Here is a 57,671-nt window from a genome sequence, read left to right on the forward strand (position 1 = left end):
AAATAAGGCGAATTTAACCTAACTTTAAACAGTCCAACTTCTTGGGTTCACTTCATTGAGGGGGTGATAAAACACATTACGAATGAGGAACTTTTCGAAATGTGTACGACAGAATTGGAAGAGTTACATCGTTCGATAAATAAGGAAATTCGAAAGGTTTGTAAAGATACAAATAATACGAATCTCGGTAATATCCAAACGCAGATTTCATTGTTTGAAGAAAAATTGAAGAATACTAAAGATAATCTTGAATCTAATAAGATCTATCTCGCTGACATATCTGCAAGATTAGATAATATCTACAAAGAACTCGAACAGCACCGAGATTCGCAAAAATATGAACAGCAGAGAAAACAATTGCGAACTGACAAAGTGGAACTGGAAGCTGAACTAGAAAAAAATATTGAAGAATTCTTTGGAGACCTTTGGTATGGATATTCTCTTATTACGCAAAAGTTGATTGATAGTGTAAAGGATATTATACGGCAAGAAGATTTGCCTTTGGGACTTACTGCAGAAGCTGTCGAACAGTTGCTAAAAAAAAGTGAGTGTATCTGCGGAAATTGTCTCGGTGATAAGGAACGAAAACTTTTGAATGCTTTGGTGACCAAACTTCCGCCAAGGAATATCGATAGTACGATTTTAGAAATGGCTCGCCATGCAGAGATTGATGCCGAAGATATGCGTGAGAAGCTATCCCGTTCGCATAACGGAATCAAAAGAGTTGAAAAAGATATTGGCAAGAAAAAAGATGAAATTGATAAAATATCGGGTTTGATCACGGATGGCGCAACAGATATGATTCGTGAATTAGAAAGAAATAGAAAGAATCTTGAAACAGAACGAGTAAACAAGAAGCTTGCAGAAGAAAGATACGAAAGAGATAAGACTCAGTATGAAAATACCTTGGCAACGCTAAAGGTTCAGAGCGAACGAGCTGGACGCATAAACAAGGATACATTGTATTTGACGCAAAAAGATAAGTTTACGGATAAATGTTTAAAGGCGATTCTTGCCATTGATGAATATAACAAGCGAATATCTCTTAAGCATATAAATAGCAAGATAAACGAGGCTTATTCAAGTCTCAGTGAGGACTATGATAGTCTTGGAAAGCGTCTTTATGTGATTCAATTTGATAAGGCTGACAAATATGGAATGGTTTCATATCTTCAAAGTCAATATGATGCTACTTATGCCAAATGGCAAGCAGATGGGACTCTTGCTTCATATCTTCACCAGCAAAATGACGAGGATGAAATCAAAGAGTTGATTATTATGAAGATTAGAGAGTCAAATTCTACAGGTCAGAGTAAAATCAATACACTTGCTTTTGCTAAGGCAATTCTAGATTATTCTAGTGAGGTTCGAGAAGGTGATACTACTCAACTTTCCAAATCTTATCCGTTTCTGATAGATTCCCCGTTTACGGAATTATCTGGCGGAAACCTGACGAAATCGGCCGAAAACATCCATACTTTTTCTAGCCAGCTTGTATTGATGATATCAGAAGATAGTCTTTCTGGAGTAAAACAGTATATCGAACCATTTGTAGCATGTTCTTATGAATTGCAAAAGAATGATGGCGAAAGTAATTCATCTTTGAAGGTATAATATGGCTATTAGAACAAATCTGAATTATCGTTTTAAGAGAAGCGCTGAGCATGAAGAAAGAATGAAGTATCTGGTTCACGACTTGAGACTGTTTCGTTCATATAGCCAAATTCTGATGGTGTCTGCAGTAATTGGCTATAATAAGGACGCTTTCAGTCCTATTAAGACTCCTGCTTCAGATACTGTTCAGATGACGACATTCCAAGAAAAAGATAGAGATGTAATTGACTTCATCGCTTTCGCATATAAAAAAGAACAGTCTGTTTTGAACAGTGATGAAAAGTATTCTATCTTTGAGGCTTTTGCCAATGGAGGCTTTCCAATATTATTCGATAAACTTGGGATCGATTTCCAAAATAGAGAAAAGAATAATCGTGTCGCTTTGATGAAAAAATATCTTTCATTACTTCTTGCGAATAAATTCTAATTGAAAATATGGCGGACGTATCTGAGTGCCAATACCTTCCTGACAGCTTTATAGGACAAGCTCAAAATGCCTGTAAGTTGTTGCTTTTTAAGTTTCTTTTGGACGAAACGTTGTTAGCAACATCTCAAAAATACGAATTGAGGTATGTTGCGGCCCGGATGATCTTTGATGCTTGGCCTATTTTAATAGAACGGAAATTATCATTTGGAATACAAGATAAGTTTCTTTCAGCATGTAAACATATTGAAAAAAAGTTAAATGCTACTGAAAGACCGTCAGTGTATTTAATTGATCAATGTTTAACAGAGGGTTTATTTTCACCGTTCCTAAATGATATGAAGTTAAATCTCTCGCGATTTACCTCTTGTTGGTTGGATGGCTGTTTTTGTCCATATAAATTGAGTAAAAATGAGAAAAGTTTGTATTTGGAAACAAAATCATCCTGGATAGATTATTGCTTTCCGTTGATAGAACATTGCAGAGCTATATTCTATGATGCGATGCTTTCTTTGCTCTGTAAGAGAAATAAGAATGTTGGTGATATCTCGGAATATTTGAGAAATTGCTTTGGGGAGCCTATTGTTTGTACAGTTTCTCAAGAAAAAAATGGATTACAGCAAAAAGGTTGTGTTGCCAATAAAAAAAATGTTGCTGGTGTATCCGAAGAAGATTATGATTGCTTGAAAACCATTCCCATAGATTTTCTTTTTCAAGCAAAAGACTGTATTGGAAGCTGCTCTCAGTTGCTGATTTTAGAAAAAATGCATCCTTGTGATATAAGTGTTGTTGCTGATGTATTTGATGCAGAGCGGTTTAAACGAAAATGGTTGGCGGATGTTGCTGATTTTGTGAAAGAGAATTGCTCAAAAATTATTTCTTTTTTTTATTATTTTTCTAACCCTGTAGAAATTCCGAATAATATGGTTGGTGATATTCCTTTAGGGTTGTCTATAAAAATGTTTCTTGAGGAATATATTGACCGAATAAACTTTAAGTTATCCCTTATGTCATTTAAAGGAACTGAAGGAAAACGAAAAAGGCTGGATTTTTTTTCGGTAATGTATGATGCAAGAAATATGGAACAAGAAACAATCTCTTCTTGGGCTAAAAAAAATAACTGCAGCAGAGAACGAGCAAGACAGCTTCTTTTGGGGGATGATGATATTGGACTAAATATTTGTGCCGAAATTTTGAAAGGATTGAAAACGACGAAAAATTTTTTAATAAATCCTTCTTTTCAAGCTGATTTTATGCAGCTTGAACTGTCGGAAGAATACGCTTTCCCGCAAGAACAATTTGATATAAAATATGGCATTGTTGATGATAAAACGAGACAATTTCTTTTTGATGTCACGGAATGGAAATGTAGTAATTCAATGCCCTCCTACATAGGATCAATTGTTTATCGAAACTGTGATCTAAAAAATGTGTATGAGGCCTTGTCTGATGTGCGAAAGCTCCTTGATGAAAAGATAAATCCGATCTCTTTAGAAGAAGAAATTGTTCCTCAAATAATGGACCATCTGGGCTTAGATAACCAAACGATGAATGTTGTTTGTGATGTTATTCGCAAGTCCGATTCTTTTGAAAAAGTTCTCTTTGATGATGGGAAAATTTTATATACTCTGAAATGGCAATACCTTTGTTCTGTTCCAAGCCGTTTGGCCAGGATCTTATATGATTTTAAGAAACCGACACATCTGAAAGAAGTTTACACGGAGTATAATAGACGTGCAAAAATATTCGGAGTCCCTGCTGAAGATGACCCAAATTGGTTTAAAATGCGTCCTCATCGCTACATAAAATGCGATGGTCGTTTAGGAACATGGGTGTTTTCAATGGACGATGAATCAGAGGAATCTTCCCAAATAGACATTCTCTCATTTCTAGAAGAATATATTAAGGAAAATAAAGGAATTGTCTATTTTGATAAAACCGTTGATTATTTGCGAAAATCAGGATATTCTCATACAAAAAACTCAATTCGTGTTTATTTAGGAAGCCTTTGTAGAACGGTAAAAAATACCTCTGGCAATGTTTTTGTTTACAAACCATGGGTAAATCATTTTGAAAATGTTGATGTTAGTACAGAACGGAATAAGGTGCAAAATAAAGCTATACCCATATTTGTAGAGACGATAAAAGAAAAAAATGGATTTGCTTTTTTATGGGAGTTGAAAGAGGCTTATTTTAAAAGAATTGGTGAAAATATCAGTGATAATACTGCAAAAGCAATATTGGAGAGAAAAAATGAATTATTTGTTAAGGAACGAATCAATGCGTCTAGAGTACGTTATGGATTGAAAGATCGTGAAGCTAAGATTTGCTTGTCGGAAAATCGTTCATCTCCTGAATTTCATGAAAAAATTCGGGAAAGAATAAAAAATATCCTTAAATTTACAGAAGGGCATTCTTTGAGAATGAATCTCATCACAAAAGATGTTTGTAAATTAGTGCCAAAAGGAAAACATTCCAACATAGTCTATACAATCATTCGGAATATGGACGATGTTGAAATGTATGAAGTTGAAGGAAAAAAATTTCTTAGGCTAAAAAATAATACGTGAATTACCGTTTTGAGGCTGCCAGACCATTTTTGTAGCCTAATGCGTATGCTTCTTGTGCGCTTTTGTGTCGCTGCGGACCTGCTTGGCTATCGTCTAAGTCTTGCATACATTTTTCGATATTTACGTTTTCCTTCCTTTTTAAACCGTCTTGATAACCGAGTTCATAAGCGCAACCGGCGCATTTATGTCGTCCAGATTTGTATTGTCCTTCACTAAGTCCGTTGAGAATTGAGGCTATGTTGGAATGATCTTTTTGACAAGGCATGTAAGAAGCTCCTGAAAATTTAAGTTTTTTTCATAATATATAAATATTCATGGGCGAGCAAAAGAAAATCATTTATTTTTGAACGCCATTTCTTTGTTCCAATACAATTGTGCTGTTCTTTTATAACAATTTCTTTTAGTGAAAAACCTGCGTTCATGAAAATATTCATCAGTTCAAATCCTAGTGGGTATAAAGTGCCCTTTTGACGTACATCACCAATCAAAAAAGCACATATTTTTCCCCTTTTTAAGACTCTGAATGCTTCCGCAGCTACGGGTTTCATTTCTTCGATGAATTTGTTGATTGGATATTGAGACAAATCATTTGCAAGTCCCTCGCTGTACTTTATGATGTCTGCATAGGGAGGGTGTGTTGCTATCAAATCAATGCTTTCTGTAGAAAGAAAAGATAATTTTTGAGCATTTCCTTTTCTGATGCCAATATGAGATTTTGATGAATAATCAAAGTTAACCGCTGATTTGCATAACTTAATTGCATCGGGATTTATGTCAACACCAAATGCATTGCGGTTTAGAAGTTTTGCTTCTACTAGAGTCGTTCCACTTCCGACAAATTGATCTAAAACAGAGTCTCCTTCATTAGAATAACGAATAATTAGATTTCTTGGTATATATGGGGACCAGTTGCCACGATACTTGTTAGTATGTGTTGCCCAAGAGCCTCTGTCAGGGAAACTCCAAATGGAAGTCTTTTCTAGAGAAAAGTTTTCAGGGGTTAAGTTGCAATTCATAATTGCCTTGAAATAACGAGAATATCCAATTGATCCAACCGCGAATAGTTGATGAACGTCTCTTGAAAGTGCTTTCACTACCTATGTTAAATAGGTTGCTGTTTTTCATAATTGAAACAATTTCATTTTGGTCAATGATGGAGTTTTGCTCAAGACAGCTTGTAAAGGTATTATAAAAGACTTTATGTTGCAGTATTTTTCCACAATAAGCTAATTGTCTTTTTTTGTAGGGTAATGAAAGAATTTTTCGGCCTTCATCAGTGACAGCATAAGGTCCTCCTGCTTGAATTTTTTTTATGAGTCCCAAATATTGAGCGGCATTTGTATAGTAATCTGTTTGACGGGCATCAAATGCGTATTTTTGTGTTATTTGTTCTCTTGTGTAAGATTGCATATTTAGTATTTCGCACAAGTTGATAACTCTTTCAAATTTGTCTGCTTGGGGAAACGCGATTTCAGGTTCTTTGGTAATAGATGTTGTTCCTAGAAGTTTGATGATGTCGTCTAGTGTGATGTCGGTATTTTCTATGGAGTATCTTTTTGATTTCACCAGTTTTAATGAATTGTAGACCATTTCGTCTTCAAATGTATATTCGTATAAAGAGAATACTCCGTTTGAATATGTTAAAAAAATAGGCTTGATTTTTTTTGTTAACCCCTTTTCCTGCCAAGTTCTATATGGATAATAAAGTTGTCTAATTAAGAAGTCGTCTGCAAGATCTCTTTTCGCTTCAATAATTGACAGATAATTTATTCCTTCATAAGCAGAATCTATTTCGATTTGTGATTTTTCTACTTCTATCGTGTAAATCTGTTCCTTGGTTCCTTTAATGTCGAAGGAAAATTTGCCAGACCCCATACGTCCGCATGCAGTGGCGTATAGTTCTTCATCCTCAAAAAAGTCACTTAATATCCCAGATGCAAAAGCCGCATTTATTGCCATGGTTTCGCTAAGAATATTTTCTTCGGTTATTGACTGAAGATAGTCTGGTAGAGAAAATTGCTGGATTGGGGCGTTGTTTTGTTCGAATTTATGATAAATGTTAAAATTTGAAATTATGTAATTTCCGCGAGAAATGGGCAAAATGGCTAATTTATTATCGCGAAAAATTTGAGGTAAATTAATGGAATGATCAAATTTAGACATTAAACGTGGTTCGCGCTCTTTTTTAATGTCTTTTGCTGATATGATAAAGTGTCCTTGCCGATTAATCTCTTCAAGGATGTTGAAACGTTCGAATAGAACATTCCATGCTTTGTCTATTTTGGTTAAATCACTCATAATTGGTTACGACGACTTCGTCAACTAGTCCTCGACGAGAGGCTATAGAATTAACAGATCTTTTTGCTTGAATTGTGTGAATGGTGTAATCTTTATACAGGTCTTTAATGAAGTTTGTTGCTGAATTTGACAACATAAATTTTACATTTTTTTTGTCAAGCTTATCGCAAATTTCCTTTAGCGATTCCTGTTGTTCTCGCCCAAAACCTCCTTTTGTATATCCAGTAAAACTTGAGGAATCTGAAATGGGATCGTATGGAGGATCAAAATAGACGAAAGATTTATTTGTCACATTTCTTAATGCGGAAGAAAAATCCCCATTAAGAAAAGTTATTTCATTATTGTTAAAATAATTGCTAACAGCTCTTAGAACTGGTGGGTTTACGATTCCGGGATTTATGTAATGTCCAAAAGGAGTGTTGAATTCACCAGCATTATTAACCCGGAACAAACCGTTATAGCAAGTCTTGTTTAAGAAAATAAGACGAGCGGCTTTTTGTATGTTTGTTCGTTCGTTGTAGGCTTCTTTATCTCTGTCCCAATCTCTAACATCATAAAAATGCTTTTCATCGTTAGGGTGCGTTTCTAGTTCTTGAATCAAATCTTCTACATTGTCTTTTATAACTTGATACATGTTGATCAAGTCTGAGTTTACATCATTAACTACCGCGTTTTGTGGTTGCAAATGAAAAAGCATGGCTGCACCACCAAGAAACGGCTCGTAATATTTTGTATAGCCGTCTTTGGGAAGGTACTGACTCAGCTCATTGATGATCTGTCTTTTCCCACCAACCCATTTTACAACAGGTGCGACGAGTAAGTTTCTTTTTAAATTAGACAGCATATAATCCCTAAGTTTTAAAGAAAATATAAAAAAATAGTGATTTGATTTATTTTCTTTCAAATATAATATCTTATTTTGTCATTTAGTGACATTTTGTGCACTTTTCGAGGGGCGATGTAGAACTTTCGTATTGAAAGTCCGTCCTTCGTTTAAATTTTTAAACACAGTTCCGTTTCGGTGGTCGTTTTATTAGTCCTTGTTGGGCGACTTATCCACATTAAAGTGCTACATTGCCTTTTGAGGTGGATAATACGTTTGTGTTGAAAAAGCCCCTCCTTCGATTAAAATTTAAACGTTAAACTCAAGTGCTGATTATTTTGCCGTTATTTGTCAGTAGATCTATTATCAATCGAGCCACAACATAAAATGCAACGAGCCTTTTGAATGTTTTATTACATAAAAAAGAGCCGTCTCCCCATGGTAGGAAAATTTTGGACTTCTTTGTGGTTCTCGGCAGAATCTTTGGGCGATTTATATAATTCGTAATATTTCTGTCTTTTGTTACTGAAATGTAGACACTCTTGCCTAGAAATCCGTTATTGTATAGATTGAAGACATGATGGGAAAAAGATTTGAAGATAATCCTGGCTGGAAGACCTTCTTAGAATTGCGTCAGCAGGCTCAATGTAGCGTTGCAGCTGGCATGAGCGATGCTGAAGTCGAAGCAGAAATTGCTGCATATCGTTCTGGTCAAGAACAGAATGCGAAGTAATTCCGCATTTCTTTTGCCATAAATCTATTTGCGTTAGGGATAGTGACCCCTTGGGGCGGCGACTTGCTTGCAAGGCGCCGTTTTAGCAGGTAAGCGGCGAGCGGAGCGAAGACGGTTGCCGCTAAAATATAGCCCGGCCCGCGCAGTGGCGCGGGAAACGCCCTATGTAATCGGAGTAAGGAGATCCCCGCCTTCGCGGGGATGACATGTGAGGCGCAGAATGCTTTGGATGACGCGCTGCAAGCCTTACGGCCCTTCGGCGGGCTCAGGGACCTTGCTAGGCTTGTGGCTCATTGGCCTTGCTGGAACGGGGCTATTTAATAAGTTATAGTCAAATCCTATAACAAACAATAGTTAAATAGTATGCGTTTATGCCTTGACGGGGCGAAAATCTTATTCTATCTTAAAACCTACAAGATTGATAGGGAAAACAAAATGGTTTGTGAACCCTAAGCATTCGAAGGAGCGCCTATGATAAGTGACTGTCGAATGCCGAGAGGCATTCTGAAAACGAACTAGCCGAAAGTCTTACGTCCTTAAGGCTTTGCAGGTTAGAAAAACAAGCCGAAAAGGACACCCCAGAAAAAAAATTAGTGAGCAAGGGTCAGCGAAAAACCCGTTGCTTGCTGCAACCTAAAAGGAATTTTAACCATGACGACACAGAACAAGCTCCATTTTGAAACTCTTCAGGTTCACGTTGGCCAGGAACACGCAGACCCCACTAGCGACGCCCGCGCAGTACCTATTTACCAGACCACCTCTTACGTTTTCCACAACTCTCAGGACGCTGCAGATCGTTTTGCCCTGAAGGCCGGTGGTAACGTCTATGGCCGTATCAACAACTCCACTCAGGGTGTTCTCGAAGAACGTATCGCAGCCCTCGAAGGTGGCGTTGCCGCTCTCGCTGTTGCTTCCGGTGCCGCTGCTATCACCTACGCTGTTACCGCTCTTGCTCGCAGCGGAGACCACGTGGTTGTTCAGCGCACTGTTTACGGCGGTACTTTCAACCTGTTGCAGCACACGCTCCGCGACTTCGGTATCGAATCTACTTTCGTTGACACTCACGACCTCAAGAGCGTCGAAGCCGCTGTCAAGAGCAACACGAAGCTCATCTTTATCGAAACTCTCGGCAACCCGCATTCCGACATTCCGGATATCGACGCCATCGCTGAAATTGCCCACAAGAACAAGATTCCTCTGGTGATCGACAACACCTTCGGTACTCCGTATCTGATTCGCCCGATTGAACACGGTGCCGATATCGTGGTGCATTCTGCCACCAAGTTCATCGGTGGTCACGGTACGACTCTCGGCGGCGTGATTGTGGATAGCGGCAAGTTCGACTGGACCAAGAGCGGCAAGTTCCCGCAGTTCACCGAAAAGAACCCGAGCTACGGATTCCCGTTTGTGGCCGCCGGCCCCGCAGCCTACGCTATTTACGTGCGTACGATTTTGCTCCGCGACGAAGGTGCTGCAATTTCTCCGTTCAACGCATTCCTCCTGTTGCAGGGTGTCGAAACGCTTTCTCTCCGCCTGGATCGCCATGTGGAAAACACCAAGAAGGTTATTGAGTTCCTCACCAAGCATCCGAAGGTTACCCGCGTGAGCCATCCGAGCCTCCCGAACCATCCGGACCACGAACTTTACAAGAAGTACTTCCCGAACGGAGGCGGTTCCATTTTCACCTTCGACATCAAGGGCGGCCAGGAAGAAGCCTTCAAGTTTATCGACAGCCTGAAGATCTTTAGCCTGCTTGCAAACGTTGCCGACGTGAAGAGCCTCGTGATTCACCCGTACACCACCACGCACGCCGAACTTTCTCCGGAAGAATTGGCCGCCGCCGAAATTACCCCGGCAACGATCCGCGTGTCTATCGGTACGGAACATTACGAAGACATTATCGCTGACCTCGAAAACGGCTTCGCTGCAATCTAATTGTTTGCATTGAGTTTCCAGTTCCGACGGCGTTTTCACCATTAGGAAACGTTAGTTGGGCTGGATTCTTTTTTGAACGCCGTATTGGCGAAAACGGAGAGTATTAAATGATTGACTTCGAATATTATAATCCCGCAAAGATTGTTTTTGGCGAACACAGCGAACAGAAACTTCGCGAACTCTTGGCTGCATACGGCGTGAAGTCGCTCCAGCTTGTTTACAGCGGAGACTTTATCAAGACGCTCGGCATTTATGACGTGATCAAGGATGCCGTTAAGGAACTCGGGATTCGTTTTTCCGAAAATGGGAATGTGGTACCGAACCCTTCGATTGATCTGGTGCGCGAACTCGTGAAACAGGGCAAGGAAAACCAGGTGGACTTTGTGCTCGCGGTCGGTGGCGGAAGCTCCATTGATACGGCAAAAGCGGTGGCGCTTGGCATTCCCTATGACGGCGATGTGTGGGACTTCTTTGAAAAAGGCATCTCGCCCAAGCAGGTTTTACCTATTGGCGTGATCGCAACGACGGCTTCGAGCGGTTCCGAGACTTCGAACGCAGCGATTCTTTCGAGCGGTGAATGGAAACTCGGCTTTGAAGATGACCGGATTATTCCGAAATTCGCCATCATGAACCCGAAATACACGGTGGGCTTGCCGGCATACCAGACTTTCGTAGGAATCGCGGACGTACTTTCGCACTTGCTGGAACGCTATTTCTCTGACGAGAAAAATTCCGACACGACGGATTACCTGATTGAAGGCGCTATTCGTGCGTTACTCGTGAATGCGGACAAACTCTTGAAAAATCAGAAGGACGTCAATGCCCGTGGCGAAATCCAGTGGCTCGCGAGCGTTGCCCACGGCGGATTCCTGGATGCAGGGCGTCGCGCGGACTGGGGCTCTCACCGAATTGAGCATGAACTTTCGGCGCAGTACAACATCACTCACGGCGAAGGCATGGCCGTTGTCACCGTCGCTTGGACCAAGTACATGGCCGAGAAAAAGCCCTGGAGGCTTGCGCTTTTGGCAAGCAGGGTTTTCGGAGTAGATTCGTTCAACTACAGCGAAACGGAACGCGCTTATATTTTGTCAGAAAAACTGGCAGCATTCTTCAAGAAACTGCACCTCGCAACGAGCCTGGCAGAACTCAAGATTGACAACAAGGACTTTGACGCGATGGCTGCACGCGCAACGCGTAACGGCAAGGTCGGACACTACGTGCCGCTGGATGCCGCAGCAATCAAGGATATCTTGAAAATCGCGTTATAACAGAAATCTTCAACAAAAATCAAAAACAAAAACGGTGCTTACGCACCACAAGGAGAGTATAAACAATGGCAAGAGTACATTTAAAGCAACCGAATGAATTGACTGGCGAAGCAAAGGCCGCTTACGAAAAGTTGGAAGCTGCCGGTAAGGTGACCAACATGAAGCTGGTGATGCTCCAGGACTACGGTATCTACAAGGCATTCATGGGCTGGTACGACGCTTGGGAAAGCCTCGAAAAGACGGTGGGTCTGCGTGCGGCAACGATTTTTGCACACTCGGTTTCTACGACTAACGGCTGCCTTCTCTGCTCGCTGTTCTTCATTAGCGACCTGAAGGCTCTGGGTCTCGATCCGAACAACTTCGAAACTTCGGAAAACGAAAAACTTTTGCAGCAGCTCGGCCAGCAGATCGTTAAGGATCCGACAAAGGTTCCCGACGAACTTTTCGAAGGTCTTCGCAAGTTCTATACCGACGAACAGATTATCATTATCGTTGGTTTCGGCGCTCAGATGCAGGCGACGAACAACTTCAATTCTGTCTTGGGTGTCGACGTCGACAAGCGTCTGTTGCCTTTGAAGGAATTGTTCAAGCCGGCAACTTGGAGAGAAAATATCAAGTAATTTGTACTCTCCGTACAACCCGGCGCTCCTGGAAATACTCGAAGTCCATTTTCAGGGGCGCCTTTTTTTGAAAGAGGTATTTGCGATGAAGAACAACTACAAAGTTTATTTGACCGCCCTGCTCGCTTTTGGCTTTGCCCTGTTGGCCGGAGCATGCGGTAACGAAAAAGCGGAAAAACAGGAAGCCCCGCAGGCAGAAAAATCCCAGTTCAAGTTCGGTACTTTGGAACTCCCGATTTTGGACGGTTCCTTGTGCGGTGCGCCTTTCTACGTGGCTAAGGAAAAGGGATTCTTTGCCGAAGAAGGAATTGATGCCAAGTTGATCGCTGCCGATGGCGAAACGCGTAAGCTGGGCCTTAGCAAGGGCACTTATGCGCTCACGAATTCTGATTTCCAGTTTTTCCAGGCGATTGAAAACGGCGTCGATATCAAGATTGTCGATGGTATTCACATCGGTTGCATCAAGGTGCTTGTAAAGAAGGGTTCGCCCTACAAGACTGCTGCTGATTTGAAGGGCAAGAAGATTGCTGTCGATGAAATCGGTGGCACGCCGCATCAGGCTGCAAGCCTTTGGCTCTCGCTGGGTGGCGTTTCGACGAAGCCCGAAGATAATCAGGTGCAGTTCTTGCCTTATGCCGACGGTAACCTTGCGCTTGAAGCTTTGGAACAGGGCCAGATTGATGCCGCTGCCATTTGGGATCCGCTCGCTTCTGCTTACGAAAAGTCGGGCAAGGCCGACGTGATTATGGATGTGGCGAAGGACCCGGTGTTTGACGGTCGCTACTGCTGCTTCATTTATGTGTCAGCCAAGATTCTGAAGGAAGAACCGGCAAAGATTGCAGCACTCCTGCGTGCGATTCACAAGGCGGAAGCTTGGATTGCCGAACACCCCGAAGAAACGGTTGACATTATTGCCGAAGGCAAGTATTCCGAAATCGAAGACAAGCCGCTGGCTGTTGAACTGATTAAGAGTTACGTGTACACTTCGCTGGAACAGCGCAAGACTCTTGGCCGCGACGTGAAGGGCGACTTGCGTTACTTTAGCGAACAGCTCAAGAAGATTGGCTACCTCACGCAGGATCCCGACCAGTTTGTCGCGAACCTGTACGAAGAAGTCGATTTGAACAAGTAATCGAAATTCCTTGTTGCTTAGCGCCCGCAAGGGCGCATTTTTAAAAAATTTACGGAGAGTTGAATGAACATTGTTTTGACGATTTCAGGTTTCCTGATTGCCTTCTTGGTAAACTTGCTTTTTCCGCAGGTGGCCGAAAATGTGCGAATCAAGGAATATGTTTTTGGCGGGTTTAGAGTTGACGACAATTTGGCATACCGCTTAGTTTTGCTTGCCATTATTGCCTATTACGCGGTCTATACGGTGGTGCTGTTTGTCCGCAAGGCGAGTGCAGATAAGGTGGCAAAATTTTTCGCGGGCGCGAAGTTCCGTTTCGCGGTTGGCTTGGCTCTTGCGGCATGGGATATTCTCGGAACCAAGTTGCTGTTTTTGCCGCAGCCGTTCTTTCCGGGGCCTGCGATTATTATGGACGCCTTTATTGGCGATACCAAATTCATTTGGCAGAATACGCTTTACTCGTTGCGTCTTTTTGTAGCCGGATTTTCGGTGGGCGTGGTGACGGGTGTGTTGACGGGTGTGCTGATTGGTTGGTATCCGAAGGCTCGTTACTGGATTTTGCCGGTGCTCAACATTTGCGGCGTGATTCCGGCGGTGGCATGGATGCCTTTTGCCTTGACGCTTTTCCCGACTTCGTTTGCGGCGGCGACTTTCTTGATTGCGATTTGCTCCTGGTTCCCGGTGGCGACCATGACGGCCGACGGGGTGCAGGGTACGCCGAAGTCGTTGTTTGAACTTTCGCGCACTTTTGGCGCGGGGCAGCTGTACCAGATTTTCCATATTGCGATTCCCCATGCAATGCCGCAGATTTTTACGGGCATTATGACGGCGGCTGCGTTTGGCTTTACTACGCTCGTGATGGCCGAAATGATGGGGCAGCCGGGCGGTCTTGGCTACTACATTAACACTTCAAAAGTCTGGAGCGCTTATTACAAGGTGTTTGCGGCGATTGTCGTGATGGCTGTGCTGTTCTCGGCGATTTTGAAGGTGGTTGGCGTGGTGCAGCGTTATGTGCTTCGCTGGCAGAAAGGCGTTGTGCGATAGGAGGCTTTGATGACGGATATTTTAGATAAAGAAAAAATCTTGAAGATTCGCGATGTAAACCGCTCCTTTATCGATGAACGCACGGGCGAACCGCGACAGATTTTGAAAGATATCAATCTTTCTGTTTTTGAGGGCGAATTTATTTCGATTCTGGGTGCATCGGGTTGCGGTAAGACGACGCTTTTGCGCTTGATTGCGGGGCTCGATCCTGTTCAAGAAGGCAAGATTATTCTTGATGGCGAACCGGTGCATGGGCCAGATTCCAAGCGCGGTTATGTGTTCCAGCAGGGTTGCCTTTTCCCGTGGCTCACGGTAGAAGACAACATCGCGATGGGCCTTAAGATTCGCGGAGTCTACAAGCAGAATAAAGGCAAGGTTCACGAATTTATAGAAAAAATCGGTCTCGGCGGATTCGAGAAGAATTTTCCGCACCAGATTAGTGGCGGTATGGCGCAGCGCGTGGCGATTGCGCGTGCGTTGATTAACGACCCGGAAATCTTGTTGCTCGATGAACCCATGGGGGCGCTGGATTCGTTTACCCGTGCAGACATCCAGAACTTGCTTTTGGAACTTCGCAAGGAACGCAATACCACCATGATTTTGGTGACCCACGATATTGACGAAGCACTTTATTTGTCTGATCGTATCGTGATTATGACGCCGCGTCCGGGGCGCATTAGCGAGGTGCTTGAAATTCGCGACAGCTTCCCGCGTGAAAGAGGCTCGGCGCAGTTCCTGGAAAAACGCCGCAATATTTTGGAACGCTTTAATCTTGCACGTTCCAATACGGCGCCGGAATACGTCATTTAATCCAGATGGATTTGTTATCGGAAAAATTGATAACGAGCGCTAAAAACAATGTATTGGACAGCGACTAAAATCGCACCTATATTTGTTCACAAAATTAAGGAGAGTACTATGTCAAATAACGTTAGTTATGTGGCGGGAGAAAATGCCGCCTCATATGAAAAGGCACGAAAGTATAACCTGTTTTCTTTCGCGAATGCCCCCCATAAAGATTACAAGCCGTTCTTTGTAGACCATGCCGACGGTATCTACGTTTACGATGGTGCAGGCAAGGAATACATCGATATCGCTTCGGAACTGGTGAACGTGAATATCGGCTTTAATAACCGCCACATTATTGAAGCGGTGCAAAAGCAGGTGGAACGTTTGGCTTACATCGCTCCGCGTCATGCCTTTGCCGAAGCGGGCGAACTCAGCGAACTCTTGATCGAAAAGATTGCCCCGAAGAATTTCAAGAAGGTGCTGTTTACGCTGGGTGGCTCCGAAGCGAATGAATTTGCCATCCGTTTTGTGAAGGCGTTTACGGGCCGCGACAAGATTTTCTCGAAGTATGAATCTTATCACGGAAGCACTTACGGTGCGTCGAGCTTGACGGGCGAAAGCGAACGCGCTTCGCTGTTCCCGACGATTCCAGGATTCATCAAGTATCCGGCTCCGCATCTGTACGGCTACGACATTAAATTTGCGAGCGAAGAAGAAGCGACCAAGCATTTCCTTTCTCGCCTGGAATATCAGATTCAGCAGGAATGCCCGGAATCGGTGGCGGCCGTGTTCATTGAATCGGTCACCGGTTCTAATGGCGTTTATCTTTACCCCAAGGGATACCTGAAGGGTGTCCGCGAAATCTGCGACAAGTACGGAATTTTGATGGTGTGCGACGAAGTCATGAGTGGCTTCTTGCGCACGGGTGAATGGTTCGCCTGCCAGGCCGATGGCGTGGAACCGGACTTGATTACTTTTGCCAAGGGTGTGAACAGCGCATACGCTCCGCTCGGCGGCGTGCTCATTAGCGAAAAGATTGCGAATTATTATGAGGAAAACGCCTTTACCGCAGGGCTTACCTATAATGCGCATCCGCTGGGCGTTGCGGCAGCAATTGCCTGTATCGAAGAATATTTTCGCCTGGATGTCAAGGGCAATGTGAAAAAACAGGAACCCATTTTGAAGAAAAAACTTGCGGAACTCAAGGCGAAGCACCCCTCTGTGGGTGATGTCCGTTCTGTGGGCCTTTTCGGAGCCATCGAATTCAGCTACAGCAAAGATCATAAGGACGTGATTCGCAAGAATGCAGCGGGTGAACCTTTCCTTGGAAACTTTATCACGAAACTCCGCAACGATTACGGCATTCTCACGATGGGCGGCGGCTCCACGATTATTGTGGCTCCTCCGCTGATTATCAACGAGGCTCAGCTGGATGAAATCTTTGATCGTCTGGACAAAGCGATTAGCGAATACGCCGACGGTTTAATAAAATAATCATCTCCAATTCTATCATGGCGGACTCAATTGAGTCCGCTTTTTTGCATTAAACTGAAAACTAGAAGGAAAAACGCCCTCGATGTTTGGTAATTACATCGAGGGCGTTGGAGTGTGTAACAAAAGGAAACTAACTGTAGAATCTTACTGGACAGTGGCGGTGAAGCGCGCGGCGATGGCGACTTCAGAAACTTCTTTTTCACTGTAAGCGCTCAGTTGGATTTTGCTGCGCTTGCCAATCTTCTTGATAAGGCTCACAGTCCATGCGACGGCATCGGCGTCGGCCTGCAATTCGTCGCGGTTGGAGAGGTATTCAAGTTCGGCGTAGAGGCTGTTCAAAATACCTGCGGTCGGAATTTCGATACCTACGAAGAACGGAACATATTCAGTGCCTTGAACGTATTCGGGCTTGATGGCGTTTTCGACGGAAAGATTTTCGTCGTCGCCGGTGTAAATGTAAGCAACTTCGCCATAGATTCCCAAATTCTTGAGAAAGTAATAGCTTGCACGACCTGCGACGCGGTGGGTGACTTCGGCGGTATGCTGAATGGGATCAAGAACGTTGCCGCGGTAAGCGACGCTTACCTTGGCGTCCCCGAACTTGAGCGTTTCTTCGAAGCGGAGGTAGCCGGTGTCAAACTTGTTGTCGTAAGCGCCCAACAAAGCGGTGAAACTGGAGATACCCTTGTCGAATCCGAAGGCGACGGCGTCATGCTGGTAATCGCGAGCAAGGAATCCGCGCTTTGAAAGGTGCGGGTCAACGTAGGTACCAAAGTTACCAGCTACGGACCAGTCGGTACGGAAACGTCCGAATTGTGCACTGAAGTTGCCGAACGCAAGGTTCCATGTATACTTAGCATAGTAAGTATCGGCGCTAATTTTGTCCTGTGCGGTCTTTGTCACCTTAACCTTGCCATTTTCGTCAGTAGTGACATCAGTAACATTCTTGTTTCCAAAAACAGGGCTAAAGATGCGCAAGTTGATTACAGCTTCAAAGTTGTCGGAGGTGTATTTGCCACCCACGTTTGCGCGCAAGAAGGAATTGTCAAGAGTGTTGTCGGCGTCGTTGTCGTAAACAGCCTTGATAGCCTGGGCCTGAACGTTTCCGGTGAGCTTGAAGGCGGGATCTTCGGCCTTTGCTTCTTCAGCAAAAGAGTTTGCGGCGAAAATAGAAGTTGCAAAAACCGCAGTAGCGGCAATCTTCTTAAAATTCTGATTCATTATTAAGCTCCTTGGTTGTGGTTATTTTTTGTATTGTTCTTTTTTGTGCGCACAAATATAGAAGGGACTATGCGAAATGTCCAATACTTTAATCATATGCGGAGTTATCGGTTTTTGCTATAAAAAATCCCCGGTCAATGCCGGGGATGACGATGGTGTGCACCGACTGTTACTTTATCACAACTTTTCGGTACGTGTCGAATGCGGCCCACTTGCGGAAGAATTCTTCTCGCCTTGATTCTTCAGCTTCGTCGTATTCACGGAGGAGTTGCGATACGTCTTCGTCGGAGTGCACTTTGATTTCAAAGCCGCGTCCGTTGATGACAGGAACATTTCCGTAGCGGTACTGATCCGCTGCTGTGATTTCGGCGATGCGCTTGCCACGCACCTTGACGGCGGTGCTGTCGCGCAAAATGATGATGTCGAAATCATCGGGATAGTGGTAGCTTTCGCCTACGGTAGGAATTTCGTCACCTACGGTGTAGTGCTGCCTTACGGGCTGCTGCTTCACCACAGAAAGCGTTGCCGTATCGTAGAAAAATTCTTCGAAGATTTCTCCACGACCATGACGTTCGCCCTGCACGAATTCAGCCTTTTCGCCAGTGGCAATCTGCCTTTCAAAAAGGCCTTCCACGACGCCACAAGCCGATGTTGCATGGGTCACGCGGTCAATCAGAATCAGTTCGCCTAGGGTCTTGTGCTTTTCGAAAAGGTCTACGACAATTCCTTCGGCAAACACGATTTCGACTACTGCGATGCCGTTCTTGCTGAGTGTTTCAGCAGCCTGGTGGGCACCCGTGTTTACGTCAATCGCATACTCAATTTTAGTGAGTATTCCGGGAATCGTTTTCGTCCCGAGTTTTACAAGGTAGTCCTTGCCGAGCGAAAGCGGTTCGTCATCCATCCACAAGAGCGAAGCCTTGATTTTCTTGTAGCTCCCGATGTCAGTATCCTTAGCGAGTACGCAACCCCTTGAAACATCCACTTCGCGGTCTAGCGAAATAGTCACAGGTTCACCGGCGTGAGCCTCTTCCACGTTCTTGTCGCCGCGAAGGATTCCTTTGACGGTTGCTTTCTCGTTGCTGGGGAGGCTCGTAACCGTATCGCCCACGCGAATTTTGCCCACTTCGATTTGACCTTGGAATCCACGGAACGTGCGATCCGGGCGACACACGCGTTGCACGGGCAGGTAAAATCCCGCTTCCGTCTGCGTATCGTCTATATCAATGGATTCGAGATAATCGAGTAGAGCCTTGCCCTTGTACCAGGCAATGTTCTTGGATTTCACGGTCACGTTGTCGCCTTCGGTTGCCGAAAGCGGAATCACGTAAACGCTATGGAGCGAAAGTTCGCTGGCTAGCTCGTTGATTTGCTTCAGGATTTCTTCGAAGCGTTCCTGGCTGTAACCTACAAGATCCATCTTGTTTACGGCAAAGACAAAGTAGCGGATACCCATGAGCTTACAGATGCGGGCGTGACGGCGCGTCTGCACCAGAACACCCTGCGAGGCATCCACAAGAATCACGGAGAGGTCCGCAAAAGAGGCTCCCACCGCCATGTTGCGGGTGTATTCCTCGTGCCCCGGCGTATCTGCCACGATAAAGCTGCGATTGTCCGTCGTAAAGTAACGGTACGCGACATCGATGGTAATGCCCTGCTCGCGTTCGGCCATCAGGCCGTCCAGCAAAAGGGAATAGTCGATTTTTCCGCTGCGGCTACCGACTTTACTGTCAAGCTCCAGAGCCTTTTCCTGGTCGGCGTAAAGCAACTTGGAATCGTAAAGGATATGCCCGATGAGCGTCGACTTTCCATCGTCCACCGAGCCGCACGTAATAAACTTCAATAAGCCTTTCATTAGAAATATCCCTCCCTCTTGCGGCGTTCCATGCTGCCTGCGGCTTCGTTGTCAATCACGCGGGAAGTGCGTTCCGAAGATACAGCGCTCAGGGTTTCATCAATGATTTCGTCGAGCGTCGTGGCGGTCGATTCGATACCGCCCGTGAGCGGGTAACAGCCCAGTGTGCGGAAACGCACCGACTTGATTTCGGGAGTTTCGCCTTCGCGCAGCGGGAAACGTTCGTCGTCCACCATAATGATGTTGCCATCGCGCACCACGACCGGGCGCGGGGCCGCAAAGTACAGCGGAACAATATCAATCTTTTCGCGCTTGATATACTGCCAGATGTCCTTTTCGGTCCAGTTGGAAATCGGGAAAACGCGGATGCTTTCGCCCTTGTTAATCTTGGTGTTGTAAAGTTTCCACATTTCGGGGCGCTGGTTTTTCGGATCCCAGGCGTGTGCGGAATTGCGGAACGAGAAAATACGTTCCTTTGCGCGGGACTTTTCTTCGTCGCGGCGACCGCCGCCAAATGCAGCGGTAAAGCCGTACTTGTTCAGGGCCTGCTTCAAGGCCTGCGTTTTCATGATGTCGGTGTAGGCAGCACCATGGTCAAACGGGTTGATGCCCTGCTTGACGCCGTCTTGGTTGATGTATTCCAGCATTTCGATGCCGAGTTTTTTTGCGATATTGTCGCGGAACTCAATCATCTCGCGGAACTTCCACGTGGTGTTCACGTGCAGGAACGGGAAAGGCGGCTTTTCGGGATAAAAGGCCTTCATGGCTAAATGTAGCATGACAGAACTGTCTTTACCGATGGAATAAAGCATCACTGGCTTTTCGCATTCGGCTGCGACTTCGCGGATGATGTAAATGGCTTCGGCTTCCAGTTCGTCGAGGTGAGAATATTCGCTCAAATTAAATCTCCGTTTTTAATACTTATTCGATTCCTTGGGATCGATATCAATAGTCTTGACGCTTCCGTCGTTCAGTTCGAAAATCCAGCGCACGATATCGTTCTTTTCGCCCTTGACCTTTTCGGTATGCACCTTGCAGCCCTTGCCGCCAATGTCTTCGCCGAGGAAGAATCGGATGGCGTGAACGGGGCATTCCTTGATGCACGAGGTGCAACCCCAGCAATCTTTGGGGTACTTGATAAATGCCTTCTTGTTTTCGTTTATCTTGATTAACGTGCCGGGGCAAACGTCGTGGCAGCGCCCGCAACCGATGCACTTGCCTTGATCAATGCTGATGCTCATAGTTCCTTTGCCCTTCTGCAGTGAGTTCGCGCAAGATGATTTTGATTTCGCCGTTTTCGAGGCGCGAGTTTACGTACTTGCGGAAGTTTACGTTGTCTTTTTCGGGATAGTCGAGGTTCTCGGCGAAACTGTGCCAGCGGGTTTCGCGGCGGGCGGCCAGGTGCGCAATCACGCTCTTGCAGACCGTCAGGCGTTCCTTGAGTTCGTAGATGTACATGACTTCTTGCAGGTTGGCAGCACTCAATTCGTCCGTCAGTTTCTCGATGATTTCGATTTCCTTTTTGGCCTGGTTCAACTGATTCTCGCTGTAGCGGTAACCCGTCTTGATTCCGCCTGCATAGGAATCCATGACGGTCTGCATCGCTTCTTCGAGATTCTCTGTGGTCTGCGGACCTTTTTCGTTGGAAAGGAATTTCTCGATTTTTGCGATGTGATCAGCAATCTCTTCTTCCTTAATGGTTGCTTCGGCAGGCTCAGCAACCTTAAATTGCACGTCAGGTCCCTGAGCTTGCCGAAGGGCCGACAAACTCTCTATATATTCCGCCGCGCTTTTCGCCGCAATTTCACCTTCGGCAAGAGCCCCTGTTACGTACTTTTGCGGGGCACCTCCGGCCACATCGCCTGCAGCATAAAGCCCTTGAATGGTGGTGGCACGCTTGGTATCGACCCAGTAACCGCTCGCGGTGTGGCCGCCTACGATGTAAGGTTCCGTCCCTTCGATTTCGACATCCGCCTTCGAGGGCAGTTCATTTTCAAGCCAGCGGATGGTCTGCGACGGAGCCATGTTCAGGTAAGCCTTCAGGAGTGATTCTTCCTGTTCAGGCGTAATCCCGACGGTGCGCAAGTAGCACGGGCCGCGGCCTTCCAGATTTTCGGCCACAGTTCCGTAAACGCGTTCAGAAGTAGAAATCCCGTACTTTGTCTCGTAAACTTCGCCAAGGGAATTCACCTGCTTTGCGCCAACGCCTTGCGCAAGTGTTCCCGTAGGCGCAATCGTATCTTTGCAACGTAGTGCAATAAAACGCATTTCGAAGGTTGTCATCTCGGCGCCGTGGCGGATTCCCATGGCGTAACCTGCGCCTGTATTGAAGGGCGGATACCACATTTTATGGCGTGAAAATCCCGGATTGTTCGGGCGGTAAAGCCCCGCGGCACCACCTGTGGCGATAATGACAGCGCCCGCTTCGATGGCGTAGAATGTATCGTTCTCGATTCCGAAACCGAATGCACCGTCAATCTTATTGCTATGTACCGAGAAATCAAAAATGTTCACATGGTTCAACACGGTCACATTGGGGAGCTTCTTGACGGCATCGGCCAAAATCGGCTTGATGTTTTCGCCGTTGATCTTGATGTTGCGATTTCCTCGCGTCACATATTTGCCATCTTTGTCTTTCAAGATGACAAGCCCCAACTTTTCCAGATGCGCGGTGACTTCGTTGAACCTTTCTGAAATAGTGTACAATAGGTCTTCGCGAACAATGCCGTCGGCGTCCTTCTTTGCATATTCCACGTAATCCCTGGGCGTGCGGCCTTCGGTAATGTAGGCGTTCAAGGCATTTACGCCAGCGGCCAGGCAGCCGCTGCGCTTGATATTTGCCTTTTCGACGACAAGGATCTTGAGGTTCGTCGCATCTTGAGATGCATTTTGTGCGGCGGTAATGGCCGCATAGCAACCTGCCGTGCCGCCACCAATAATCAACAGGTCTGTTTTAAGTCGCTCTATTTTCATTTGCCGTTATAAGCGTCTTTGATTTTTTGCGCGAATACATCGTGGCCAATGCGGTCGATGGTATATTTGAATCGTTCGCTGGGTTTTGCATTTTCGGCAAAGAACTGAATTGCTGCATCACAGACATCAAGCAGTTTTTGCTTGTCATCGATAAAGGGGATAATCGTTTCGCCCTTGTTGATGTTGTTGCCGAAAAGGCCGCCGAAAGAAACGATGTAGCCGTGGGTATGTTCCCAAGCGTCGGTGGGGCATGCCTTGTAGCAACGCCCGCAGAAATTGCACTGCGAGTCATCGAAAATCACTTTCTTGTTTTCGATTTTGATTGCACCCTTGCGGCAGCTCTTGGCGCAGAGTCCGCAGCCAATGCACTTATCTTCGATCCACTTGACCTTGATACCGCCCTTGATACCGACGTCGTTTTCTTCGGCCTTGAGGCAGTTGTTCTGACAACCGGTCACACCAAACTTAAACTTGTGCGGGAGTTCTCGGGCAAAGTAACGATCGTCCAGTTCCTTGGCGATGGCATAAGTGTCAATGCATCCGCTCGGGCAAACGGCTTCGCCCTGACATGCCGTGATAGTACGCACGCGAGGGCCGCAAACGCCAGGTTCCACGCCTCCTTCGGCAAGGGCAGCCTTCACGTCGTCTACATTCTCCAATTTGATAAATGGTATTTCGACGCTCTGCCTGGAAGTCAAATGAGCGTAACCTTCGCCGTATTTTTCGGCGACTTCGGCGATCTTTGCCAATTGCGTTGCCGTGAGGTTTCCGCCCACGACGCGCACGCGCAGCGAGAAGTTGTTCTTCTGCTTTTGGCGCATCCAACCGCCCTTTTTAAGAGTTGCATAATCTGTTGCCATATTTTGTGTCTCCGTTTTTTATTACACCCGCATAGTTCGGCGAAACACACCAACTAGGGCGGGCATCTCCATTTAAATGTTTTTGATTGCCTGTTCAAAATCTTCTTTGAGATCTTCAATGTCTTCTATTCCGACGCTTACGCGGACTGTGCCTTCAAAAACACCTGCATTTTCTTTTTGTTCTTTTGTACCGTGCGTATAGATGGTACTATCCGGATGAATTACTAACGTGCGTAAATCACCGATATTTGTAGCTATAGAAGCGTATTTCAAATTGTTAATAAGTTTGAAAGCTCTTTCTTTATTGCCTGCATCAATGGTGAAAATCGCACCACCCTTTCCGCCCAGCTGACTTTGCACCAAGCTGTAATAGGGGTTGCTTTTGAGAGCGGGGTAGTTGACCGAAATTCCTTCGAATCCCTGCAAAAATTCAGCCAGCTGCAAGGCGTTGGAACACAAACGTTCCATACGGAGCCCGAGCGTTTCGAGTCCAAGCGCATTCAAGAAAGAGGTATTGGGGGCCACGCAGCAGCCCACGTTACGCCAAATGCCGTTGCGAAGTTTTGCAAAGTAGGCGAACTTTCCAAAACGTTTGTATTCTTCAAGGCCTTTAAAACGCGAATAATCCCAGCTGAATTTGCCACTATCGATAATGATACCGCTGATAGCGCTACCATTGCCGTTGATGTACTTGGAAGAAGAATGTACAACGATATCTGCGCCAAAATCAAAGGGATGTATAAGGTATGGAGTTGCCGTGGTGCTGTCGACAATAAACGGAACCGCATGTTGGTGAGCTATGTCTGCGACACTTTGTAAGTCGACCACATTCAGTTTCGGGTTGCCAATAAGTTCGGTAAATACGGCTTTGGTCTTTTCATTCAGTTGGGCACTCACTGTTTCGGCGGTGACTTCGGTAACGAATCGCGTTTTGATACCGAAGGCTTCCAAATCATGGAACAAGTCGATTGTGCCGCCAAAAAGGCCGGTGCTAGCAATGATTTCGTCGCCTGCTTGCAAAATGTTCAGAAGCGAAATAGTTACTGCGGCCATGCCCGAAGAACATGCCACGGCACCGATTCCCTTTTCAAGGGATGCGATGCGGCGTTCAAAAGAATCGGTTGTAGGGTTCCCGATGCGAGTATATGCAAAGCCAGGAGCCTTGTTATTGAAAACGGCCTCAAGTTTTTCGGCAGATTCTTGCGAAAAAGCGCTTACCTGGTAAATGGGTGTAAGTGTAGAACCGCTACATCGATCACTTCCAAAATTCTGATGCAATAAGGTTGTGTTAAAATTCATTCTCCAACTCTCCAGGCAAAAAGGTATTAGTTACGAAGCCAAATATAAAACGCGACTTGCATCGCGTCCAATACTTATTAAATATGACTTTTTATAGGTAATTTTTATATCACTACGACAGGTTCGCGTAGAGACTTGTTTTCGAGTAAGAAAGCGCTCTCGCCGACGGTTACAAAGATGCGGTAAATGAAAATATCAACCTTTTCCCCTACGGATATGCCGGGCTCATCAAAGCTTCGCCTTGCCGTAAGAGTTTCGCCGTTCACGAGAACCGACAATTCTATACCGCTACCACGGAAGGCGACATCAGTCACGACCCCTTCTTCGGCGGAATTCTTATATTTCTGCACTTCCGTTTTCTTGGTGACTTTCACAAATTCGGGGCGCACAATGGCTTGCTCTGCACCTTCGATAGCATCAAAGCGACGGAACTTGCTGTAATCCCTGAAAATGCTGGGTTGTCCAAAGAAAGAAGCGACGAAAGCGGTTTTGGGTGAACTGTATACATCGAGAGGCTTGCCTATTTGATCAATACGGCCCTTGTTCATGATGATGATTTCGTCGGCGACTTCGATAGCCTCGTCTTGGTCATGGGTTACAAAAATGCTCGTGACGCCGAGTTTTGCAATCATTTCTTTTAGCCAATGGCGGAGTTCCTGACGAACCTTGGCGTCAATTGCTGCAAAAGGTTCATCGAGCAAAAGTAACTGCGGATTTGGAGCGAGCGCACGTGCAAATGCAACGCGTTGGCGTTGCCCACCCGAAAGTTGGCTCGGATAGCGATTTTCGAGCCCTTCGAGGCCAATCAACTTGACAAGTTCCGCGACACGGTCCTTGATTTCACTATCGGATTTTTTGAGCACTCGAAGTCCAAAGGCGATGTTTTCAAAAACCGTCATGTAACGGAACAAGGCATAACTCTGGAACACGAATCCGATGCCGCGCTTACTGGCAGGCACATTATTGATTACTTTGCCGTCAATAATGATATCGCCGTTGTCAGGTGTTTCCAGTCCTGCAATCATACGGAGAATTGTCGTTTTGCCTGAACCGCTCGGGCCCAGTAAACCAATCAGTTTACCCTTTTCGATACCGAAGGATACATTATCAGACGCCTTGAAATTTCCAAAATGCTTATTGATGTTTTTTAATTCTACGTACATACACTCTCCTACGGTTCAACCTTATTTTTCTTCTTTCCGTTATATTCGATCAAACTTCTTGCAATCAGAATAAATATTGCAAGTAGTACCAGAATTGACGCTACCGCAAATGCGGGCACATACTGGAATTCATTGAACAAAATTTCTACATGCAGCGGGAGTGTATTGGTCTTGCCGCGCAAATGCCCCGAAATCACCGATACCGCACCGAATTCGCCCATAGCACGCGCCGCGCAAAGCACCACGCCGTACAAAAAAGCCCACTTGATATGCGGGAAAGTAATTTTCCTGAAAATGGTAAATCCTTTCGCTCCCATTAGCGCCGCAGCCTCTTCTTCGTCGTTTCCACGGGCTTCCAGAACCGGAATCAACTCGCGAGAAATGAACGGAAACGTCACGAAAATCGTTGCAAGCACAATTCCCGGCACTGCAAATACAATCTTGACATCCCATTCCTGCAACAGTGGAAAAATCGGGCTTTGACGACCGAATGTGAGCAAGAAAATCAGGCCTGCGATAATCGGCGAAACTGTTACTGGCAAATCAATGAGCGTCGTAAGGATTTTCTTGCCCTTAAAATGGAACTTGGTCAGCGACCATGCTGCACTCAGCCCGAAAACCGTATTGATCACTACTGCAAGTACGGTTGCCTCTAGCGTGAGCCAAATCGCCTTGACAGTGTAGTTGTCCGTTACCGCCTTCTCGTACACGGCAAAGCCCTGCTTAAAGGCCTCGGTAATCACTGTGATCAGCGGGAGTAAAAGCATAAGCACCACGAAAATGATGCTGATTCCTATTAAGAACCACTTGACAAATTTCGAAGATTTTGTTTCTTTATACATCAAGAGCCTCCCTTCAAAATCCGTGCATTTCTACTTTGGATCAGGTTCACCAAGAATAGCGTTACGAATGAGGCTACAAGCATTACAAGCGCAATGGTTGTCGCACTGGCGTAATCGTATTCCTGTAATTCCGACATAATGATGAGCGGCACGATTTCTGTTTCGAACGGCTTGTTGCCCGCGATAAAAACCACACTGCCGTATTCACCTAGGCAGCGCCCGAAGGCAAGCCCGAATCCTGTTAAAGCGGCAGGAACAATTTCCGGGAAAACAATTTTCCAAAAGATTCGGCTGCGAGATGCCCCTAGCACGCCTGCGGCTTCTTCGTAAGCGGGGTCCAGTTTTTCGAGTACCGGCTGCACCGCACGAACCACGAACGGAATGCCGATAAACACTAATGCCACTGTAATGCCTACCTGCGTAAACGCAATCTTTATGCCGAACTTTGCAAAGAATCCGCCCACAAGCCCAGTGTCGGCTGTAAGAGCAGTAAGTGCGATGCCCGCCACTGCAGTCGGCAAGGCGAACGGGAGTTCTATCATGCCGTCAACCAGGCGCTTGAGCGGAAAACTGTACTTTACCAGCACCCACGCCAACACAATGCCCATTACCGCATTAATCAGCGATGCCACAAATGCCGTCACGAAGCTCACGCGAAAACTAGACAACACTCTATCGCGCGTAATTGTCGCGATAATTTCGTCAAGGCTCATGTGGGCCGTGAATACCACTAGCGATGCAAGCGGAATAAGCACCACGATGCTCAAGATGGCAAGCGTGATGCCTGTAGTCAGGCCGAAGCCTGGTATGACACTTCTATTCGTTCTTTTCATTTACTTCTTTTCGTAAATCTGGTCAAAGATGCCGCCGTTGGAGAAGTGCGTGCCCTGAGCCTTGTCCCAACCGCCGAAGTAGCTGATGTCAATCAGGTTCACGTTTTGGTCGAATTCCTTGTACTGGTCAAGAATAGCCTTGTTGGAAGGACGGTAGTGATTCTTGGCGGCAATGTGTTGGCCTTCATCGCTGTAGAGGAAGTTCAGGTATTCGGTGGCAAGTTCGCGGGTGCCGCGCTTGTCGACCACCTTGTCCACGATTGCGACAGAAGGTTCGGCCAAGATACTCACGCTAGGAATGACGATTTCGTAGTCGTTAGGATAATCCTTGAGCGAAAGGAAGGCTTCGTTTTCCCAGGCGAGCAAAACATCGCCCTGGCCATTTTCGATGAAGGTTGTCGTAGATCCGCGAGCGCCGGAGGCGAGTACGAGAACATTCTTGTAAAGCTTCTTCACGAATTCCTTGACCTTGGCTTCGTCGCCATTGTACTGCTTTTCGGCCCAAGCCCAAGCGGCAAGGTAGTTCCAGCGTGCGCCGCCAGAGGTTTTCGGGTTCGGCGTGATGACTCCGATGCCGTCCTTCACGAGATCGCCCCAGTCCTTAAGGTTCTTCGGGTTACCCTTGCGAACCAAGAACACGATGGTCGATGTGTAAGGAGCGCTATTCAGCGGGAATTCCTTGACCCAGCCATCTTCGATAAGGCCTGCGTCGCGTACGGCGTTCACGTCGTATTCGAGGGCGAGTGTCACCACGTCGGCTTCAAGGCCGTTGGCCACTTCAAGGGCCTGCTTGCCGGAACCGCCATGGGACTGGGTGATTTCCACATCCTTGCCGGTCTTTTCTTTCCAGTGCTTTGCGAAAACTTCGTTGTAGTTGGCGTAGAGTTCGCGGGTCGGATCGTAAGACACGTTGGTAAGAGTCTGCTTTTCAACCTTGGCAGAAGATTCGCTTTTCTTTTCGTCAGAAGAAGAGCATGCGCTAAAGCCAATAGTTCCTGCAATCAGGAGAGTTGCCGCAACGGCGGACTTGACAAAATTCTGATTCATTCTTATACCTCGCTTGTTTATGTTTTTTTGTTTGTTGATTTTATTTGTTTTTTTGTGCGCCGAAATATAGAACTGGAAAAATCATCTGTCCAATACTTTGTTTTTATGCGGATTTATAGATTTTTCTTATCGGAAAACACGATGGACATAATTTTCATTTTAAAGGTCGTCACGAAGAAGCGAAAAAAATGTCCTCGACACTTGGCTGCGTCGGGGACATTCGGCTTTTATGGCTTTATCGGTTTTATTCAATAACAAGGCCTTCGTTCGTGGCGTTGTCGCCTTCGATATGGAAGGAATTCAATACCGGATTTTCGCGGTCCATGAGCGAAAGAATTAAGTAGCTTGCCGATGAATCGTAAGCCAGGCGCTTGTCTTCTTGCGACGGGCGTGACGGCGATTCCGGATGAGAATGCCAGTTGCCCAGCGGTTTCAGCCCCTTGGCGCGAATATCCTTGATGGCGGCCAAGTGTTCCTTGGGGTCAAGCGAAAAATGCTCGTTGGAATGGTCGATGTTTGTAAGCAGATACACTTCGCGAATCACCTTTCCTTCGGCAGTCACTTCACCCGCAACCAGACCGCAGGCTTCTTCCGGCAAGTTCTTTTCCGCATGCGCCAGGATTTTTTCGTAGTTGTCCTTTGAAATGGAAATCATGCGTACCGCCTAGTGTTTGAGATCGCAAACAGCCTGTTCGTAGTCAATGAGCTTGGTGATGGTCGGGTGCGTGCCGCAAACGGCGCAGTCTTCGGTATGGCTCGGGAGTTTTACCTTGCGGAATTCCATGGTGAGCGCATTGTAGGTGAGCAAGTAACCTGTAAGCAAGTTGCCCACGCCCAAAATGTACTTGACGGCTTCCATTGCCTGAAGGCTACCAATCACGCCTCCCATCGCGCCAATGACGCCCGCCTGCTTACAAGTCGGCACCGCATCTTTCGGAGGGGGTTCCTTGAATACGCAGCGGTAGCAAGGTCCCTGGCCCGGAACGTATGTCATCAGCTGGCCCTGGAAGCGGATGATTCCCGCATGGGAGAATGGTTTCTTTGCCATGACGCAGGCGTCATTGATGAGGAACTTCGCCGGGAAATTGTCGGTCCCGTCGATGATGAAATCGTAATCCTTGATGAGGTCGAGGATGTTGTCGCTCGTGACGAAGGTATGGTAAGTAATCACCTTCACGTCAGGGTTCATCGCTTCCATGGTTTCCTTCGCGGATTGTACCTTGGGTTTACCCACATCCTGCGTGGCGTGTATTATCTGGCGCTGCAAATTCGAAAGGTCAACCACATCGGCATCTACAATGCCGATGGTGCCCACACCTGCGGCGGCAAGGTACATGGCGACAGGAGCGCCAAGGCCTCCCGCACCAATCACGAGAACCTTCGCGTTCAAGAGCTTTTTCTGGCCCTTGGCTCCCACCTCTTTTAGGATAATGTGGCGCGAGTAGCGTTCAAGCTGTTCGTTGGTAAAAGCCATTAGCAGCCGCCTCCCATAAAGTAGAGGAATTCTACGTTATCGCCGTCCTTGAGCACCGCTTTATTGAATGCTCCATTTTCGATAAATTCCTCGTTTACAGAAACAGTAACATAGAGCGGATTGTCTACCTTTTCGGCTTCAATCAATTCTGCGACAGTAAGGCCTTCTTTATATTCTTTCTTGTTTCCAGCAACGGTAATAAACATTTTAACTCCTTGGTTATTCGCCGACTTTCTTTACGATGAGCGTGTAGGTTCCATCTTGGTTGTCGTCGAGTTTGAGAATTTCGTGACCTTCTTCCTTGATGCTGCGCGGCACATTTTGCACCGGCTCGCCATCATTCAAGCGGACAGAAAGAATCTGGCCTTCGTCAAGTTCTTCCAGGGCGACCTTCGCCTTCACGAAAGTGGTCGGGCACACGACATCGGTAATGTCGATGGTATCGTCAATTTTAAAATCTGCCATTGTTTGTTTCTCCGTACATTATTGTTTAATTCTTGCCCAAATATAGAACGGCTTTTTGCCCCTGTCCAATACTATCTTTTTATGCAGAATTATCAGTTTTTCCTATAGTAGTTTCAATCCGAATACCGAAATCCGAACTCCTAATTCTGAATTAAATAATATAGTACCACACGTCGCTTTGCTTGAGTTCTTCAGTTTTGTGCGTTTTGTCGGTAGACACATAATCCATTTCAAGATTTTTCATGCTTACGCGGGTGTTTGCACCTACGGAGCTTGTGATAAATGCATTGCCGCCAATGACTGCATTTTCGCCCACGATAGTGTCTCCGCCGAGAATGGATGCCCCTGCGTAAATAGTGACATTGTCTTGAATGGTGGGGTGGCGTTTTTTACCGGAAAGCTTTTGGCCACCTCTTGTCGAAAGTGCGCCCAAGGTTACGCCCTGATAAATTTTCACGTTTTTGCCGATAACGGCGGTTTCGCCAATCACAATGCCCGTGCCGTGATCGATAAAGAAATACTTGCCAATGGTTGCACCAGGGTGAATGTCGATGCCCGTTTTGGAATGAGCATATTCGGTCATAAGACGAGGAAGCACAGGCACATGTAAAAGATAAAGTTCATGAGCAATACGGTAAATCGTTGTCGCCATAAGGCCAGGGTAAGCAAGAATGATTTCGTCAAGGCAGCCGGCAGCAGGGTCACCGTCGTAAGCGGCGTGCAAATCGGTTTCCAGAAATTCGCGGACCTGCGGAATATTCGCGAAGAATTCCTTGCAAATACGGTAGCTTTCAATCTTGCGTTCTTCCGATGTCATTGTGCCACGCAGTTTGCAATAATCCAAAGCGATCGCTACCTGCTTGTGAAGGTGGTAGAATGTATCTTCGATAATGACCGCGAAACTGTTTTTTGGATTGTATATCTTATGTGTGCGGTCCCTGAAATGCCCGGGATAAACCACCCTGATCAAGTTCTGTAAAATTGACTGGATCTCGGCCTGGTCGGGTCGATTATAAATATCGATATTGTCAATATGCTTATTGCCGTTGTAATCGTCGAAAATAGTTTGTACGGCTTTTGCTACTTCAGATTCTTGGATAAGTTCGTGCATAAGTGTGTGTGATGTAAGGGATAATTTTAGACGAAAGACGAGAGACGAAAGACGAGAGAAAAGATTTGTTTAAACATCTCTAGTCTCTCGTCTGTAGGTGCGAAGCGCCGTTCTTTCGTCTAACCTACGCGAACGTCTTCAGCGCCCTCACGAGTGCGTCGATGTCGTCCGGAGAGTTGTACAGCGCAAGCGTCGGGCGAACGGTTGTTTCGTAACCGAAATGCCTGAGCACCGGCTGTGCGCAGTGGTGACCTGTACGCACGGCAACACCGTAGGCGTCGAGCCTCTTGCCCACTTCTTCGTCGGAATAACCGTCGAGTTTGAAGGCGAGAGCAGAAGCCTTGTTGAGTGCCGTACCTACAAGGTGCAGACCCTTGACGGTCTTCAGTTCCTTGAGGCCATACTGCAACAGTTCATGTTCCCAGCGGAATACGCAGGGCATCCCGATTTCGGAGAGGTACTGGAGAGCGGCACCCAAGCCAACAGCGTCGGCGATGCTTCCGGTTCCTGCCTCGAACTTGTTCGGGATTCCGTTGTAGATGGTGCGTTCGAAGGTCACGTCGGCAATCATGTTGCCGCCGCCGTGGTACGGGCGAGCCGCTTCGAGCAATTCCTTCTTGCCGTAAACGACACCGATACCGGTCGGGGCAAACACCTTGTGTCCGGAGAACACGAAGAAGTCTGCGTCGAGGGCGGAAACATTCACCGGAATGTGCGCGATAGACTGTGCGCCGTCAATGAGGATTCTCACGCCGTGCCTGTGGGCAATGGCGATGAGTTCTTCAATCGGGGTCACGGTTCCGAGCACGTTCGAAACATGCGTCACAGAAACGAACTTGGTGCGCTTCGTGAATAGCGCCTCGTAATCGTGCAGCTTGAGCTGGCCGGTGGAATCGCAGGGGATCACCTTGATGATTGCGCCTGTTTCTTCGGCAATGAGCTGCCATGGCACGATGTTGGCGTGATGTTCCAGGATAGAGACGATGATTTCATCGCCCGGCTGGAGGGTCGGCTTCACGTAAGCATTCGCAACTAGGTTGATTGCCTCGGTGGTACCGCGCACGAATACGATTTCCTGCGAAGACGGAGCCCCGATAAAGTCGCGCACGATGTTACGGGCGTTTTCGTAGGCATCCGTCGATACGGCCGCGAGCGTATGGGCACCACGGTGCACGTTGGAGTTCTCGTTTTCGTAGTAGTACTTGAGGCGATCAATCACCACTTGCGGGCGTTGCGTCGTAGCACCGTTATCGAGCCAGACAAGCGGATGGCCGTTGACTTGCTTCGAAAGAATCGGGAAGTCGGCGCGAATCTGTGCAAGCGTCTTGGAACCGATGCGGATCGATTCGTTGCGGGAATTGGAGCCGCTATTTGCGTTGCCGGCCTTGTTCACGGAATCGCCGCCGAGAGATGTCGGAGCGTCTATCGGACGAGCGTTCTGTGCAGCCTGCGTCTTGGACACGACCTTCGGGGAGTAACCCTGTGCCGGTGCGGGAGCCGCCGGAACATCGCCGAACTGCGACACAAATTCCGCTTCGGGAACCGCAGGGGCTTCCACGGAATTGAGCCAGGTATCGGTGGAATTGCCGCCGTAGGCAAACGGTGCCGAAGAGGTCGGCTGGTCGCCATAGGTCGCAAACGGATGTTCCCAGTCGAATGCAGGAGTCTGGCTAATGGCTGCTGCCCCTTGGGCGGCACTCACTCCCTGAGCTGCAGAAGCGTTCTGCACTTCGGGTGCCGCGGGAGTTGCAGCATAAGCACTGTCCGTCAGGTCGGGAAAGTACTCATTTGCCAATTGCTCCAGTTCAGCCGCATTGGGAACTCCGGCGAGTTCTTCCAGCGATCTGGTATCTGGATTATTCGTAGTCATAGTATTCGCCAACCTCTACATCTTCAAGGACTGCAATAGCGTCGTCGGCAAGAATAGCCGCAGAGCAGTACAGGGAAAGCAGGTAAGAAGCGACGCCCTTGTTGTCGATGCCGCGGAAACGCACGGAGAGACCGCGAGAATGTTCATTCTTAAGACCTGCCTGGAAAAGTCCAATCACGCCGCGCTTGGCTTCGCCAGTACGCACGAGCAGGATGTTGGTCTTGCCGCCCTGGGACTTCGGATTCTTGAGGCCGTCTACAAGGAGCTTGTCGGTCGGGACCAGAGGAATACCGCGCCAGGTGAGGAACTTGCCGCCGGCAATGTCAATGACAACGGGCGGCACACCGCGGCGGGTACATTCGCGTTCGAATGCGGCAATGGCACGCGGGTGGGCGAGGAAGAAAGACGGTTCCTTCCAAACCTTCGAAATGAGTTCGTCGAGATCGTCCGGAGTCGGGCGGCCGTCATCGCGACGCGGCTGAATGCGCTGGGAATCGGCGATGTTCTTCAACAGACCGTAATCGTCGTTGTTAATGAGCTGGCTTTCCTGACGTTCGCGGAGCGATTCGATAGCGAGACCGAGCTGTTCCTGAACCTGGTCATATGGAGAGCTGTAAACATCTTCAATCGCCGTGTTCACGTTGATAATCGTGGAGATGGAGCTCAACTTGTATTCGCGCGGTTCGGTTTCGTATTCAACGTAGCCTTCCGGAATAATGTCGGTTTTCTTGGTCTGGCTGCAAAGAACATCGAGCGGGGTTTCGCCTTCTACGACCTTGTTCACGCGGAACAGGCCAGTTTCCAGGCCCTTGAATTCAAGGAACTTGGTCAGCCACTTCGGAGTGAGGGCACCGTATTGTGGCTTGGTCTTAGTGACGTTAGCAAGGTTATAGGCGGCCTTTGCACCAAGTGCATTGATGCCGACTTTTTTATCAGTAGTTTCATTTGCCATTTTGAGTACCTCTCTTGTTGTATGTGGCAAGTTGTTCTTGTTGTGATTTTACCTATAGATTTTATAGGAAAACAAATAAAAAAAAACTTATTACAGCCATGCTCCTTCATGCGAGAACATGATGTCTTTAATGGCGTCGATACCGCCTTTCAAATTGTAAAGAGGACCGGTGTAACCTGCTTCGCGCAAAGTGTTGATGGCAAGAACGCTGCGCTTGCCTTGCTTGCAGATGACGATGGTGTCCTTATTCGGATCTAGTTCCTTTTGCCTGCGGGCAAGCTGACCGATGGGAATCACAATGGCATTCGGGAAACGCAGAACCGCCCGCTCGTGGGGCTCGCGAACATCGATAATTGTCATCGGGTCGCTGTTTTCAATCTTCCTTGCGAGTTCTTCGGGCGTAAAGCCCTCCACCGGGATTTCATTTTCGGTCTTGAGCCCGCAAAGTTCATCGTAATCGATTTCTTCGATATCGGTAATGGTGTGTCTGTTTCCGCAAATGGGACAGTCTCTGCTGCGATCTACCTTTAGAATTCTTGATGTCAAATAAAGGCTGTCAATATGCAACAGTTTCCCATTCAAATGTTCGCCGATGCCTAGAATCAATTTAAGCGCTTCGTTTGCCTGGATGCTTCCCACAATGCCCGGAAGCGGGCTAATGGCGCCGCCTTCGGAACAGGAGGGAATGAGCCCTGCCGGCGGGGGCGACGGGTATTGGCATCGGTAGCACGGGCCACCGTCCAGATTGAAAATACCCACCTGACCTTCGAACTGATAAATCGCTCCGAACACGACAGGAATACCGTGCAGCGCACAGGCGTCATTAATCAAGTAGCGGGTCTTGTAGTTGTCGGAGCAGTCGACCACCAAATCGTAACCATCAATCTGTTCAAGAATGTTCGACGCATTAAGTTGCTCTTTTTCGGCAATAAATTCAATGTTCTTGTTGATGTTTTTTACCTTGTCTCTGGCAGAGGCAACTTTTGGACGCTTGAGATCGCGAGAACCATAAAGTACCTGACTTTGCAAGTTTTCCAGCGATACATCGTTAAAATCGACGACTTTAATGGTTCCGACTCCTGCCGCGGCAAGGTACTGGATTACCGCAGAACCGAGCGCGCCTGCACCCGCGACAAGGACTTTGGATGCCTTGATGCGCTTTTGCCCTTTCACGCCAATTTCTTTAAGCATCAAGTGCTTGCCGAATCGTTCCACTTCGCTGTCGTCGAAAGATACGCTTTTGCGGCGTTCATCCGAAATAAGGCTTTCGACAGCATGGTTTTTGGACTCTTCTATTGGTGCGCCACCGGCGATGGCTGGTAATAGCAGAATCTCGGTGTCGGCGGGTAGTTCTGCATCCCAAAGGGTGTCGATTACCAGCTTTTTGCCGTTGATATAAACTTGTATGAAATCCCTGAGTTTTTTGTTTTCGTCGTAAAACACATTTTGTGCTTCGGGATGCATATCCAAGAGAATGGCGAAAGCCTTTCTGATACAGCTTGCAGGAATTTCAACTTGGGGTGTTCCCCCAAGAAACTTTCTAAGTGTTGCAGATATGTATATTTTCACTTTACTCTCCGTACGTTAAAAGTGCGTATTGCGCAAAAAAATCCCCCCCCCCCGAGGGAGCCTTTGGGCAGGACGAAATATAGAACTGCATAATTTGTATGTCCAATACAATAATTTTATGCAGAATTATTAAAATTATCTATAGCGTAAGGCTAATTCTGAAAATATTGGATATCTGCTACACCATCTTTGGTTACCGAAAGAATGACGTAAACGAGGCCAGGAATCATATGGCGTCGATCCTGTTCCGAAAGGATTGCTTTGCAATCGGGGTGCGAATGGTAAAAACCGACAATTTCCAAATCGCTGCCTTCGATTTCGCGTTCCACTTGATAAAGGAACAAGGGGTCGATTTCGAAATGTCGCTGGATTTGTTCCCCTGTCGCCTGATTGGTCGCTTCGCGAATGTCGCTAACAGTAATGGCCCCGTCTATTTTGCCAATCAGAATTCCACAACACTCTTGTGGGTAGGCTTTCTGGGCGGCTAAAATGATCTGCTTCGTTGTTTTTTCGCAAAGATTGATGTTTGTCATAAGTAACAGTGCGTCAAATATAGGATGGCGATTTAGATATGTCTTGTCATGAATGAGAAAATGTTGATAAATCCCGATTGTGTTATCCCTTATATCCGGTGAGTTATAAAAAAAAGTGATAACAAACGCTAAAAATTAAGTATTGGACGCTATCAAAAACCGCTTCTATATTTGCTCTCGAAAAATTAAGGAGAGTATAATGTCAAACCAATTTTCTTTTGATACGCTTAAGTTGCATGCAGGCTATAACCCTGCTGAACACAACCACGCCGTTTCGGTACCCATTTACCAGACAACAGCGTTTACGCTCGACACGGTAAAGCGGAGCGACGACTTGTTCTATTTTGACAGCGCCGATGCGCTGTATACACGACTTTCTAATCCGACAACGGATGTACTTGACGCGCGCCTTACGGCACTCCACCCGGGAGCAACCGGTGCTGTCACGCTTTCTTCGGGCATGGCAGCGGTTACGTATTCGCTTTTGAACGTCACAGCAGGCAAAGGCAGAATCCTTGCAACAGCTCGTTCTTACGGCGGATCTTTCGATAGTTTCGAACAAATCTTCGGAGAGACGGGCGTCAAGTATGATATTGTGGAAAACCCTGACGATCCGACCAACTTTGAAAAGCTAATCAAGGAAGACACGAAGGTTATTTATATAGAATCCATAACGAACCCGAACGCAACCATTCTCGATATCGAAGCGATAGCCAATATTGCGCACAAGCATGGGATTCCGCTGATTGTCGACAACACGGTGGCAACCCCCTACTTGTTGAATCCGTTTGATTTCGGGGCCGATGTAGTCGTTTATTCGGCCACCAAGGGACTCACGGGTCATGGAAACGTGATTGCGGGTGCCATTGTCGAGACGAACAAGTTTAATTGGAAGAATGGAAAGTTCCCGCAGTTTGACGGGCAGCCGCATTTCTTGGTGTCGCAACAGGGCGTTCCCCGTAGTTTTTACGATGTATTCCCGGACACGCCCTTTACGGGCCGCATTCGTGCCATTCACCTGAATTACCTCGGCGGCGCCATCGCTCCGTTCAACTCCTACTTGGTGCTTCTTGGAATCGAAACCCTTTCGGAACGTCTTTCAAAATCGGTCAAGTCTGCCGAGAAAATCGTGGAATTCTTGGAAGGTCGCGAAGAAGTGGCCTGGGTCAATCATCCGCATGCCAAGAACAGCAAGTACAAGGCTCTCGCCGCCAAGTATTTCCCGAAGGGTGCTGGCGCAATTCTTAGCTTTGGCCTCAAGGCAAATGACCGCAAGACCATTATCAATTTCCTTGAAGCGGTTCAGGTATTTAGCTTCCAGGCAAATATTGGCGATGCAAAGTCACTGATTATCAATCCCTCGACCACGACGCATATCGAGCTTCCGCCTGCTGCGCAAAAGTTGGCCGACATTCATGCCGAAACCATTCGCTTGTCGATTGGGCTCGAAGACGTGAACGACTTGATTGCCGACTTGACGCAGGCTTTCGAAGCTATCGCAAAATAACTGAATATCGAAATAATTTAAAACAGGAGTGTACTATGAAACAGTACAAAGTATTTGTTGTTGCTAATCTTATTTTCGGCGTTTTGCTGATTGTGCTTACCAAGTTGATTTTGCCTGTTTGCCATCCGATTGGTGGCGGAACCATGAGTTGTGAAATTTCGACGACGGTAGATGCTTTTTTAGGACTTGCTTTGCTTGCAAATGCCGTCGTTGCTGCGGGGCTCCTTAAAAAGAAAGCACATCTCATTCTTTCTGCAGTAACGCTTGTGGTGGGTGTTTTTGTTTCGCTTGTGCCAACGGTAATTGTTGGAACATGCCAGCACGCTCAAATGGCATGTCACGTGATAACGGCTCCGGTGCTTGCTGTGTTTGGTGTGCTTATTGCGCTTTTTGCGGCGCTGAATTTGATTTACTTGAAACTGAGGAGGCGAAATGAACAAGACTGATTTGAATTTGATTATTGAAAATTACTTGCGAAACCCTTTCCGTAGTTTTGGGCTTTCACTTTTGATTGCTTTGCTCGCCTCGGTGCTTTTGGTGGGCGGGCTTTTGTCGTTTTCGCTTTCAAAGGGCCTGAATCGCCTTTCGTCTCGCTTGGGTGCCGACGTCATCGTGATTCCCCAGGGGAGCGAAATCAACGACCAGACTGTACTTTTGCAGGGAGATTCCAAGTATGCCTATTTGCCGCAGGGCTCGCTGGAATATATTCGTGGCCTTGACGGCGTAGAAATTGCGACGCCGCAGTATTTTTTGACCACGTTGAGTTCTAGCTGCTGCGATCAGAAGGTCATGATTATCGGTTTCGAGCCGGCTTCTGATTTTGTGATTCAGCCTTGGATTCACGAGGTCCTTACGGATAAACTCCCTAAGGGTGCTATCGTGGTGGGCGGCGACATTAGCGTGGGCGAGAAAAAGACCGTCAAGTTCTTTGACCATGAATACCCTGTGGCTGCCACCCTTGAACCGGTCGGCAACAAGTTGGACCAGGCCGTTTTTGTAGATGTGGCGACACTTGCCGATATCCGCGAGGCGGCTAAGGCCAAGGGCGTGATTTTCTTGCATCAGGATGTCAAATCCGAAGGTTCGGATTCGCCGATTTACTCCAGCGTTTTAATTAAATTGCGCGCAGGGGCCGATATCGAGCGCCTTTCTCGAGAAATTCATACCCGCTTTGACGGCGTACAAATTCGCACCCGCAAGGATTTGTTCTCGGGTCTTGAAAAGTCGGCGAACTTCTTGCAGATTGTGGTGTGGTCAATCGTGGCCCTTTTCTTGGTGATTGCGGTTGCCGCGATTGTGATTTCGTTTTCACTTTCGACTCGCGAACGCAGGCGTGAATATGCGCTTTTGCGAATTGTGGGTTATGCCCGCAAGCGCTTGAGGACTCTTGTGCTGGGCGAATCGCTGCTGGTTTCGGCGGTAGGAACGTACATTGGCTTGCTGCTTTCGAGCGTGGCGTTTTTCACTTTTAAAATTTGGATTGGCGAACATGTGAACGTGCCCTTTATTGTTCCTGGAAATGCCGAAATCGCCGCTGTTTACGCTGTGGTGGTTTTGCTTTTGCATTCGGTGGGGCCGGTGGCGGTTTTCGGCGTGGCAAATAAGGTGAGCAAGATTGATGCCTACGCTGCTTTGAGGGAGGTAGAACATTGATTTTAAACGTCTCTAATTTATATAAAACTTATACCCGCCGCGGCGAAGAATTCAATGCCGTCGAAGATGTTGAATTTTTTGCCTGGTCCGGCGATTTCTCGGTAATCTATGGCGAATCGGGAAGCGGAAAGAGTACGCTTTTATCGCTCCTTTCGGGAATTAATCGCCCCTCGCAGGGATCTATCATTTTTAATGGTGTTGATTTTGCAAGTTTGACAGATGCCGAACTTTCCGCGATTCGTAACGATAAAATCGGCTACATTCCACAAGAATCCGTTTTCTTGCCGCAATTTACCGTGCTTGAAAATATCTTCTTGCCGCGGGCGATTCGCGAGGGCAATAAGGTTGAGGTGAGGGATATTTCGGAATTGGTCGATATTGATATTCATTCAAAACTCGAAACTCTCGGCATTGCCCATTTGGTGAATGAAATGCCGGCGGAACTTTCGGGTGGCGAACTCAAGCGAGCCTCGATTGTGCGCGCTCTTGTTAATAATCCCGATATCGTGATTGCTGACGAACCGACCAGCAACCTTGACGAAACCAATGCCAAGATTGTCTTTGACCTTTTGGCGGAACTTGCGCAGTCGGGAACGTCGGTACTTGTGGCTACCCATGATCCTCGCGGCTTCAAGTATGGCGACCGCATTTACACCATGCACAAGGGGAGACTCTTGCCGAACGGTGAATCTGATTACGGCGGATTATAAATAAATCAATATTAAGTGATGTTGCCCTCGACTCGGTCGGGGGCATTTTCGTTATAAAAATTTTTGATAATTCCGCATAAAAACAAAGTATTAGAAAAACTGTAAGTCCCTTTCTATTTTTCGCATTGAAATTTATAAGGAGAGTGATTCACATGTCAATTAAAACATCGAAAAAGTCAAGTAAAATCTCAGCGGATGTTACGAATCCGGCAAATTGGAATTTCGGCACCAAGTGCTTGCAGGCGGGCTGGAAGCCGAAAGTGGGCGAACCTCGCGTATTGCCGATTTTCCAGTCAACCACTTACAAGTACGAAGACGTTGACGAGGTAGAACGTCTTTTCGCCCTCAAGCAGTCGGGCAATAAGTATACGCGTACGGGCAACCCGACGGTAGCGGCTTTTGAAGCAAAAATTACCGAGTTGGAAGGCGGCGTGGGCGCTGTCGCAACGGCTTCGGGACAGTCGGCCGTATTGCTCGCTATTTCGAATTTGGTCAAGGCAGGCGATCATATCGTAGCCTCTAAGGCGGTGTATGGCGGAACCTACACGCTGCTTGATGTTCGACTTTCTAAGCTCGGCGTTGAAACGACTTTTATTGACCCGGAAGCCCCTATTGCAGAACTTCGCAAGGCATTCCGCCCGAATACAAAATTGGTCTTTGGCGAAACGATTGGAAACCCGGCGCTTGGCGTTCTGGATTTTGAAAAGTTCTCGAAGCTTGCCAAGGAATTCGACGTGCCGTTCCTTGTGGATAACACGCTTGCAACGCCGTTCTTGGTGAAGCCCTTGAAGCATGGGGCGAATGTCGTCATTCATTCTGCAACCAAATACATTGACGGCCACGCCATCGCCTTGGGCGGTGTCGTGATTGATGGAGGCAATTACAACTGGAATAATGGAAAGTTCCCGGATCTTGTCAATCCCGATGCACAGTACGCGAATACTTCTTACACTGAAAAATTCGGCCGCGCTGCCTACATTGTCAAAGCCCGCGCCCAATTTTTGCGCGATTTCGGTGCTGCTCAGAGCCCGTTCAACGCGTTCCTTTTGAACTTGGGCCTTGAAACGCTCCATTTGCGCATGCCGCAGCACAGTTCTAACGCTTTGGCCTTGGCGGAATACCTCTCCAAGCACCCGGCAGTAAACTGGGTCAACTATCCGGCGCTCAAATCTAGCCCGAATAACAAGCGCATTCGTAAGTATTTCGATTACCAGGGCGGAAGCGGCGTGCTGACCTTTGGCCTCAAGGGAGGCAAGGCTGCCATTCGCTCGTTCGTGAAGGCTTTGAAAGTTGCTGCCTTGGTGGTGCATGTGGGCGATGCTCGCACAAGCGTGCTGCACCCGGCAACAAGTACTCATTCCCAGCTTTCGCCGAAGGATAGGCTTGCTGCAGGAATTCCTGACGACATGATTCGCGTGTCCGTCGGTATCGAGGATCCGCGCGACATTATCGCCGATTTTGAGCAGGCGATTAAAGCAAGTACAACAAAACATTAATCATAGGAGATTTTAAATGAAATTCATCCAAACATTACTATCGTTCGCAGCCACTTTCACTTTAGGTTTTGCACTCACCGCTTGCGAAGAAGAAAAAAACGAAAAGGCTGCCGCTACCAATGAATCTGCTTTTAAATACGGTACTGTCGAAATCCCCGTTTCCGATGGAACCCTTTGCATTGCGCCGTTCTTTGTCGCTAAAGAAAAAGGCTTCTTCGCCAAAGAAGGTGTCGATGTGAAATTCGTGTCGGCAAATGCGGAAACCCGCAAAATCGGGCTCAACAACGGAACCTATCCGATTACAAACTCCGACTTCGCCTTTTTCCAGTCCGTCGAAAATGGTGTGAACATCAAGGTGGTCGAAGGATTCCACGTCGGATGCATTCATCTGCTTGTTAAGAAGGGCTCGCCGATTCGCTCTGCGCTAGATTTGAAGGGCAAAAAGATAGCAGTGAATGCTATTGGTGCTACTCCGCACCAGGCCGCAACACTTTGGCTTGAAGCAAACGGAGTCTCTGCCATAAACGATGTGCAGTTCTTGCCCTACGCCGATGGCAACTTGGCGCTCGAGGCCTTGGAACGCGGGCAGGTCGAAGCGGTTTCGCTTTGGGACCCGCTGGGAAGCCTTGCCGCTGTTGACGGCCGCGCCGACGTACTGATGGATTTGGCGACTGACCCTGTTTTTGCAGGCCGCTATTGCTGCTTCTATTATGTTTCGGGCATCCTTCTGGAAAAGGAACCGGAAAAGATCAAGGCTCTCCTCCGCGCTCTCGAACAGGCTCACACCTGGATCAGCGAACACCCGGAAGAAACCGTGGAACTCATGCAGGCAGGCAAGCACTCCGCCATCGAAGACAAGGAATTCGCAACCGCACTCATCAAGTCTTACGAATACCAGTCTCCTGAGCAGAAAATCAAGAGTGGCCGCAACCTGAAAGCCGACTTGCACTACTTTGCAGACCTGCTGCATAAGGTCGGATACCTGCAGCTGAACGCCGACGAATTCACCGAAAAAATCTATCGCGAAGTCGACTGGCATAAGTAATAATTTGTACTCCTAAATTCCTGTGCACTACTCTCCGCGCAGGTACCCCCCGGCAACACATGTTGCCGGGGGTGTTTTTTTGCTAAGGTCCCTGAGCTCGGTTGGTGAGCCTGCCGAACCATGTCGAAGGGCCGAAGCGATGCCAAGGTGTCATTCTGAGCGAAGGCGTGAAACGCCGAAGTCGAAGAATCTAGGGCATTTTTATTCTGTGTACAAAAAAAGGCTCGTCAATGACGAGCCTTAATCTTTTTACTAGAGAGAGTTCGCTTAGACCTTTGCGAGCTTTTTTAAAGCAGCAGCCTTGTCCGTCTTTTCCCAGGTGAAGCGGGCGCCGGTGCGGCCGAAATGGCCAAGCGCTGCGGTAGCCTGGTAACCGGGCTTCTTCAAGTCGAGCATCTTCACGATGCCGGCCGGAGAAAGGTCGAAGGTCTTCTTCACGATTTCTTCAATCTTGCGATCATCAATCTTGCCGGTCTTGAACGTATTCACCAGCACAGACACCGGCTTGGAATAACCGATGGCGTAAGCGAGCTGCACTTCGCAACGGTCTGCAAGGCCTGCGGCAACGATATTCTTAGCCACATAGCGTGCGGCGTAAGCGGCGCTGCGGTCCACCTTGGAGGGGTCCTTTCCGCTGAATGCACCACCACCGTGACGGCCCATGCCGCCGTAGGTATCCACAATAATCTTACGACCCGTCAGGCCGCAGTCACCGTGCGGGCCACCAATCACGAATTTACCCGTCGGATTGATGAGGAAGCGAGTCTTCTTGTCCAAAAGCTTTGCGGGAATCACCTTCTTGATAAGCTTTTCGATGATTTCCTTTTCGATGGTAGAATGCTTGAGTTCCTTGCCGTTCACGAATTCATCGTGCTGGGTGCTGACCACCACGGTATCGACGCGTACGGGCTTGTCGTTTTCGTCGTATTCGACAGTCACCTGAGATTTTGCATCGGGGCGGAGCCACTTGACTTTGCCGGATTCGCGGAGGTTCTGGATTTCTTCCATGAGCTTGTGAGCAAGGCTAATCGGAAGCGGCATCAGTTCCTTGGTTTCATTTACTGCGAAACCGAACATCATGCCCTGATCTCCTGCGCCCTGCTTGTCATCTTCTTTGCCTTCGGCGGCCTTGGCGTCAACACCCTGAGCAATATCGGGAGACTGCTTGTCCACTGCAACGAGCACGGAGCAGCCCTTATAATCAAAAGCAAGTTCCGGGTTCACATAGCCAATACTCTTGATTGTCTTGCGTGCAATTTGTTGGTAATCGATAACGGCTTTCGTAGAAATTTCACCGGAAATCACGACGAGGCCAGTGTTGGCGAGCGTTTCGCAAGCCACACGGCTGTTCGGGTCCTGGGCGAGGCAGGCGTCGAGAATTGCATCCGAGATCTGGTCGCAAACTTTGTCGGGGTGTCCCTTTGACACCGATTCAGAAGTAAAGAGATAATGTGCCATTGTGTAAGGCTCCTTTTGTTAACAGCACCGAAAAGAACGTCGCATTTTTGAGCATTCCCAAGCGCTGAAAAAACGTGGTTTGAATTTATATGCATAAATCTACATAAATGCATAAACTTTGTCAAGAAAAAACGGACTTTTTACTTATACAAAAAATTGATAGCAAGCGCTAGAAATTTTGTATTGGACGCGGCTATAGTCCACATCTATATTTGCACTCAAAAAAAAGTGAGGCAACCTATAAATGAGTATTTTAGTCGACGTTAAAAAGTATCTGGCTTTAGAAGAAGCTCCGAAACATGTTCAAGATTATCTTTCCGTGGCTGTAACGGATCACGCCTATTTGCCAAAGACCGAAGATATTACTAGCGATTGGGTGGCTTACATCGCGGCACCTGCATTCAAGCTGATCCGCGAGAACCTGCGGCACGATGTGGAAGCGTTCGCTTCAATCGGTACGGGTTCCGGCATCGATGTCCTGACGGGTATAGAACTCTTGGGGGCCAAGCGCGTAGGCTTTACCGACTTGCAGAAAAGCGTAGTAGATGCCGCCGCCGAGAACATCAAGAAGAATTTGAAGGATGCAGATTCAGTGAAACTTGAATTTGGTGCGGGCGATCTTCTGCAACCTCTTGAAAATGGCAAGCGCCGTTACGACGTGATTTACGAGAACCTGCCCAATGTTCCGCTAACAGATAACACCAAGATTGAAGACAAACGAAACAGCGGCCATTACCTGGAAAAGCGCGTCGAAGTGATTCCGGAATTTGTGCATGAACAGATGCTGGATTTGCATTACTTAGCGCTCAAGCAGGCCCGCGATTACTTGGCCGACAAGGGTGCCGTCTATTCGACACTCGGTGGCCGCGTACCGCTCAGTGCATTTATCAAGCTCGGCGAATTGGCTGGCCTTTCTTCTGAAATCTTTACTTATTCCTGGAAGGTGCAGGCGGAACCCGAAGACGTGATTTCGGGCTACGCCGCTCAAGAAAAGGCGGGGCTCGGGCCGTTCCGATTCTACCGCGCAAGCGACTTGCAAAAAGCATTCGCCAACATTTCGGTGAAGGAATCCGGCAAGAACGCTTTCGAAATCGAGAAGTCGCTGGAATCTTCGAAACTTACCGCTAAAGAAGCTTACGAAGCATTCCTAAAGGGCGAAGTGATCGGCCATACGGTTGCCGTACTGAAATCAAGCTTGAAGTAAAACGAGTGTATTTTGATGCAAGATTTTATCGCCCATTTAATTGAAGAATCGAAACGCTTTCTGAATGAACGCGCCCAAATTGACGACGATATCGGTCAAGAAGCGGCCAAGTTTGTAGCGCGTGAAATCCCTGCCCCGAGTGGGACTTTCGAAAAAAGCGATTCTCCGCTGATTCGCTGGATTGAAGAGGCGATTCAATTTGGTAGCCCCGAAACGGAGCGTGTACTGAATGCGCTAAAGCCTGCACTCCCTTTTTTGCCGTGGAAATATAATTACGAGCCGCGCCCCGATATGCCTGATTTGGGAAATCAAATGGGCTGGGGCGAAATTCTCGGCCCCGAAGCGCCGTTTCATGACGATCATTTTTGCTACGGGTTTACGCTCCTTGGCAAGAATACGTTTTACCCGGCGCATTATCACCCTGCCACGGAGCTTTACGTGGTGCTTTCGGGCCATGCCGAGTGGACTTTAGACGGCGTTTCAAAAGTCCGCAATCCGGGTGAATTTATTCTGCACCCGTCAAACCACGTACATTCCATGCAAACAAAAGACGAACCGTTGCTTGCGCTTTACACGTGGAGCGGCGAAGATGTCGTGACTCTCTCAAAGTACGTGTGATTGAAATAATCCTTTTTAGTCGCACAGGCTCGCAAGTATCTGCACCGCTTTTTGCATGTTCGTTTTATCGACCGACGAATAGTTCACGACAAACCTGTGCTGTGACGGCTTCGCCTCAAAATAATACTCCGAAAGGGCGCGGATGTTTACCCCGCGAAATCGGGCGCGGTTGCAGAATTCAATATCGGAACATTTCGTGTCCACTTCCAAGATAAAGTGGAGTCCGGCATTTTCTTCGTAAATTCGGGCGACATTTGAAAGTTTGCTTTTGCGGATAGCCAACAGGAGCATATCGCGCTTGGCTCGGTACAGATTGCGCATGCGATTGATGTGCGTCTCGTAGTAACCGAGATCGATGAATTTTGCCATTACATATTGGTCTAGGTTCGAAACCGTACACGAATAGAACGAAAGTTTGTTATGGAATTTCTCGGCAAGATGCGGCGGGAGCACCATATAACTGAGGCGAATCGCAGAAGTCATCGTTTTGGAAAAGGTATTCAGGTAAATCACCTTCTCGGTGACATCGATGTTCTGTAATGCGGGGATGGGCTTTCCGGTCATGCGGAATTCGCTGTCATAGTCATCTTCAACGATGTAGCGATTGGGGGATTCGGCAGCCCAACTGAGCAGGCGATAGCGTTCGCCGACAGGCATCACCATCCCGGTCGGGAAATGGTGCGCCGGCGAAATATGTACGACATCGACGTCGGATTTCTTGACGGAGTCTACGAAACTTTCTGCCGCAATGGGAATGTGACTCACCTTGACGCCGTATTGGCTGTACAGTTTTGATATTTTACTCCATCCCGGGTCTTCTACGCCATAGCACTTGTCAAATCCGAGCAATTGTACTAGCAAACCATAAAGGTAATCGGTTCCGGCGCCAATGACAATCTGTTCGGGCGATACCTGGATATTTCTGAATTCGCGGAGCATGCGGGCAATGGCTCGGCGAAGTTCTAGCGAGCCCATTCCCGGAGAAACTTGCAGCAAATCATTTTGCCTTTCGCAAAGGACCTCGCGAGTGATTTTTGCCCAAGTGGTAAAGGGGAACGCCTCGATATCGGAACCGTTACTTGCAAAGTCGGCAATGTATTTCGGGTTGATATGTTCTGACTCGTCGGTGAGTTCTGCTCGGAGCCTGCGGGTACGCGGCATCTTGCGTTTGCGTTGAGCACAGGGTTCCGCCGTTGCGTTGATGTCTACGACAAAGAAGCCTTTTTTAGGGAGCGAGTAAATGTAGCCTTCGGCGAGGAGCTGGGCGTAAGCGTTTTCAACCGTCACGACGCTAATGCCAAGATTCTGCGCAAGATTACGTTTAGAAGGGAGCTGTTCTTCGGCAAGGACGTTTCCGCTTACGATATCTTTTTTGATGCATTGGTAAAGGTAATGGTAGAGGCTGTTTGCTCCCGCTTTGGACATATCGTAAGTGAACATGAAACTGACCTTATTAGTATTGCTAATCTGATATTTAACTGACCTTATAAAAATAGTAAAAAACTGAATATTGTGCAGGTCAAGCGAATGTTTTAAATTACAGCCTGAAATTAAACCATTCCACAACCAAGGAGATTTACATGTCTGACCAGAATCGTTACGAACTCAACAAGAACCTTGCCCAAATGCTCAAGGGTGGCGTCATTATGGATGTGACAACCCCCGAACAGGCCAAAATTGCCGAAGCCGCTGGGGCCGCCGCCGTGATGGCATTGGAACGCATTCCTGCCGACATCCGTGCCGCGGGCGGTGTATCGCGCATGAGCGACCCCAAGATGATTAAGGGCATTCAGGATGCAGTCTCTATCCCGGTCATGGCCAAATGCCGTATTGGCCACTTTGCCGAAGCGCAAATTTTGCAGGCTATCGAGATTGACTACATTGACGAAAGCGAAGTGCTCTCTCCTGCCGACGACATTTTCCACATCAATAAGCGAGAATTTGATGTGCCGTTCGTTTGCGGCGCGAAGGATTTGGGCGAAGCGCTGCGCCGTATCGAAGAAGGCGCATCGATGATCCGTACCAAGGGCGAGCCGGGTACGGGCGACATCGTCCAGGCCGTACGACACATGCGCCTGATGAACCAGGAAATCGCCCGCATTTCGAGCATGCGCGAAGACGAACTCTTTAACCGTGCCAAGGAACTCCAGGTGTCGTACGACCTGGTGCGCTTCGTTCACGACCACAAGAAACTCCCCGTGGTGAACTTCGCTGCCGGTGGTGTCGCCACCCCCGCCGATGCCGCCCTCATGATGCAACTCGGTGCCGAAGGCGTTTTCGTAGGCTCCGGAATCTTCAAGTCGGGCAACCCCGCCAAGCGTGCCGCCGCCATTGTGCAGGCAGTTACCAATTACACCGATGCAAAGCTTATCGCCAAGCTCTCTGAAGACTTGGGCGAAGCCATGGTCGGTATCAACGAACAGGAAATCGCGCTGCTGATGGCCGAAAGGGGAAAGTAATGGGAATTAACAAACCGCAAATTGGCGTACTCGCGGTGCAGGGGGCGTTCATTGAACATGAACGTATCCTCAAATCGCTGGGCGCCGAAGTATTTGAAATCAGGCAGTTACGCGACCTTGACCGCCATTTAGACGGTCTCGTACTCCCCGGTGGCGAAAGCACCGTGCAAGGGAAACTGCTCCATGACTTAGGGCTTTTCGAGCCTCTTCGTAAAAAGATTGTCGAAGGCCTGCCCGTACTCGCAACATGTGCCGGCGCAATCCTCCTTGCCGAAAAAATTGCAGGCGAAAACAAGGCGCATTTCGCGACACTCCCCGCCATTATTCGCAGAAATGCTTACGGAAGGCAGCTTGGCAGTTTCTTTACGGAAAACGAAGTCGCGCACGTCGGAAAGGTTCCGCAGACCTTTATTCGCGCGCCCTTCTTTGAATCGGTCGGCGAAGGCGTCGAAGTCCTTTCGCGTACGGCAAGTTCGAATACTGCAGATGCTCCCGAGCAAATCGTTGCCGTTCGCTACAAGAACCAGATTGCACTTTCGTTTCACCCGGAACTCAATAGCGACACAAGTATTCACCAGTATTTTTTGAAGCTAGTGGGATGATTCGCTTTCCACTTGCCAGGTGAAGCCTGCCGCCTCGATAGTGCGGAATGTTTCTTCGAGGCTCTGGCCGCCTTCGGTGAGGTAGCCTGACGCAAAAATAGAGTCGGCTACCTTGAAGAGCGTCTTTTCGTGACCCTTGAAATACACTTCGCGGCCGGCGGCGCAGCGGATATCCGATTTCGGAAGCATGAGACGCGCAAGGCAAAGCACCTTGATGCAGTATTCGGGCGTCAGTGCCGAAATGTCGCGCTCCGCAAGGCGTGTGCCTTCTACCGGCAACAAGAAGTTGATCGGCACCGAGTCCGGATTAATCTCCAGCAGTTCAAAAAGCATGTCCACCACATCTTCGGGCGTTTCGCCCATGCCGATGATGCCGCCGGAGCAAATTTCAAAGCCGAGGCCCTTCAGCATTTTCAGGTTGTCGATGCGTTCCTGGTAAGTGTGCGTGGTGCAGATGCTCGGGTAAAAACGACGGCTGCTGTTCAGGTTGTGATTGATGCGGTTGAGGCCTGCCTCTTTGAGAATCAACGCCTGCTTTTCGGTCAGGAACCCGATGGAACAGCAGATTTGCGTATCGTTCTTTTTCATCTTGCGGATGCGCTCGGCAAGTTTTTCGATATCGTCGTCTGCAAATCGGATGCCGCTGAGCCCGATACAGTGCCTCGCCAAATGCATTTCGTCAACGAGATCGTTGTCGCCATACAGCTTTTTGTCTTCTACATAACGATACTTTTCAATCGGAGCTGCAGAATCGCGCGACTGGGCACAATAGGCGCAGTTCTGCGTGCAGTTTCCGCTGCGGACATTGGTGAGCAACTGAATGCTTACGCGGTTGCCTTTGTACTTGGTACGCAGCTGATATGCCTGTTCAATAAGATTCGGTAACGAATCTGCGTTCGCGTTCAAAATTTCAAGAGCGGCTTGTCTGTTTATCATAACGGGACCTTAAATAAAATACGTCAAGTCGGACTTTTCGGTGGAGCCGAGCATGGTCGCAACGCCGCCAAGTTCCACGCCGTCAATCAGCTCTTCGGCAGTGATGCCCATGAGTTCCATCGACATCTGGCAGGCGACAAACTTCACGCCCTTCTGCCTTGCGCTTTCAATAAGTTCTTCTAGCGAAGAAACGCCGTTCTGCTTCATGACCGCGCGAATCATCTTGGCGCCGATTCCGCCAAAGTTCATGCGCGAAAGCCCGAGCTTCTTGGAACCGCGGGGCATCATGAATCCAAACATTTTTCCGATGAGCGATTTCTTGACGCGCACCTTTTCGGGCCTGCGCAAAATGCTTACACCCCAGAAGGTAAAGAACATCGTGACCGGGCGGCCCATCGCGGCAGCACCATTCGCCATAATGAAAGAGGCTATCGCCTTATCCAAATCGCCGCTGAATACGACAAAAGTCTTGCCGTGCTCAAAATCTTTTTTTTCGAGAGACTGGGGCGCATTCCGTTTCACGATGGTCGCATAGATTACGCCGTCTTTTTCGATGAGCGATTTCAACTCGTTGCCGGTACGCTGGCACCAGACTTCCACATCCGAGAAAAATGCTTTCTCGGTCGCTTCCACCTGGACTTCTTCGCCAACGGCCACGCTTTTGACCGCTTCGTCCACCTTCACGATGGGGCCCGGGCACTTGAGGCCCTTGGCATCCACGAAATGCACTTTCGGGACAGCTTCAAGCCCGCCTTCTACATTGTACACGTCGTAATCGCGATCGGCGAGAATTTCGGCAACCTCTTCGGAACGATCTCCCGTAGAACAGAACACGTAAACAGGCTTGTCTTTCGGAATACTGTCTATCTTCTTGGACAACTCAAAAAATGGAATTAGAATAGCCCCACTTACGGGACGTACAATGGACTCGCTCGGTTCGCGAACATCCAACAAGGTTGAGTTTTTGGAATCAATCTTGTGAAAATCTTTTGCAAGAATTTTTTTGACTTCGGACATTTTATCGTATAGAAAAAAATTTAATGACGGCAACTCACAGATTTAACGATATGATACACAAAAATAAAAATTGCACCTAAACGGTGCAATATTTCGGGATATACATTTTTTTTATAGCTTTTCAATCAAATCAGTCAATCAAATCATTCTGGAAGCGCGATAGATGCTCGAACGGCAAAATTTGCCGACCGCGGAAAAGACCGCAACCGTCGTTTATTAGCTGGTTGTTGATAGCCTTGAACATGTTCACGTCTACATTCGCGAGCTCGATTTCCTGCAATTTTGTCAGGCGTTCGTAAGCCTCGTCAAAATACACGCATTCGCCGCTCGGAATCTCGTCGTGCTTGCTGCGGCGCGCCTCTTGCGTTTTCTCATAGCCAAAATGGTTCGCCTCGCCGATTTCGGCAAAGTCATCCATGTCCTTGGTGCGCAACTGCACCTCGGTAAAGCAGCGGGCTAGATTGTCGTAGAAAATAATATGCAGCGACTGGTAGCCCGAACTCCTCGGGAATGCCACCGAATCGTGGTAATACGGCCGCACTTGTTCATTCAACAATTCCGAATGACCGTCTTCCGTGTACTTCGTGATCTCTGCCGTAAAGCCGCGCTCTTCCAAGAATTCCGGCAGCACGTTCGCGATTTCGTACAGATACTTTTCTTCTACTTCGCGGCGATTCTCGCCCTTTTTAATGTGGCAAACCGGCATCGAAATCACAATGCGGTAAGCAATCAAGTCGCGAAAGTTCAGCTTGCTCTTGATTTCGGCTTCTGTCGGGAACTTCCCGTTTTTTTTGTAGTAGCCGTAAATGTATTCAAGGATGTATCCATTGAATTTTTCTTCGGCGCGAATCAGCGACTTAATGCGACCCTTGAAAGTAAAAGCCAAGAACGGGTATTCCCGCGTCATGAACTTGTAGAATTCCTTGATCCGCTGAGACTGCGAAGTCAAAAAGTCATTGTGCTCCAGCAATTCAATAATCTGAATCAGAAAATTCGAATGCGCAAGGTCGATGCTGTTGCGCGTTTCCTTCGCACCATTCCTGAGGTCGTTAGAATACTGGTGCAAAATTTTCAGCACCGTGTTTCCGGAATACAAGTAGTCGTTCAGCGTAATCATATTAAATCCTGCGCCCCATAGAATGCAAAAAATATGCCAAAGCTCTTTCGCAAGATACTTTGGCATTTTTCGTTACAGTTTTTGGAAAGCTTTACGGATTATGAATAGCGTCGTAATTACGCGGCGTTCCCTGCTAGGCCGATTTCGGCGGCGTGTTCGCGCATGCCCTCGATGCAGATGGCGGCGACGTCTTTCACGTCCATGCCGAGCAGGGCGCAGCCTTTCAGGATGTAGTCGCGGTTGCACTTGGCGGCGAATTTCTTGTCCTTGAACTTCTTAATGAAGCTTTTCACTTCCAGATCCAGGATGCCGTTGGGGCGCATTCTCGCGCAGGCCTGGATGATTCCGGTGAGTTCGTCGACGGTGAACAGGCTCTTTTCCATGTTGGTCTTGGGTTCCACCTGGTTCACGATTTCAAAGCCGTGTGCCAAAATGGCGCGCACGTCTTCTTCGGAGACGCCCTGCGCGAGCAGTTCCTTTTCGGTGTGCTGCAGGTGTTCTTCGGGGAATTCCTGGTAGTCGTAATCATGCAGATAGCCCACGGCTTGCCAGTGTTCAACGTCTTCGCCGAAGTGTTTGGCCATGGCGCCCATGGCGTAGCATACGTTGAGGGAATGGATGACCAGCGATTCTTCGGTCACGTGGCCCTTGCTGATTTCTTTTGCGCGTTCGACGGTCAGGCTCATTTTAAATCTCCAATTTTCACCGCCAATATAAATATTTTTGAAGTGTTACTAATCATGACTAATTCGCTTTTGTCCAGAACAGGAGCTTGCGTTTAACAAGTTCAAACAGTTCCATAATCGCAAGCACCACAATGCCTGTCCAGAGAATGCCTGCAACCATGTTGGGGTAATCGGAATAGTCCGCGTAAAATTGCACAAAGTGACCGAGCCCCGTATTTTCGCCGAAAAGTTCAGCCACGGTGAGCATGATGAACGAAAGCCCCATACCTACAGATAGTCCCGAAAATATCGAGGGAAGGCTTGCTACAAGGGCGATTCTCCACAAGTATTCAAACTTTCCGATTCCGATGATGGCGGCGTTACGCTTGTATTTTTCGGGGATTTCGGCGGCGCCGGCAGCCGTATTCAAGTAGATGGGCCAAAAGGCGGCAATAAAAATGATGAATGTCGAAGACAGGTAGAACGTCGGAAGAATCGCTATCGCGTAAGGAATGTAGACGTTGGGGGGAATGGGGGCCGCAAACCTGGAAATAGGTTTTAGCATGTTCGATACCCATGGAACGGAACCGGAAACAATTCCGATAGAGATTCCGACAATCGATGCCACCAAATATGCGGGGACAAGTTTCAAGAGGGACGCTCCCGCACTGCGCAAAAGTTCTTCACGTGAATCAAAGAGGGCCTTAAATATCGCCTTAGGAGACGGGAACAGGTATTGACTGTCCCATTCCGGGCCGCAACTGATCAGCAGCCAAATTCCTAACAAGAAGAGAAGAAAAAGGATTCCTGAAAACTTGGATAAGTATTTTGTAAAGGTTCTCATATGCTGGCACCTCCTTGTACAATGTGGCCTAGTTTTTCAAGGATGTCCTTGTGGTAGGCGTCTTCAATAGTTGCAATGGTTTCTTGGACTTTTTCGTTGCGGAACCAGTCGCCACGATTCTTCTTTACCGGGAAATCAAGCGGGATGTCCGCAATGATACGTCCCGGGGTCGAGCCTAAAACGATAATGCGGCTCCCGAGATAAACGGCTTCGCGAATGTCGTGTGTTACAAACAATGTTGTAATCGGCCGGTCTTTGACGCCGCGGCAAAGTTCCAGCACTAAATCCTGGAGGCTTGCACGGTTTACGGGATCGAGAGCGCCAAAGGGTTCGTCTAAAAGAAGGGCGTCAGCGCTGACACTTAAGGCGCGCGCTATGGCTCCGCGCTGGCGCATTCCGCCCGAAAGTTCAAAGGGGTATTTATGCAGGCTTCCTGAAAGTCCCACCAAATTCAAGTATTCTTCTGCTAAATTTTTGGCGTAACTTGTCTTCAGTTTTTTTGTCTTTTTAATAGCGAGCGTCACATTTTGGAGAAGGGTAAGCCAAGGGAAAAGGGTGTAATCCTGAAAGACTACACTCCTTTCTGCAGAAGGCTTTTCGATTTCTTTTCCTTTCCAGTAGACATGCCCCTCGCTCGGCTTGGTAAGCCCAGCGAGAAGGTTTAGCAAAGTGGTCTTGCCACTACCGCTTTCGCCTAGCAGGCATACGAATTCTCCTTGGTTGATTTTCAAGTTGATGTCTTTCAGGATGGCCCTGCCATCGTACGAAAAACCGAGATTCGTTGCTTCAAAACCATTTTGCTTTGTTGTCATACTTTCCTTAGTTCCTGGACTTGAAAATATTTTCTGCCTTGGCGTAGAATTCGGACTTGGGATTTTCCTTGCGAAGTTCTGCAATGGCGGCCTTGTAGAAATCCGTGCGTACGTATTCAGAGACTTTCTTGTCGGACTTGATGAATTCTGCATCTTTCAAGAAATCCCAGAAGAATTCGACACCCTTCACGTTCGGGTCCGTATCCTGCGTGACGTGCCCGCTGTAGAACGCCTTGTTGACAAGAGCGGTATCAAGCTTGATCCACTTGGCAATAATTTCCACACTCTTCTTGTGGTCATTTTGCACCAGTTCTTCGGCTTCAAGCAGAGACTTGACCAAACGCTTATAGACATCTTCGCGACCGTCAATCTTGCGGAGCGAGGCAATTAAGCGGCAGCAAATATGGCCAGGGTTGATGTCCTTACTGCGGAGCACTACGGAAAGGCCTGCTTCTTCGGCGCGGAGGTCGTGCGGACCCCAAGTGACACCTGCGTACACGCTGCCGTTTTTTACAGCTTCGATCACTGCAGGCGGGTTCTTGAGTTCAACAATGGTCACGTCCTTGTGCCAGTCGATACCTTCTTTCTTAAGGCCACCGCGAACGATGGCATCGGCAGTGCCCAAGCGAATGGTAGCGATTTTCTTACCCTTGAGGTCGCTCAACTTCTTGACGGAACCAGCGTTTTCTTTGCGGGTAATGACGGCCTGGTCACCACCCATGATGCCACCAATCACGCGGATGTCGGCACCCTGCGAAATGTGAATAAGCGGAGCGAGCGAACCGAATGCGCCTGCATCGAGTTTACCTGCGCGGACAGCGGCAATGCCGTCGCCGGAATTCGAAAATTCAACGAGCGTTACGTCAAGGCCGTTTTTCTCGAAAATGCCAGCATCTTTAGCGATAAAGAATTTTCCTTGACCTGTAGAAGACAGGTAACCGATGGAAATCTTGTCTGCGGCGGTTGCAGAAGTAGCGCAGGCGAGGCTAAAGAGGATTGTGAAAGCAATTCGATTGCGGATTTTATTGAAAATTTGTTTCTGATTCATTATTCAAGTCTCCTTCGTTAGAAGCCATAAGTTGCGGAAAGGTGATAACGGTTCAAGTCTGCTTCTTTTACGGTGCCTGCGATCAGGTAATCTGTTTGAACATGGAGGTATTCAATCCCGAGCGAGAAGGCATCAGTCAGGTTGTAGGTAGCGTTTGCGAAAATGGAAAGGTTCTGTTCGCGGCCACCCACCTTTTCGATATCATCGCGGTCCAGTTTGTCAATACCTGCGCCACCATTAATTGCCAGTTTTTGAATCAGTTTAGCTTGCAGGGCAAACCAACCACCGTAAGCCTTGATGCTCTTGACGCTTTCGGGATCTTCGGTGTTGGCGACAAATCCGCGACCGATACCGGCTGCATACGTATCCAGGTTTTCACCGATGAATCCTTCTCCAAGGACGGTGATGGCCTTGGTGATGGGGAGGCTCAAGTCTACGTTTGCAGACCAGGTGGGGATATCCTTGGTTTTTCCTGTATCATCCAAGTCGATTTCTTCTTGTCCATAATGGCCCGAAACGCCGAGACCGACCTTCTTGTCTTTTACCCACAGCGGAAGCGCAATGCCGATGCGGCCCTGGAAAGTAGGAATATCGGCGTCAGTACCGGTTTCCGAGGCAGAAGAGGAATTGTACGGCTGGTTTTCGCCGATGGTGCGCACAACAGCGGCAGCAACGTCCACGGAGCCCTCACCAACGGGGATTTTCTCGGTGAGTCTCAGCTGAGCCCTACGAAGGCCTGCGTCACCCGAATTGTTGAGAACGCCTGCGTTGAGAGTCGGGGTCACCAACGGAGAAATTACGTCCCAAGTTTGACCGCCTAAAATAGAGAAGCCCGTCTTGCTGAACGAAATTTCGCCATAGCCGTGACGAAGACGCGGATTGGGATTGTTAGCGGAACCACCGCCATAGAAGTCAATTTCAACTTTACCGTTGGCCTTGAAATAAGTCGTATCGTTACCGCTCGAAAGATTGAAACCGATTCGAGTCAGATTCGGGGTGAGATGCCAGCCGCCATCATTTTCATTGGTGATGTCGGAAGCCGCAACAAAGTTTGCGAAATTTCCGTTGTTACTTTTGGAATCTTCGTAAGCGGCATTGAGAGAGGCAAAACCGTAAAGGGTTGCACTTACGCCAGACTTTGTAGTGACAGAAAGAGGTTCTGCAGCGAAAGAGGTGATTGCAGATAAAAGAATAATCTTGGCAGCAATATTTTTCGAATTGATATTCATTTATAAATCTCCTGATTGAAAATTTTTGTGAGTTGAGCAACCATGCAAAAAACTTTTTTGCACGATGCGATTAAATTTTGTTTGGTGGGGGTGAGTGCTTACTGGCAAATGCCTTGAGCAAAAGTATAAAGTCTACACATATAGGTATCCTCGTTCTGATTTGTTTGCTCTTCGGAACATGACGTTCTCGAAATTTTGTGCGTTAAAAGTAGAAATAAAAATGAGCTTGTAAAATACTTTTTCTTTATAACTTAATATAGGGTTAAACTTGAACTAAGACAGTGACAAAAAGTGACTTTTACTTTTGAGAAAATGCCGCCTGAAAATCAGGCGACATTTTTGTGTTAGGAGAGTAAACGGATTAAAGTTAATTTATCTTGAAATTATTTACCACCAACAGATGTGCTGTAAATCTTTTCGAGCAAATTAAGCGCACCCTTGTA

56 protein-coding genes (1 of these 56 running past the window's edge) are annotated in these 57,671 nt (G+C 47.7%); 21 read left to right on the forward strand and 35 right to left on the reverse strand.

The genetic code is table 11. The features are described from left to right. Positions 1–99: 99 nt before the first annotated feature. Genes Q0W37_RS07680 through Q0W37_RS07690 form a run of 3 tightly spaced genes read left to right on the forward strand, consistent with a single transcriptional unit; the run spans position 100 to position 4,608 of the window. Positions 100–1,614, forward strand: coding sequence for a hypothetical protein (locus Q0W37_RS07680; protein ID WP_297700336.1), 1,515 nt, complete (start codon positions 100–102; stop codon positions 1,612–1,614). Between the two features lies 1 nt (position 1,615). After that, on the forward strand, positions 1,616–2,041 hold the full coding sequence (locus Q0W37_RS07685) for a hypothetical protein (protein WP_297700338.1): 426 nt from the start codon (positions 1,616–1,618) through the stop codon (positions 2,039–2,041). Positions 2,042–2,049: 8 nt separating this feature from the next. Then, a complete protein-coding gene (locus Q0W37_RS07690; RefSeq protein ID WP_297700340.1) occupies positions 2,050–4,608 on the forward strand; it encodes a hypothetical protein in 2,559 nt (852 codons plus the stop codon). Position 4,609: 1 nt separating this feature from the next. On the opposite strand, the gene Q0W37_RS07695 is transcribed toward Q0W37_RS07690, so the two are convergent. The 4 genes from Q0W37_RS07695 to Q0W37_RS07710 are packed head-to-tail and all read right to left on the reverse strand — an operon-like array spanning position 4,610 to position 7,750. Then, on the reverse strand, positions 4,610–4,873 hold the full coding sequence (locus Q0W37_RS07695; RefSeq protein ID WP_297700342.1) for a hypothetical protein: 264 nt from the start codon (positions 4,871–4,873) through the stop codon (positions 4,610–4,612). A 19-nt stretch (positions 4,874–4,892) separates the two neighbouring features. Further along, positions 4,893–5,624, reverse strand: coding sequence for a DNA methyltransferase (locus Q0W37_RS07700; RefSeq protein ID WP_297700344.1), 732 nt, complete (start codon positions 5,622–5,624; stop codon positions 4,893–4,895). Beyond that, positions 5,602–6,906 carry a hypothetical protein gene (locus Q0W37_RS07705; RefSeq protein ID WP_297700345.1) on the reverse strand — a complete coding sequence of 435 codons (1,305 nt, stop codon included), beginning with the start codon at positions 6,904–6,906 and terminating at the stop codon, positions 5,602–5,604. Before Q0W37_RS07705 ends, Q0W37_RS07700 begins: the two co-directional genes overlap by 23 nt. Then, complete coding sequence (locus Q0W37_RS07710) at positions 6,899–7,750, reverse strand: DNA adenine methylase (protein ID WP_297700347.1); 852 nt, start codon at positions 7,748–7,750, stop codon at positions 6,899–6,901. The genes Q0W37_RS07705 and Q0W37_RS07710 overlap by 8 nt, the downstream gene beginning before the upstream one ends. A 556-nt stretch (positions 7,751–8,306) precedes the next feature. Here Q0W37_RS07710 and Q0W37_RS07715 point away from each other — a divergent pair. The 8 genes from Q0W37_RS07715 to Q0W37_RS07750 all read left to right on the forward strand — a co-directional run bounded on the left by Q0W37_RS07715 (position 8,307) and on the right by Q0W37_RS07750 (position 16,741). Next, positions 8,307–8,462 carry a hypothetical protein gene (locus Q0W37_RS07715; protein WP_297700349.1) on the forward strand — a complete coding sequence of 52 codons (156 nt, stop codon included), beginning with the start codon at positions 8,307–8,309 and terminating at the stop codon, positions 8,460–8,462. Between the two features lie 651 nt (positions 8,463–9,113). Next, entirely contained in the window at positions 9,114–10,397 is a 1,284-nt protein-coding gene (locus Q0W37_RS07720) for an O-acetylhomoserine aminocarboxypropyltransferase/cysteine synthase family protein (protein ID WP_297700351.1), read from the forward strand. A gap of 107 nt (positions 10,398–10,504) precedes the next feature. Next, positions 10,505–11,665: an iron-containing alcohol dehydrogenase gene (locus tag Q0W37_RS07725; RefSeq protein ID WP_297700353.1), complete on the forward strand. Its 1,161-nt coding sequence runs from the start codon at positions 10,505–10,507 to the stop codon at positions 11,663–11,665. A 65-nt stretch (positions 11,666–11,730) separates the two neighbouring features. Further along, positions 11,731–12,285: a carboxymuconolactone decarboxylase family protein gene (locus Q0W37_RS07730; RefSeq protein ID WP_072801392.1), complete on the forward strand. Its 555-nt coding sequence runs from the start codon at positions 11,731–11,733 to the stop codon at positions 12,283–12,285. Positions 12,286–12,370: 85 nt separating this feature from the next. Continuing rightward, complete coding sequence (locus Q0W37_RS07735) at positions 12,371–13,417, forward strand: ABC transporter substrate-binding protein (RefSeq protein ID WP_283428698.1); 1,047 nt, start codon at positions 12,371–12,373, stop codon at positions 13,415–13,417. Between the two features lie 63 nt (positions 13,418–13,480). Continuing rightward, the gene (locus Q0W37_RS07740; RefSeq protein WP_297700355.1) at positions 13,481–14,458 is read left to right on the forward strand and encodes an ABC transporter permease; all 978 of its coding nucleotides are present in this window, start codon (positions 13,481–13,483) and stop codon (positions 14,456–14,458) included. Positions 14,459–14,467: 9 nt separating this feature from the next. After that, positions 14,468–15,268, forward strand: a complete 801-nt coding sequence (locus Q0W37_RS07745) for an ABC transporter ATP-binding protein (protein ID WP_297700358.1) — start codon at positions 14,468–14,470, stop codon at positions 15,266–15,268. A 108-nt stretch (positions 15,269–15,376) separates the two neighbouring features. Next, positions 15,377–16,741: an aminotransferase class III-fold pyridoxal phosphate-dependent enzyme gene (locus tag Q0W37_RS07750; protein WP_297700360.1), complete on the forward strand. Its 1,365-nt coding sequence runs from the start codon at positions 15,377–15,379 to the stop codon at positions 16,739–16,741. A gap of 144 nt (positions 16,742–16,885) precedes the next feature. Here Q0W37_RS07750 and Q0W37_RS07755 read toward each other — a convergent pair whose 3' ends face one another. The 20 genes from Q0W37_RS07755 to Q0W37_RS07850 all read right to left on the reverse strand — a co-directional run bounded on the left by Q0W37_RS07755 (position 16,886) and on the right by Q0W37_RS07850 (position 36,808). Next, entirely contained in the window at positions 16,886–17,962 is a 1,077-nt protein-coding gene (locus tag Q0W37_RS07755; protein WP_297700362.1) for a hypothetical protein, read from the reverse strand. 169 nt (positions 17,963–18,131) lie between these two features. After that, on the reverse strand, positions 18,132–19,817 hold the full coding sequence (locus tag Q0W37_RS07760; protein WP_297700364.1) for a GTP-binding protein: 1,686 nt from the start codon (positions 19,815–19,817) through the stop codon (positions 18,132–18,134). Further along, entirely contained in the window at positions 19,817–20,716 is a 900-nt protein-coding gene (cysD, locus tag Q0W37_RS07765; RefSeq protein WP_173347120.1) for a sulfate adenylyltransferase subunit CysD, read from the reverse strand. The genes Q0W37_RS07760 and cysD overlap by 1 nt, the downstream gene beginning before the upstream one ends. A 15-nt stretch (positions 20,717–20,731) precedes the next feature. After that, complete coding sequence (locus tag Q0W37_RS07770; protein WP_297700367.1) at positions 20,732–21,058, reverse strand: ferredoxin family protein; 327 nt, start codon at positions 21,056–21,058, stop codon at positions 20,732–20,734. Continuing rightward, positions 21,042–22,790: an adenylyl-sulfate reductase subunit alpha gene (locus tag Q0W37_RS07775; RefSeq protein ID WP_297700369.1), complete on the reverse strand. Its 1,749-nt coding sequence runs from the start codon at positions 22,788–22,790 to the stop codon at positions 21,042–21,044. The genes Q0W37_RS07770 and Q0W37_RS07775 overlap by 17 nt, the downstream gene beginning before the upstream one ends. Beyond that, positions 22,787–23,650 carry a 4Fe-4S binding protein gene (locus Q0W37_RS07780; RefSeq protein ID WP_297700371.1) on the reverse strand — a complete coding sequence of 288 codons (864 nt, stop codon included), beginning with the start codon at positions 23,648–23,650 and terminating at the stop codon, positions 22,787–22,789. Before Q0W37_RS07780 ends, Q0W37_RS07775 begins: the two co-directional genes overlap by 4 nt. Positions 23,651–23,722: 72 nt before the next feature. Next, positions 23,723–24,949: an O-acetylhomoserine aminocarboxypropyltransferase/cysteine synthase family protein gene (locus Q0W37_RS07785; RefSeq protein ID WP_297700373.1), complete on the reverse strand. Its 1,227-nt coding sequence runs from the start codon at positions 24,947–24,949 to the stop codon at positions 23,723–23,725. 104 nt (positions 24,950–25,053) lie between these two features. Beyond that, positions 25,054–26,112: an ABC transporter ATP-binding protein gene (locus Q0W37_RS07790; RefSeq protein WP_297700375.1), complete on the reverse strand. Its 1,059-nt coding sequence runs from the start codon at positions 26,110–26,112 to the stop codon at positions 25,054–25,056. Positions 26,113–26,120: 8 nt separating this feature from the next. Continuing rightward, positions 26,121–26,954, reverse strand: a complete 834-nt coding sequence (gene cysW / locus Q0W37_RS07795) for a sulfate ABC transporter permease subunit CysW (protein WP_297700377.1) — start codon at positions 26,952–26,954, stop codon at positions 26,121–26,123. Further along, positions 26,954–27,787 (reverse strand): sulfate ABC transporter permease subunit CysT, encoded by an 834-nt coding sequence (gene cysT / locus Q0W37_RS07800; RefSeq protein WP_173351761.1) that lies wholly within the window; start codon positions 27,785–27,787, stop codon positions 26,954–26,956. The genes cysW and cysT overlap by 1 nt, the downstream gene beginning before the upstream one ends. Further along, entirely contained in the window at positions 27,788–28,834 is a 1,047-nt protein-coding gene (locus Q0W37_RS07805) for a sulfate ABC transporter substrate-binding protein (protein ID WP_297700380.1), read from the reverse strand. Positions 28,835–29,078: 244 nt separating this feature from the next. Then, positions 29,079–29,489 carry a M67 family metallopeptidase gene (locus Q0W37_RS07810; RefSeq protein ID WP_297700382.1) on the reverse strand — a complete coding sequence of 137 codons (411 nt, stop codon included), beginning with the start codon at positions 29,487–29,489 and terminating at the stop codon, positions 29,079–29,081. A gap of 9 nt (positions 29,490–29,498) precedes the next feature. Then, a complete protein-coding gene (locus Q0W37_RS07815; protein WP_297700384.1) occupies positions 29,499–30,308 on the reverse strand; it encodes a molybdopterin-synthase adenylyltransferase MoeB in 810 nt (269 codons plus the stop codon). After that, the gene (thiS, locus tag Q0W37_RS07820; protein WP_173556490.1) at positions 30,308–30,514 is read right to left on the reverse strand and encodes a sulfur carrier protein ThiS; all 207 of its coding nucleotides are present in this window, start codon (positions 30,512–30,514) and stop codon (positions 30,308–30,310) included. The genes Q0W37_RS07815 and thiS overlap by 1 nt, the downstream gene beginning before the upstream one ends. A gap of 13 nt (positions 30,515–30,527) precedes the next feature. Continuing rightward, entirely contained in the window at positions 30,528–30,773 is a 246-nt protein-coding gene (locus tag Q0W37_RS07825) for a sulfurtransferase TusA family protein (protein WP_297700386.1), read from the reverse strand. Positions 30,774–30,924: 151 nt separating this feature from the next. Next, on the reverse strand, positions 30,925–31,884 hold the full coding sequence (gene epsC / locus Q0W37_RS07830) for a serine O-acetyltransferase EpsC (RefSeq protein WP_297700388.1): 960 nt from the start codon (positions 31,882–31,884) through the stop codon (positions 30,925–30,927). 124 nt (positions 31,885–32,008) lie between these two features. Further along, positions 32,009–33,754, reverse strand: a complete 1,746-nt coding sequence (locus Q0W37_RS07835) for a SufS family cysteine desulfurase (protein ID WP_297700390.1) — start codon at positions 33,752–33,754, stop codon at positions 32,009–32,011. After that, entirely contained in the window at positions 33,741–34,706 is a 966-nt protein-coding gene (locus Q0W37_RS07840; protein ID WP_173556593.1) for a family 2A encapsulin nanocompartment shell protein, read from the reverse strand. The genes Q0W37_RS07835 and Q0W37_RS07840 overlap by 14 nt, the downstream gene beginning before the upstream one ends. 90 nt (positions 34,707–34,796) lie before the next feature. Continuing rightward, the gene (locus Q0W37_RS07845) at positions 34,797–36,275 is read right to left on the reverse strand and encodes a ThiF family adenylyltransferase (protein WP_297700392.1); all 1,479 of its coding nucleotides are present in this window, start codon (positions 36,273–36,275) and stop codon (positions 34,797–34,799) included. Between the two features lie 152 nt (positions 36,276–36,427). Continuing rightward, complete coding sequence (locus tag Q0W37_RS07850; RefSeq protein WP_297700394.1) at positions 36,428–36,808, reverse strand: M67 family metallopeptidase; 381 nt, start codon at positions 36,806–36,808, stop codon at positions 36,428–36,430. Between the two features lie 199 nt (positions 36,809–37,007). Here Q0W37_RS07850 and Q0W37_RS07855 point away from each other — a divergent pair, with 199 nt between their 5' ends. The 6 genes from Q0W37_RS07855 (at position 37,008) to Q0W37_RS07880 (ending at position 43,219) form a co-directional block, all read left to right on the forward strand. After that, positions 37,008–38,315 carry an aminotransferase class V-fold PLP-dependent enzyme gene (locus Q0W37_RS07855; RefSeq protein WP_297700397.1) on the forward strand — a complete coding sequence of 436 codons (1,308 nt, stop codon included), beginning with the start codon at positions 37,008–37,010 and terminating at the stop codon, positions 38,313–38,315. A 35-nt stretch (positions 38,316–38,350) separates the two neighbouring features. Further along, complete coding sequence (locus tag Q0W37_RS07860; protein ID WP_297700399.1) at positions 38,351–38,761, forward strand: DUF4418 family protein; 411 nt, start codon at positions 38,351–38,353, stop codon at positions 38,759–38,761. Then, positions 38,748–39,968: an ABC transporter permease gene (locus tag Q0W37_RS07865; protein WP_297700401.1), complete on the forward strand. Its 1,221-nt coding sequence runs from the start codon at positions 38,748–38,750 to the stop codon at positions 39,966–39,968. Before Q0W37_RS07860 ends, Q0W37_RS07865 begins: the two co-directional genes overlap by 14 nt. Further along, complete coding sequence (locus Q0W37_RS07870) at positions 39,965–40,678, forward strand: ABC transporter ATP-binding protein (protein WP_088658273.1); 714 nt, start codon at positions 39,965–39,967, stop codon at positions 40,676–40,678. Before Q0W37_RS07865 ends, Q0W37_RS07870 begins: the two co-directional genes overlap by 4 nt. Before the next feature lie 152 nt (positions 40,679–40,830). Next, positions 40,831–42,174, forward strand: coding sequence for an O-acetylhomoserine aminocarboxypropyltransferase/cysteine synthase family protein (locus tag Q0W37_RS07875; protein WP_283428690.1), 1,344 nt, complete (start codon positions 40,831–40,833; stop codon positions 42,172–42,174). 16 nt (positions 42,175–42,190) lie between these two features. Then, complete coding sequence (locus Q0W37_RS07880) at positions 42,191–43,219, forward strand: ABC transporter substrate-binding protein (RefSeq protein WP_297700403.1); 1,029 nt, start codon at positions 42,191–42,193, stop codon at positions 43,217–43,219. Positions 43,220–43,486: 267 nt separating this feature from the next. On the opposite strand, the gene metK is transcribed toward Q0W37_RS07880, so the two are convergent. Next, positions 43,487–44,677, reverse strand: coding sequence for a methionine adenosyltransferase (metK, locus tag Q0W37_RS07885; RefSeq protein ID WP_297700405.1), 1,191 nt, complete (start codon positions 44,675–44,677; stop codon positions 43,487–43,489). A gap of 244 nt (positions 44,678–44,921) precedes the next feature. On the opposite strand from metK, the gene Q0W37_RS07890 reads away from it, so the two are divergent. Together Q0W37_RS07890 and Q0W37_RS07895 are read left to right on the forward strand one after the other, a co-directional pair. Then, on the forward strand, positions 44,922–45,881 hold the full coding sequence (locus Q0W37_RS07890) for a 50S ribosomal protein L11 methyltransferase (protein ID WP_297700407.1): 960 nt from the start codon (positions 44,922–44,924) through the stop codon (positions 45,879–45,881). A gap of 15 nt (positions 45,882–45,896) precedes the next feature. Continuing rightward, a complete protein-coding gene (locus Q0W37_RS07895) occupies positions 45,897–46,499 on the forward strand; it encodes a dimethylsulfonioproprionate lyase family protein (protein ID WP_297700494.1) in 603 nt (200 codons plus the stop codon). Between the two features lie 15 nt (positions 46,500–46,514). On the opposite strand, the gene Q0W37_RS07900 is transcribed toward Q0W37_RS07895, so the two are convergent. Next, complete coding sequence (locus Q0W37_RS07900; RefSeq protein ID WP_297700409.1) at positions 46,515–47,939, reverse strand: PLP-dependent aminotransferase family protein; 1,425 nt, start codon at positions 47,937–47,939, stop codon at positions 46,515–46,517. 140 nt (positions 47,940–48,079) lie between these two features. Here Q0W37_RS07900 and pdxS point away from each other — a divergent pair, with 140 nt between their 5' ends. Together pdxS and pdxT are read left to right on the forward strand one after the other, a co-directional pair. After that, complete coding sequence (pdxS, locus tag Q0W37_RS07905; protein WP_163415294.1) at positions 48,080–48,958, forward strand: pyridoxal 5'-phosphate synthase lyase subunit PdxS; 879 nt, start codon at positions 48,080–48,082, stop codon at positions 48,956–48,958. Further along, entirely contained in the window at positions 48,958–49,560 is a 603-nt protein-coding gene (pdxT, locus tag Q0W37_RS07910) for a pyridoxal 5'-phosphate synthase glutaminase subunit PdxT (protein WP_297700411.1), read from the forward strand. The genes pdxS and pdxT overlap by 1 nt, the downstream gene beginning before the upstream one ends. Here pdxT and bioB read toward each other — a convergent pair. The 9 genes from bioB to Q0W37_RS07955 all read right to left on the reverse strand — a co-directional run. Then, a complete protein-coding gene (gene bioB, locus Q0W37_RS07915; protein ID WP_297700413.1) occupies positions 49,549–50,496 on the reverse strand; it encodes a biotin synthase BioB in 948 nt (315 codons plus the stop codon). The two genes, pdxT and bioB, sit on opposite strands and share 12 nt — an antisense overlap. A 9-nt stretch (positions 50,497–50,505) precedes the next feature. Continuing rightward, entirely contained in the window at positions 50,506–51,513 is a 1,008-nt protein-coding gene (locus tag Q0W37_RS07920; RefSeq protein ID WP_297700415.1) for a DsrE/DsrF/DrsH-like family protein, read from the reverse strand. A 130-nt stretch (positions 51,514–51,643) separates the two neighbouring features. Beyond that, the gene (locus Q0W37_RS07925) at positions 51,644–52,630 is read right to left on the reverse strand and encodes a guanosine polyphosphate pyrophosphohydrolase (protein ID WP_163437570.1); all 987 of its coding nucleotides are present in this window, start codon (positions 52,628–52,630) and stop codon (positions 51,644–51,646) included. Positions 52,631–52,746: 116 nt separating this feature from the next. Then, on the reverse strand, positions 52,747–53,316 hold the full coding sequence (locus tag Q0W37_RS07930) for an HD domain-containing protein (protein ID WP_297700417.1): 570 nt from the start codon (positions 53,314–53,316) through the stop codon (positions 52,747–52,749). A gap of 58 nt (positions 53,317–53,374) precedes the next feature. Beyond that, positions 53,375–54,139, reverse strand: coding sequence for an ABC transporter permease (locus Q0W37_RS07935; RefSeq protein WP_297700419.1), 765 nt, complete (start codon positions 54,137–54,139; stop codon positions 53,375–53,377). Further along, entirely contained in the window at positions 54,136–54,951 is an 816-nt protein-coding gene (locus tag Q0W37_RS07940; RefSeq protein WP_163452660.1) for an ABC transporter ATP-binding protein, read from the reverse strand. Before Q0W37_RS07940 ends, Q0W37_RS07935 begins: the two co-directional genes overlap by 4 nt. Positions 54,952–54,958: 7 nt before the next feature. Then, complete coding sequence (locus Q0W37_RS07945; RefSeq protein WP_297700423.1) at positions 54,959–55,999, reverse strand: ABC transporter substrate-binding protein; 1,041 nt, start codon at positions 55,997–55,999, stop codon at positions 54,959–54,961. Positions 56,000–56,016: 17 nt separating this feature from the next. After that, positions 56,017–57,228, reverse strand: a complete 1,212-nt coding sequence (locus Q0W37_RS07950; protein WP_297700424.1) for a hypothetical protein — start codon at positions 57,226–57,228, stop codon at positions 56,017–56,019. Between the two features lie 383 nt (positions 57,229–57,611). Then, positions 57,612–57,671 carry the 3' end of a nitrogenase component 1 gene (locus tag Q0W37_RS07955; RefSeq protein WP_173352503.1) on the reverse strand. Its footprint extends 1,293 nt past the window's final position, so only the last 60 of its 1,353 coding nucleotides appear in the window; the start codon falls outside the window, past its right edge — the gene reads right to left on this strand; the stop codon is at positions 57,612–57,614.

It is taken from the genome of uncultured Fibrobacter sp. (assembly GCF_947166265.1).
Lineage (GTDB): Bacteria > Fibrobacterota > Fibrobacteria > Fibrobacterales > Fibrobacteraceae > Fibrobacter.

Coding starts and splice junctions, on each gene's coding strand:
- Q0W37_RS07815 (WP_297700384.1), bottom strand. CDS start 30,308: ATGGCTTTTACCAACGAACAGCTTGAACGCTACTCGCGCCACATTATC.
- metK (WP_297700405.1), bottom strand. CDS start 44,677: ATGGCACATTATCTCTTTACTTCTGAATCGGTGTCAAAGGGACACCCC.
- Q0W37_RS07680 (WP_297700336.1), top strand. CDS start 100: ATGTGTACGACAGAATTGGAAGAGTTACATCGTTCGATAAATAAGGAA.
- Q0W37_RS07930 (WP_297700417.1), bottom strand. CDS start 53,316: ATGAGCCTGACCGTCGAACGCGCAAAAGAAATCAGCAAGGGCCACGTG.
- Q0W37_RS07710 (WP_297700347.1), bottom strand. CDS start 7,750: ATGCTGTCTAATTTAAAAAGAAACTTACTCGTCGCACCTGTTGTAAAA.
- Q0W37_RS07695 (WP_297700342.1), bottom strand. CDS start 4,873: ATGCCTTGTCAAAAAGATCATTCCAACATAGCCTCAATTCTCAACGGA.
- Q0W37_RS07775 (WP_297700369.1), bottom strand. CDS start 22,790: ATGAAAATAGAGCGACTTAAAACAGACCTGTTGATTATTGGTGGCGGC.
- Q0W37_RS07835 (WP_297700390.1), bottom strand. CDS start 33,754: ATGACTACGAATAATCCAGATACCAGATCGCTGGAAGAACTCGCCGGA.
- Q0W37_RS07700 (WP_297700344.1), bottom strand. CDS start 5,624: ATGAATTGCAACTTAACCCCTGAAAACTTTTCTCTAGAAAAGACTTCC.
- Q0W37_RS07860 (WP_297700399.1), top strand. CDS start 38,351: ATGAAACAGTACAAAGTATTTGTTGTTGCTAATCTTATTTTCGGCGTT.
- Q0W37_RS07880 (WP_297700403.1), top strand. CDS start 42,191: ATGAAATTCATCCAAACATTACTATCGTTCGCAGCCACTTTCACTTTA.
- cysW (WP_297700377.1), bottom strand. CDS start 26,954: ATGTATAAAGAAACAAAATCTTCGAAATTTGTCAAGTGGTTCTTAATA.
- Q0W37_RS07740 (WP_297700355.1), top strand. CDS start 13,481: ATGAACATTGTTTTGACGATTTCAGGTTTCCTGATTGCCTTCTTGGTA.
- Q0W37_RS07685 (WP_297700338.1), top strand. CDS start 1,616: ATGGCTATTAGAACAAATCTGAATTATCGTTTTAAGAGAAGCGCTGAG.
- Q0W37_RS07825 (WP_297700386.1), bottom strand. CDS start 30,773: ATGGCAGATTTTAAAATTGACGATACCATCGACATTACCGATGTCGTG.
- pdxS (WP_163415294.1), top strand. CDS start 48,080: ATGTCTGACCAGAATCGTTACGAACTCAACAAGAACCTTGCCCAAATG.
- Q0W37_RS07750 (WP_297700360.1), top strand. CDS start 15,377: ATGTCAAATAACGTTAGTTATGTGGCGGGAGAAAATGCCGCCTCATAT.
- bioB (WP_297700413.1), bottom strand. CDS start 50,496: ATGATAAACAGACAAGCCGCTCTTGAAATTTTGAACGCGAACGCAGAT.
- Q0W37_RS07940 (WP_163452660.1), bottom strand. CDS start 54,951: ATGACAACAAAGCAAAATGGTTTTGAAGCAACGAATCTCGGTTTTTCG.
- Q0W37_RS07865 (WP_297700401.1), top strand. CDS start 38,748: ATGAACAAGACTGATTTGAATTTGATTATTGAAAATTACTTGCGAAAC.
- epsC (WP_297700388.1), bottom strand. CDS start 31,884: ATGCACGAACTTATCCAAGAATCTGAAGTAGCAAAAGCCGTACAAACT.
- Q0W37_RS07810 (WP_297700382.1), bottom strand. CDS start 29,489: ATGATTTCCATTTCAAAGGACAACTACGAAAAAATCCTGGCGCATGCG.
- Q0W37_RS07890 (WP_297700407.1), top strand. CDS start 44,922: ATGAGTATTTTAGTCGACGTTAAAAAGTATCTGGCTTTAGAAGAAGCT.
- Q0W37_RS07705 (WP_297700345.1), bottom strand. CDS start 6,906: ATGAGTGATTTAACCAAAATAGACAAAGCATGGAATGTTCTATTCGAA.
- Q0W37_RS07770 (WP_297700367.1), bottom strand. CDS start 21,058: ATGAGCATCAGCATTGATCAAGGCAAGTGCATCGGTTGCGGGCGCTGC.
- Q0W37_RS07925 (WP_163437570.1), bottom strand. CDS start 52,630: ATGATTACGCTGAACGACTACTTGTATTCCGGAAACACGGTGCTGAAA.
- Q0W37_RS07755 (WP_297700362.1), bottom strand. CDS start 17,962: ATGAATCAGAATTTTAAGAAGATTGCCGCTACTGCGGTTTTTGCAACT.
- Q0W37_RS07690 (WP_297700340.1), top strand. CDS start 2,050: ATGGCGGACGTATCTGAGTGCCAATACCTTCCTGACAGCTTTATAGGA.
- Q0W37_RS07840 (WP_173556593.1), bottom strand. CDS start 34,706: ATGGCAAATGAAACTACTGATAAAAAAGTCGGCATCAATGCACTTGGT.
- Q0W37_RS07900 (WP_297700409.1), bottom strand. CDS start 47,939: ATGTTCACTTACGATATGTCCAAAGCGGGAGCAAACAGCCTCTACCAT.
- Q0W37_RS07895 (WP_297700494.1), top strand. CDS start 45,897: ATGCAAGATTTTATCGCCCATTTAATTGAAGAATCGAAACGCTTTCTG.
- Q0W37_RS07735 (WP_283428698.1), top strand. CDS start 12,371: ATGAAGAACAACTACAAAGTTTATTTGACCGCCCTGCTCGCTTTTGGC.
- Q0W37_RS07855 (WP_297700397.1), top strand. CDS start 37,008: ATGTCAAACCAATTTTCTTTTGATACGCTTAAGTTGCATGCAGGCTAT.
- Q0W37_RS07720 (WP_297700351.1), top strand. CDS start 9,114: ATGACGACACAGAACAAGCTCCATTTTGAAACTCTTCAGGTTCACGTT.
- Q0W37_RS07935 (WP_297700419.1), bottom strand. CDS start 54,139: ATGAGAACCTTTACAAAATACTTATCCAAGTTTTCAGGAATCCTTTTT.
- Q0W37_RS07715 (WP_297700349.1), top strand. CDS start 8,307: ATGATGGGAAAAAGATTTGAAGATAATCCTGGCTGGAAGACCTTCTTA.
- Q0W37_RS07920 (WP_297700415.1), bottom strand. CDS start 51,513: ATGTCCGAAGTCAAAAAAATTCTTGCAAAAGATTTTCACAAGATTGAT.
- Q0W37_RS07850 (WP_297700394.1), bottom strand. CDS start 36,808: ATGACAAACATCAATCTTTGCGAAAAAACAACGAAGCAGATCATTTTA.
- Q0W37_RS07875 (WP_283428690.1), top strand. CDS start 40,831: ATGTCAATTAAAACATCGAAAAAGTCAAGTAAAATCTCAGCGGATGTT.
- Q0W37_RS07790 (WP_297700375.1), bottom strand. CDS start 26,112: ATGTACGTAGAATTAAAAAACATCAATAAGCATTTTGGAAATTTCAAG.
- Q0W37_RS07745 (WP_297700358.1), top strand. CDS start 14,468: ATGACGGATATTTTAGATAAAGAAAAAATCTTGAAGATTCGCGATGTA.
- Q0W37_RS07780 (WP_297700371.1), bottom strand. CDS start 23,650: ATGGCAACAGATTATGCAACTCTTAAAAAGGGCGGTTGGATGCGCCAA.
- Q0W37_RS07725 (WP_297700353.1), top strand. CDS start 10,505: ATGATTGACTTCGAATATTATAATCCCGCAAAGATTGTTTTTGGCGAA.
- cysT (WP_173351761.1), bottom strand. CDS start 27,787: ATGAAAAGAACGAATAGAAGTGTCATACCAGGCTTCGGCCTGACTACA.
- thiS (WP_173556490.1), bottom strand. CDS start 30,514: ATGTTTATTACCGTTGCTGGAAACAAGAAAGAATATAAAGAAGGCCTT.
- Q0W37_RS07945 (WP_297700423.1), bottom strand. CDS start 55,999: ATGAATCAGAAACAAATTTTCAATAAAATCCGCAATCGAATTGCTTTC.
- pdxT (WP_297700411.1), top strand. CDS start 48,958: ATGGGAATTAACAAACCGCAAATTGGCGTACTCGCGGTGCAGGGGGCG.
- Q0W37_RS07730 (WP_072801392.1), top strand. CDS start 11,731: ATGGCAAGAGTACATTTAAAGCAACCGAATGAATTGACTGGCGAAGCA.
- Q0W37_RS07950 (WP_297700424.1), bottom strand. CDS start 57,228: ATGAATATCAATTCGAAAAATATTGCTGCCAAGATTATTCTTTTATCT.
- Q0W37_RS07805 (WP_297700380.1), bottom strand. CDS start 28,834: ATGAATCAGAATTTTGTCAAGTCCGCCGTTGCGGCAACTCTCCTGATT.
- Q0W37_RS07785 (WP_297700373.1), bottom strand. CDS start 24,949: ATGAATTTTAACACAACCTTATTGCATCAGAATTTTGGAAGTGATCGA.
- Q0W37_RS07760 (WP_297700364.1), bottom strand. CDS start 19,817: ATGAAAGGCTTATTGAAGTTTATTACGTGCGGCTCGGTGGACGATGGA.